We start from the raw sequence: 54,669 nt of genomic DNA, 5'->3' as shown, positions 1-54,669 counted from the left end.
CCTCGGACATGTTCCAGATGGCGCTGTCGCGCACGATGCCGGCGTTGTTCACCAGGATGTCGAGCTGGCCGAAGGCGTCGACGGCCTGGGCGATCATGCGGCCGGCGCCCTCGTAGTCGGCGACGTTCTCGTAGTTGGAGACGGCCTCGCCGCCGCGCTCCTTGATGATGTCGACGGTGAGGTCGGCGTCCTTGCCCTGGCCCTCGCCCTTCACGGACACGCCGAGGTCGTTGACCACGACCTTGGCGCCGTGCTTGGCCAGCTCCAGCGCGTGGCCGCGGCCGATGCCGTGCCCCGCTCCCGTGACGATCGCAACCTTGCCGTCGAGCATGCCCATCGGTCTTCGCGCCTCCGCGTGTCCTGGCCCGGTCCGGACCGTTTCTGACTAGGCGTCAGATCTTAGGAGCACACGTTTCTGCGGCCCACATCGAAACCGGTCAGCCGCCGGGCGTGGTGGTGGTGCCGCCCCCGATCGGGGCGCCGCCACCGAACGACGTGGAGTCACAGGACGAGTCGGTGCCGATCGCCCACGCCCCATCGGTCCGATCCACCTCGACGGCGCGGGTCACCAGGCCGTCATCGTCGACCCAGCCGTACAGCACGGCACCATCAGACCGATCGAGCTCGATGGCCGCATCGGCGGCGAGATCCCCATCGTCGGACGCGAGCTGGGCGAGCGCGGCCTCGGGCGACGCGTGACCCGCCGGATCGTCGGTGGAACCGTCGGGGTCGATCCCCTGGCCGACCACGTGGAAGCTGCCGTGCACCTGGCACCTCCACGACGGTGGCAGGTCGGGGCACGTCGCCAGCGCCCAGGCGACCGATCCATCGAGGGTGGCCACCGCGGCCTTCGCCTCCGCCTCGGTCACCGAGGTCGGGTCGCTGCCGTTGCGGTCGGCGATGTCGACGACCTTCGTCCACGCCTCCCGCTCGGAATCGGGCACCATCGCCGCAATCGTGTGCAGGGCCGCGACCTGCTCCTTCACCGACGGAAGGGAGTCGGACTCGGACTCGAGGCGGGCCGGGATGAGCAGGACCGTGCCGATCGCCGCGCACTTGTCCACGGCACCCGGCTCGCCGTCCGTCCCGGGCGTCACCGACGACGTGGTCGACGACCCGGTCGATGAGGCGGTCGATGAGGTGGTCGACGGCGAGCCGTCGCCGGCCGCGATCGTGGCCCCCTCGCTGCCACCCGACGTCCCGCAGGCCCCGAGGACCAGCACGCCCACCAGCAGCAGACCCGCGGCCCCGCCCCGCCTCGTTCGTTCCATGCCTCCATCATCGGCCGCCACCGGGCAGCCCGTGAGCGATCCCCGGAACGGATGGCCCGACGTCGAGGGGCCGCTCGTATCGTCGGGAGATGGCTGAACCTGCGCCGTTCGCGGCGGTCCCGCTGTCGGAGACCCCACCCCTCGACGACCTGTGGGCGTTCGCCCGCCCGCACCGGGCCCGCGTGATCTTCGCGTCGGTGTTCTCCGTGCTGAACAAGATCTGCGACATCGCTCCGGAGCTGCTCATCGGCGCCGCCGTCGACGTGGTGGCCAAGGGATCGGACTCGTTCGTGGCCGGCCTCCTCGGGGTCGAGGACAAGTTCACCCAGCTCACGATCATCGTGGTGCTGACCATCGTGATCTGGATCCTCGAGAGCATCACGGAGTACGTGGCCGTGGTGACCTGGCGGAACCTGGCCCAGACCATCGAGCACGAAGCCCGGATGGACACGTACCGCCACGTGCAGGACCTCGAGATGTCGTACTTCGAGGACCGCACGTCGGGCGGCCTGATGGCGGTGCTCAACGACGACGTCAACCAGCTCGAGCGCTTCCTCGACCTCGGGCCGCACAAGCTCATCATCACCGCCGCCAACGTCGTGCTCGTGGGGCTGGTGTTCGTGATCGTGTCGCCGCTGCTGGCCGTCTTCGCCTTCCTCCCGATCCCGATCATCGTGGCGGGATCGCTGCGCTACCAGACCCGCCTCGAGCCCAAGTACGCCAAGGTGCGCGCCGCGGCGGGCACCATCAGCGACACGCTCACCAACGCCATCGGCGGCATGGCCACCATCAAGGCGTTCAGCGCCGAGGAGCGCGAAGCCACGCTGGTCGGCAACGAGAGCGACGCCTACCAGCAGGCCAACCGGGAGGCCATCACCTCGTCCACGGCGTTCAACCCGCTCATCCGCATGGCCGTCCTGGCCGGCTTCTCGATGACCCTGCTGATCGGCGGGCGGATGGCGCTGCGCGGCGACATGGCCATCGGCACGTTCTCGATGCTCGTCTACATGACCCAGCGCCTGCTCTGGCCGCTCACCGCCCTGGGCGAGACGCTCGACCTGTACCAGCGGGCGATGGCCTCGTGCCGGCGCATCTTCGGCCTGCTCAAGACCGAGCCCACCATCCACCCGGGTGCCCTGGAGCTCGAGCTCCCCGTCCGCGGCCACGTGCACTTCGACGACGTGCGCTTCGCCTACTCGGCAGGCGGCACCGAGGTGCTGCGCGGCCTGTCGATCGACGTCCCCGCGGGCGAGACCCACGCCATCGTGGGGGCCACCGGGTCGGGCAAGTCCACCGTGGTCAAGCTCCTGTTGCGGCTGTACGAGCCCACGGCGGGCACGATCTCGGTCGATGAGGTGCCCACCGAGGACCTCACCTACCGCTCGCTGCGGCAGGCCACGGGCTTCGTCGCCCAGGACGTGTTCCTGTTCCACGGCACGATCCGCGACAACCTCGTCTACGGGCGGCCCGACGCCACCGACGACGAGGTCCGGCGGGCCGCCGAGCTGGCCGAGTCGGCCACGTTCATCGACAGCCTCCCCGACGGGTACCAGACGCTCGTCGGCGAGCGCGGCCACAAGCTGTCGGGCGGCCAGCGCCAACGGCTCACGCTGGCGCGCGCCATCTTGCGGGACCCAGCGATCCTGATCCTCGACGAGGCCACCTCAGCGGTCGACAACGAGACCGAGGCCGCCATCCAGCGCTCGATGGAGAAGGTGTCGAAGGACCGCACCACCATCGTGATCGCCCACCGCCTGTCGACGGTCCGGTTCGCCCACCGGATCCACGTGATGGAGGCCGGGCGCGTGGTCGAGTCGGGCACCCACGAGGAACTGGTCGCACGGGGCGGGCTGTACGCCGCGCTGTGGCGGGTCCAGACCGGCGAGGCCGGCAGCGATCCCACCGAGCCGGTGCTCGCGGGCGAGCCCGCGAGCACCACGCGCCGGTCAGACGAAGTTGAGCACGGCCCGGTTGAGGGAGCCGTCGTGCATGGCGTCGAGCGCCTCCTGCACCTGCTCGGGCTGGAAGGTGGCGCTGACCAGCTCGTCGAGCTTCAGCTTCCCGGCCTTGTAGAGGTCGACGAACAGGGGGATGTCGTGGTGCGGGCGGGCGGCGCCGTAGCGGCAGCCCAGGATGCTCTTGTCGTTGTAGAGCGACTGCACCACGAAGCTGGCCTCGGTGCCGAACTTCGGGACGCCGAGGAGGATGCAGCTGCCGCCCCAGTCGAGGAGGTCGACGCACTGGCGGATCAGCGCCGGATGGCCGACGCACTCGAAGGCGTAGTCGACGCCCAGCGGGCAGATCTCCTTGACCGCCGCGTTGGTGTCGACGTCGGGGCCTGCACAGATGAAGTGGGTGGCGCCGAACAGCTTGGCCGCCGCCTCCTTGGCCGGGTTGGTGTCGACCGCGATGATCGGACCGCACTGGCTCAGGGCCAGGCCCTGGAGGACGTTGAGGCCGATGCCGCCGAGGCCGATCACCAGCGCGGATGAGCCCGGCCGGGGCTTGGCCCGGTTGAGCACGGCGCCGGTGCCGGTGAGCACGGCGCAGCCGATGAGGCTGGCGCTGGCGAGCGGCACGTCGCGGTCGATGACGATGGCCTGCGTCTCGGTGACCACCGTGTACTCGGAGAACACGCCGGCGTTGGCGAACTGGAACGCCTTCTCGCCGCCGACGGTGAACGGCGCCTTGAGCTTCCCGGCCGTGTCGCGGCAGTGGGTGGGGGCGCCGCGGTCGCACGCGTCGCACCGCCCGCAGTTGCCGAGCGTGGTCAGCACGACGTGGTCGCCCACCTTGACCTTGGTGACCGATGCGCCGATCTCCTCCACGACGCCGGCGCCCTCGTGGCCGAGCACGACCGGGGGCGGGAACGGGATGGTCCCGTTCACCACCGACACGTCGGAGTGGCACAGGCCCGCCGCGTGGATCTTGACCAGCACCTCATCAGCCCGGATGCCCCGGACCTCCACGTCATCTCGAACCTCGAGCTGACCGGTCCAAACGATTGCCTTCATAGATGTGTCCCCTGTGCGATGTGAGTGGTGAATCGTGCGTGGTGCGGTCCGAGCAGCGAACCGCTCGGTCCGAGAGGTGACGGGAGCCAGTCAGCAGCCCGGCTTGAAGGCCCGGAGAGGCGGACAGCAGCGAACGAGTGAGGAGACCAACTATCCCTTCCACATGATGGATTGCATCTCGCTGTACGCGTGCAGGCCCCAGGAACCGCCGTCGCGGCCGATGCCGGAGTACTTGAACCCGCCGAACGCGGCTTCGTGGTTGCGCTGGAGGGTGTTGATGCCGACGTTGCCGGAGCGCAGGAGCTTGGCCACGGCCATGGCCTTGCCGCTGTCGTCGCTGAACACGTAGCTGTAGAGCCCGTAGGGGCTGTCGTTGGCGATGGCGATGGCCTCGTCCTCGGTGTCGAACGGGATCACCGTGATCACCGGACCGAACACCTCTTCGCGGGCGATGGTCATGGCGTTGGTGGCGTCGACCACCAGGGTGGGCGCCACGTAGAAGCCGGTGTCGAGCTCGGGGCGCTTGCCGCCGGTGGCGAGCGTGGCGCCTTCGTCGGTGGCGCTGCGGATGAGGCCCTCGACGCGGTCGCGGTGGGTGCCGGTGATGACCGGGCCGAGCACGGTGTCGCGCTCGAGCGGGTCACCGACCTTCAGGTGGCCGGCCATGCCGGTGAGCTTTCCGACCAGCTCGTCGTAGACGCCCCGCTGCACGATCACCCGGGTGGGCGAGGTGCAGATCTGGCCGGAGTGGAAGGTCCAGGTGCTGCTGACGTTGGAGATGACGTTCTTGAGGTCGGCATCGTCGAACACGATGGCCGCGCCCTTGCCGCCCAGCTCCAGCAGCGTGCGCTTCATCTGAACGCCCGCCACCTCGGCGATGCGGCAGCCGACGCCGGTGGAGCCGGTGAACGAGATCATGTCGACGTCGGGGTGGGTGGTGATGGCCTCGGCGGCCTCGACGCTGTTGGCCGACACCACGTTGACGACGCCCGCGGGGAACCCGGCCTCCTCGAACATCTCGCCCATGCGGATGATCGCCAGCGGGTCCTGCACCGGGGGCTTGATGACGACGGTGTTGCCCATGGCCAGGGCGGGGGCGATCTTGCCGGCCATGTTGGTGACCGGGAAGTTGTAGGCGGCGAGGCAGGCGACGACGCCGACCGGGGCGCGGTGCTCGACGCCGCCGATGATCCCGCCGGGGGCCAGGGCGGTGCCGGGCATGACGGCGGGCGGCAGGGCGACGAGGTTGCTCTCGGGCTCGGCGTACCGGCGGAACCGGGCCGACACCTGCGGCACCTGCATGGTCTTGGCCACGCGCATCGTGGCGCCCGTCTCGGCCTGGACCAGCGGGACCATCTCGGCGGCGTGGGCGTCCCACACGTCGGCGAAGCGGTGGAGCAGGGCCCGGCGCTCCTCCTGCGTGGTGCGCTGCCAGCTGTCGAACGCGGTCTTCGCGGCGTCGCAGGCGGCGGCGGCCTGCTCGACGGAGCCGTCGGGGGCCACCCCGACGACCTGCTCGGTGGCGGGGTTGATGATGTCGTAGCCGCTTGCGGCCTCGACCTTCTCGCCCCCGATGATCAGCCCGTACCCGGTGTCAGTCACAGTCCGAAACTGTAACGGGTTCTAGTTCTGCTCCCCACTTCGGCCGATCGTGCGGCGGTTGCCGCCCTCACCACCGGCTGGTTCCGAAGCCCGATGTCCGATGTCCGATGTCCGATGTCCGATTTGGGTCTTTCCATCCATTTCTCATGTTTCCATTGCCGATCGAACGTACGTTCGATAGGGTGAAGCCCATGACGACGACCGGCGATCTCTGCGCAGATGCACTGCGGGTGGTGAAGACGCTCGATCCAGCCGCCATGACGGGCGAGGAGGCGGCGCGGGTGGTCGCGGACCTGTCGGTCGTGGAGAAGGCCGCAGCCACGGGCCGCATGTTCGCCGCGGTGCGCGTCGCCAAGACCGATGCCTGGCGCGGGCAGGGCCACGCCTCAGCCGCGGACTGGCTGGCCGCCCAAGCCGGCATCTCCGTGAGCGCGGCGCACGCCCAGCTCGGGACCGCTCGCAAGGCCAACCAGCTGCCCAAGACCAAGGCGGCGATGGACAACGGGGAGCTCTCGCCCGATCAGGCGGGCGCGGTCACCGATGGCGCCGCGGCCGACCCCTCCGCCGAAGACGATCTGCTCGAGGCGGCGGCGAACGACACCAACAAGGCGCTCAAGGACAAGGCCGCCAAGGCGAAGGCCGCGGCCACGGACTCAGCGGAGCGCGAGCGGCAGATCCGCCGTTCGCGCTGCCGACGGATCCGAATCGGCGGCGATGGCGCCGGATCCCTGTGGATCCAGGGACCTGCGGTCGACATCGTCAAGCTGCAGGCCCTGCTGCGGCCCTTCGATGAGCAGGTGTTCCGGTCGGGGCGCACCGATGGCACCCGCGACACGTTCGACAACCGCCAGTACGACAGCTTCTTCGCCCTGGTGCACCATCTCACGGGCATCGACTTCAGCACCACGCTCACCGCAGCACCCGAGTCCGGAGCAACGCCTGCACCCAGCTCCGAACCCGAGCGGGTGCGCGCCCCGGCACCTGGTGCTGCCGGGCCGTCTCCTGCCAGGACCGGCCACGTGATGGCGCCTCGGGACACCGGCACCGACATCGACGCCGACCCCGAGGCGACGGCTCGTGCCACCGCGTCCGCCACCGCACCGAGACCGTCCCCGCCCGCTGCGGCCCCCAAGCCGCCCGGTGGGAACAACGTGAAGGTCATCGTGCGCATCGACCACGCCGCTCTCGCCCGCGGGCACACGATCGCCGGGGAGACGTGCGAAGTCGCCGGGCTGGGTCCGATCCCCGTCTCCGCCGCCAAGGAGCTGATGCGCGACGCGTTCCTCGCCGCCGTCGTCACGAAGGGTCGCGACGTCGTCAACGTCGCCCACCTCGGGCGCGGGCTCAGCGCCCACCAGCGCACCGCCATCGAAGCCATGGGCCTGCGCTGCACGAACATCGCGTGCAACAAGACCATTGCCATCCAGATCGACCACCGCGTCCCATATGCCACCGAGCAGATCACCGAGCTCTCCAACCAGGATCCGTTGTGCCCCGATTGCCACCGGCGCAAGACGCACCACGGCTGGAACCTCGAGCCCGGGCACGGAGCCCGAGCCTTCCTCCCACCCGACCCCACGCCCACCCCGACGCACGGCCACGCCACCGGTCCCGTCACCGACGCCCAGGCCGACGAGATCGAACGCCGTCTCAAGCGCCGCCTGGGGCTTGGCCAGCCCACCCGGTGCTGAACCGATGATCGGGCAGCCCGGGTCTGGCGCCGTCAGGGTGCAGCGGTCAGGCCAAGGCGGTGCCGTTGGCACCGTCAGGGCGCAGCGATCAGGCCAAGGCGGTGGCGTAGGCGCGACGGGCGGCATCGTTGAAGCAGACGAACTGGACGAGCCGCACGGCGGTCGGCGTCGACCGGACCGTGGCGACCGCGATCTCGGTGGCAGGGCCGACCGGGTACCCGTACACGCCCGTCGAGATGGCCGGGAAGGCCACGGACCGGGCGCCGACCTCGTCGGCGCGGGCCAGCGACTGCTGGTAGCAGCTCGCCAGCAGGTCGGGCTCGCCGTCGGACCCGCCGTGCCAGATCGGCCCGACCGTGTGGATCACCCAGGCCGCCGGCAGGCGGAACCCGGGCGTGACCTTGGCGCCGCCCGTCGGGCACCCGCCCAGGAGCCGGCAGGCCGCGAGCAGCTCCGGCCCGGCCGCGTCGTGGATGGCGCCGTCGACCCCGCCGCCCCCGAGGAGCGACGAGTTGGCGGCGTTGACGATCGCATCGACCTCGAGCACGGTGATGTCCCCCACGACGACCTCGAGGTGGGGTGGCATCGGTACGGCCCGGCCGGCGGGCTACTTGTCGAAGTCGAGGTCGAGGAGCTTGATGGCGTTGCCGCGGACGAGCTTGTAGATGACGTCCTCGGGCAGGTCGCGCATGAGCTTGGCTCCGACCTCGCGGCTGTTGGGCCACGTGGAGTCGGAGTGCGGGTAGTCGGTCTCGAAGCAGATGTTCTCGATGCCGCACTTCTCGATGTTCTCGAGGCCGTACACGTCGTCGAAGAAGCAGCCGTAGATCTGGCGGTAGTAGTACGTCGACGGCGGCTCGGGGACCTTGTCGCCGAAGCCACCCCACGCCCGGTTCTCCTCCCACACGTTGTCCGCCCGCTCGAGGATGTAGGGGATCCAGCCGATCTGGCCCTCGGAGTAGGCGAGCTTCAGGTCCGGCAGCTTGGCCAGCCAGCCCGAGAACAACCAGTCGGTCATCGAGCTCATGGCGTTGCCGAAGGTGAGCGTCGAGCCCACGGCCGCAGGGGCGTCGGCCGACGTCGACGGCATCTTCGACGACGAGCCGATGTGCATGTTGATGCTGGTGCCGGTCTCCGAACAGGCCCGGAAGAAGGGCTCCCAGTAGTCGTTGTGGATCGACGGGAGGCCGAGGTACGGCGGGATCTCGCTGAAGCAGACGGCGCGCACGCCGCGGGCGGCGTTGCGGTACACCTCGGCGGCCGCAAGGTCGGCGTCCCAGAGGTGGGTGATGGTCAACGGGATGAGGCGGCCGTTGCTGTCGCCGCACCACTCCTCGACCATCCAGTCGTTGTAGGCCTTGACGCAGAGGTCGGAGAGGACCTTGTCCTCGGCCTCCATGAACACCTGCCCGCAGAAGCGGGGGAAGGACGGGAAGCACATCTGGGCTTCGGTCCAGTTGGCGTCCATGTCCTCGAGGCGGGCCTTGGGGTCCCAGCACCCCTTGCGCATCTCCTCGTAGGTGATGCCCGTGACCTTCACCTCGTCGCGATCGAACCCGGCCGCGGCGGAGAGGCGGGTCTGCGGGACCTTCTTGTCCTCGTACAGCCACCAGTCGCACAGCTGACCATCATCGGACGGCTCGTAGCTGAACACGCCTCCCACGAACTTCATGTCGCCGCGCTCCTGGATGGTGCGCGGGCCGACGTCGTGGTACTTGGCGGGCAGGCGGTCGAGCCACACCCGGCCGTGCTCGATGACGTGATCATCGACCGAGATGATCTTCGGGAAGTTCTCATCCATGGGGGCAATCCTATTCGTGAACCTGACGGATCGTCAGATGTCCCAGAGTTGATCGGTGTAGGTGTCGGTGCCGGGGATCGTGGCGCGGAAGGGGGCGACGAGGACGAGCTGGCCGAGGCCGGCGGCGGTGAACTCCTCGCCGAGGGCGGCGAACCCGCCGGCGCCGCTCCACGTGGCAGGGAGGTCGTCGTCGACGAACCAGAGCTGGCAGAAGCGGTTCTCGGCGGAATCGGCCTTGACGCCCTTGGCGGCGTCGGCGGGCAGCGGGATGGCGGTGAGCTCGGCGCCCACCACGCCCGGCAGGGGGCGGGAGCGGAACCACGCGTCGACGTCGTCGAGCGTCTTGCCCTCGGCGGGCTCGCCGATGACGACCACCACGTACGGCGAGTGGTGCTCCAGCGCCAGCTCGACCGGCACGCCGTCGGGCTGCTCGAACTCGGTGCGGAACTTGTACATCAGCGTGTGGATGTGGTCACGCTCCTCGAACATGCGGTCGTTCTCGTGGAGCCACTTGACCTGCTCGCTCCCCCACTGCATCCACTGGCCGAACTTGCCGGCCAGGACCCAGTACAGGGCGAGGTACGAGCCGGTGTCGGCGTCGGGGATCACCGGCGAGTCGGCCGGGTAGCGCAGCGCCTTGAGGTCCTTGGTGGCGACGAAGCGCTGGCCGCTGATGTTCCAGGCGCCGATCATGCAGCCGGCGTAGAAGTGGTCCCGCTCGTACCAGCGGTTGTACGCCACCTCGTGGCCGCGGTGCGGCTCGACCAGGGTGACGAGCGCGCCGCCCAACCGGACCGGCCGCTCTGCCGTCTTGCCGCTTCCCAAGTCCTGCACGTGGGTCCCCTGTCGGTGCCGTGGCGATCGAAAACGAGAACGTGTTCTCGTTTTCAGTGTGCCACGCCGATCGGGAGGCCGCGCCATCGCTCGCGCGGCGACGGCGGCAGGTCGGGCACCCAGGCGCGAACATGCGGAGATGAGCACCACGTTCACCATCGAGCACCTCGACCACGTCGCCCACCTGCAGCTCAACCGGCCCGAGGCCTACAACTCGATGACCCGCGAGTTCTGGTCCGAGCTGCCCGAGGCGGTCCGGGCCCTCGACGCCACCGGCACCACCCGGGCGCTCGTGATCTCGTCGACGGGCAAGCACTTCTGCGCCGGCATGGACCTGGCGGTCTTCACCGGCGGCGCGGGCAGCGATGGGGCGGGAGCGCCCGCCGGGTCCCGGGAGACCGGGCGGGTCCGGGCCCAGCTGCGCGAGACCGTGCTCTCGCTCCAGGGCACGTTCACCGCACTCGAGCAGGCCCGCTTCCCCGTGCTGGCCGCCATCCAGGGCGGGTGCATCGGCGGCGCCGTCGACATGGTGTCGGCCTGCGACCTGCGGTACGCCAGCGCCGACGCCTTCTTCTGCGTCCAGGAGATCAACATCGGCATGACCGCAGACGTCGGCACCCTGCAGCGCCTGCCCAAGATCATCCCCGACGGCATCGCCCGCGAGATGGCCTACCGCGGCCACCGCGTCCCCGCGGCGCGGGCCCGGGAGATCGGCCTGGTCAACGAGGTGTTCGGCACCCAGGAGGAGCTCGTGGCCGGCACCCTGGCGATCGCCCAGGAGATCGCCTCCAAGAGCCCGCTCGCCATCTGGGGGACCAAGGAGATGGCCACCTACACCCGCGACCACCCGGTCGCCGACAGCCTGCGCCACATGGCGGCCTGGCAGTCCGGGATGTTCCAGCCCGCCGACATGATGGAGACGTTCGTCGCCAAGGGCGAAGGCCGCGAGCCGGCGTTCGACGACCTCCTCCCCCACGGCACCGGACTCTGAACCAGGAGATCAGCATGACCCTGCTCACCGACGAGGTCCGCACCGCGATCACCGCGGGCCGCCTGGCCCACCTCACCACGCTCAACCCCGACGGCAGCCCGCAGCTCAGCGTCGTCTGGATCGGGCTCGACGGCGACGACATCGTCATCGGCCACCTCATGGGCGGGCGGAAGGTCACCAACATCGCCCACGACCCGCGGGTGGCGCTCACCGTCGAGGCCGAGGGCAGCGCCCACGCCGGCATGGGCAACTACCTGATCGTCTACGGCACCGCCCGCCTCGACGAGGGCGGCGCCCCCGAGCTGCTCCAACGGCTGGCCGAGACCTACATCGGCCCCGGCGTGAAGTTCCCGCCCATGGCCGACCCGCCCGCGGGCCACGTCATCCGGATCACGGTCGACCGGGTCGGCGGCGTCGGCCCCTGGTCGAGCTGAGGGGCCGGGCCCGATGGCGATCATCCGGTTGGATCACGTGCAGCTGGCGATGCCGGCGGGTCGGGAGGACGAGGCCGTGGCGTTCTACGCCGGCGTGCTGGAGATCCCCCACGTCGCCAAGCCGCCGCACCTCGCGGTGCGAGGCGGCTGCTGGTTCGAGCGCGGCGACCTCAAGGTCCACCTCGGCGTCGACCCCGACTTCCGCCCCGCCACCAAGGCCCACCCCGCGTTCCTGGTCGACAGCGTGCGGGGGCTGGCGGCCGCCGTGCTCGCCGCCGGCCTGAAGGTGATCGACGACGAGCCGCTCGAGGGCTACGACCGCGTCTACGTGCTCGACCCCTTCGGCAACCGCATCGAGCTCATGGAGCCCCTCGCCTGATCCGATCGCCAGCGGCACCGAGCGCGTGCTGACGTGAAGGCACAGAGCGGTCGGCTCAGGTGACGGCGGCCTCGATGACGGCGGCGGTGGCGAGGAGGCGGGGCTCGTGGTGGTCGGGGGCGACGAGCTGGATGCTGGCCGGCATCAGGCCGCCCGACGGGACGGGGAGCGACAGCGCCGGGTGGCCGGCGAGGTTGATCGCCGGGCAGGCCGGGTTGGGGGCGACGGCGTGCCTGCCGACGCGCGCCGGGTACGCGGTCATGGTGGGCAGCACGATCAGCCCGACGGTGCCGAGCACCTCGGCCAGCTCCGAGCGCCACGGCTCGCGGCGGGCCCGGGCATCGCCCAGCTCGGCGGGGCTGATGGCCTGGGCGAAGGTGAAGCGCTCGACGAGGTCGTCGCCCAGCACCGCGTGGTGGTGGCGCCAGATGTCGTCGTTCACGATGAGCGCCTCGCCGAACAGGACGGTGATGGCCGCCGCGTGGGCCGCGTCCCAGCCGGGCAGCTCGATGTCGACCACCTCGATCCCGGCCTCGATGAGCGCCGAGTCGATGGCGGCATCGATGGTGGGGTCGGTGTCGGGGAGCCGCAGCCGCCCGGCCGTCGGGCTGGCGACGAGGGCGGTGTCGGTGAGCCGGGGGTCGAGGAGCGTGGCGCCGGCGGCCAGGTCGGCCACGTCGCGAGCGAGCACCCCGACCGTGTCGAGGGACGGGGCCAGGGGCCGCACGCCCTCCACCGGCACCAGGCCGAAGGTGGTCTTGAGCCCGGCGATGCCGCAGCACGCCGCCGGGTTCCGGATCGAGCCGGCGGTGTCGGTGCCGATGCCCACCTCGGCCTCGCCGCCGGCCACCGCGACCGCCGAGCCGCTGGACGACCCGCCCGGGATGCGGCGACGGTCGAGCGGGTTCTCGGGCGTGCCGTAGTGCGGGTTGATGCCGGTGGCACCGAAGCAGAGCTCGTGGAGGTTGGCCTTGCCCACGATCCGCGCCCCCGCGGCCCGGGCCAGCTCGAGGCACGGGGCGTCGACGGGCGCCGGCTCGGCCACGGCGGCCACCGCGGGCGACCCCGCGGTGGTGATCACGCCGGCCACGTCGATGCAGTCCTTCACGGCCACCCGGATGCCGTCGGGCGCGGCCAGCGGATCGAGGTCGGGGTCGAGCGGCGTGATCCAGGTGGCCGACGGCAGGGGCGCCGTCACCCGTGGCCCCAGCGCGGCGGACGCTTCTCGAGGAACGCGCTGATGCCCTCGGCGGCCTCGTCCATCCCGAGGTTGGCCGCCATGACCCGCGACGCGTCGGCGTAGGCGTCGACCAGCGGCAGGTCTCGCAGCCGCCAGAACGCCGCCTTGCCGAGCGCCACCGTCTCGGGAGGCTTCGAGGCGATCAGGTCCGCCAGCGCGTCCACCTCGGCGTCGAGCGACCCATCGGGCACGACCCGGTTGAGCAGGCCGATCCGCAGCGCCTCGTCGGCCGGGATCAGCGCGCCGGTGAGGAGCATCTCCATGGCCGCCTTGGGGGCGACGTTGCGGGTGAGCGCCACCATCGGCGTGGTGCAGAACAGCCCGATGTTGACCCCGGGCGTGGCGAACCGGGCCGATGCCGCGGCCACCGCCAGGTCGCACGACGCCACCAGCTGGCACCCTGCCGCCGTGGCCACGCCCGCCACCTTGGCGATCACGGGCTGGCGCAGCCGGGTGAGGGCGATCATCACCTCGGAGCAGCGGGTGAACAGGTCGTGGCGGTAGGCGTCGTCGGGCTGATCGACGATCTCGCGCAGGTCGTGGCCGGCGCTGAACGCGGGCCCCTCCCCCGCCAGCACCACCACGTGGATCGATCGGTCGGCGTCGACGCCGCTCAGCTCGGCCAGCAGGGCATCGAGCACGCCGAGCGACAGGGCGTTGCGCGCCTCCGGCCGGGCGAGCGTGAGGGTGGCGACCGGGCCCCGGTCCGAGCGGAGCACGACCGCGCCGTCGCCGCTGGTCATCGAGGGGTCCGATCGGCACGCACGCTCCGACGGTACCGGCGGGATCACCGCACCGACGACCACCGCGGCGGGTCAGACGGCGAGGAGGCGACGACGGCGACGACGGCGCCGGTCACGAGCCCGGGCGGTCGGCGATGGTGGGGTCGGCCAGGTGGTGGGACAGGTCGCCGAGGAGGTCGACGTGGAAGCGGCGCTCGGTGAAGCACCACGCGTCGTCGGCGTCGCGCCCGAAGGTGTCGACGTAGCGGCCGGCGATGATCGGCTGGAGCGGCAGCCCCTCGACGGCCTGGAGCACCACGTAGGAGGACCGGGCGATGACGGTGCCGTCGAGCGCGGGCTCGTCGAACCGGGTGTTGGCGATGAGGTGCTTGGTCCGCAGCTCGCCATCGTGGAGCTGCGTGCCGGCGCGGAAGAACTCGGCGATGGCCGGGCCGCTGGTGAGGAACGGGGGCCCGTCGCCCGCGGCCATCACGGCTCCCGAGAAGAGCTCGCCGAGGCCGTCGAAGTCGCCCGCGTCCATGAGGTCGCAGTAGCGGCCGAGCAGGTTGCGGATCCGGTCGGTGTCGGTCAGCACGAGCGCTTCGTCACCCCGTCGATCAGCCGAGCCCGAAGCCGGACTCGGAGATGGCCCGCAGCAGCGAGTCGGACTGGAGGCTGGGCAGGACGGAGCCGCCATCGATCACGATGGTCTGGCCGGTCACGTACGACGCCGCGTCGCTGGCGAGGAAGGCGATGACCTCGGCCACCTCGTCGGCCCGGCCGACTCGGCCCGCCGGCGTGCCCGACTCGGCGGCGGTCCGCCACTCGTCGTTGGTCACGACGATGTCGGTCAGCGGGGTGTGGATCATCCCCGGCGCCACGGCGTTGACCCGGATGGCCGGCGCCAGCTCGAGCGCCGCGCTCTGGGTGAGGTTGAGGACGCCGGCCTTGGCGGCCGAGTACGGCGCCTCGCCACGGGTGGGCCGCACGCCGGTGAGCGACGCGTTGTTCACGATCGAGCCCTTGCCGGCCTCGAGCATGATCGGCGCCGCGGCGCGGATGCCCAGGAAGGTCCCGGTGAGGTTGACGCCGATGAGCAGCGCCCACTCCTTGTCGGTGTAGCTGAGCAGCGGCTTGGCGGTGCCGAGGCCGGCGTTGTTCACCAGGTCGGTCAGCCCGCCCATGGCGGCGGCCGCATCGTGGATGGCGGCGTGCATGGCCTCGCCGTCGCGCACGTCGCAGGCCACCGACCGGCCGCCGATGTCGGCGGCCACGCGGGCGGCGGCGTCGCCGTCGCGGTCGAGCACGGTGACGGCGGCCCCGTCGGCGGCGAACAGGCGGCAGGTGGCCTCGCCGATGCCGGACCCGGCGCCGGTCACCAGCACCTGGCGGCCCTCGAAGCGGCCGCTCACGGCGCGGCCGTCGGGTTCTCGGGATCGATCATGACCACCTTGCCCTCGGTGAACACCACCTTGATGCTCGACGAGTCGAGGAAGTTGGCCTCGTCCTGGCGCATCATCTCGCCGTCGGGGCCGGAGATCATGGCGATGAAGTCGTCCCAGGAGGCGAAGTCCTGGACGGCGACCCCGTCCCAGCCGGACTGGTCCTGCGGCGCCGACGGGTACTGGACGTAGCCCGTGGTCAGGCCGCCGAGCCCCGGCGTCTCGCGGATCATCGGCCCGTGCTGGGTGTGCCAGTAGGTGAGGAAGTCCTCGCGGGACATCCCCTCCTTGCGCTTGACGAAGGCGAACAGCTGCATGGTCGTGCTCCTCTCGGTCGGGGTGGCGCTAGCCGTTGAACCAGTGGCCGGCGTTGACGCCGATCATCTGGCCGGTGACGGGCTTGGCCAGGGGCGAGGCGAAGAACACGGCGGTGCCGGCGATCTCCTCGGAGTGCGGCAGGTACTTGAGGCACGTCTCCGACGCCACCTCGTCGTAGACCTCCTGGAAGGTGATGCCCCGCTTCTCGGCGAGGTGGTTGAAGTACCACTCCACCGAGTCGCCGTAGATGTAGCCGGGGTGGATGCCGTTGACCCGGATGCCCTTCGGGCCCAGCTCGAGCGCCAGCGTCTTCATCACGGTCTGCAGCGCGCCCTTCGAAGCGGCGTAGGACCCCCACTTCTCCTGGATGCGCTGCGTCGACATCGTGTTGATCATGATCACGCGCCCGTCGCCCGTGGCTTCGAGGTGGGGCACGGCGGCGCGGGTCATGGCGAGCGACCCGAACAGGTTCACCTCGATGGTCTGGCGCCACCGGTCGAAGTCGGCGTCCATGAACGCCTTGGCGTCGCCGCCGTCGTAGGCGTTGTTGACCAGGATGTCGAGGCGGCCCAGCTCGGCAGCGGCCGAGTTCACCGCCTCGGTGCAGGCGGCCTCGTCGGCGATGTCGCAGACCATGGGGAAGGCCCGCACGCCGAGGGCCTCGACCTCCTCGGCCACGGCTTCGAGCCGGCTGAGCGTGCGACCGCCCAGGGCGACGCTGGCCCCTTCGCGGGCGAACGCGAGGGAGATGTCCCGGCCCATGCCGGGACCGATCCCCGAGACGATGGCGACCTTGCCTTCGAGCAACATGTGTTCTCCTGATCCGTGCGGGGGGGGGCTGGGTTCAGCCGAGTTGGGGGATGACGTCGGCGCCGAAGCGGCCGATCTGGTCGATGAGCTCGTCGAGCGAGCGCGAGCGGAGCCGGACCTGGGCCTGGCCGACGCCCATCGCCGAGAACTTCCGCAGCACGTGGGCGATCTTGTCGGGCGAGCCCGCGAGCGTCGGGGAGCCGAAGTCCCAGTCCGCCTCGCCGACGTAGACCGGCCCGACGAGGGCGCCGAAGTCGAAGTCGTCGTGGCGGCCGGCCTTGTCGCGCAGGGCCTTGATCTCGCTGATGATCTCGGGGGTGACCGGTCCTTGGGGCAGCCAGCCGTCGCCGCGCTGAGCGGCGCGGCGCAGGGCGGCAGGCGAGGAGCCGCCCACCCAGATCGGCGGCCCGTCCTCCTGGACGGCCCGCGGGTGCTGGCCCAGGTCGGCGGCGGGCCACACGGGGCCGGGCAGGGTGGCGTAGTCCTCGGCGAACGCGGCGCGCACGGCGTCGATCGACTCGTCGAGGAGGCTGCCGCGCTTGGCGAACGGGAGGCCCAGGAGGTCGAACTCGGCCTCGACGTGCCCGGCGCCGACGCCCATGATCACCCGGCCGCCGGAGATGGCATCGATGGTCGCGAAGGCCTTCGACACCATCAGCGGGTGCCGGTAGGCGGGGACGTAGACGTGGCTGAGCAGCCGGACGTCGGTGGTGATGCCGGCGAGCCAACCCAGGGTGGCCACGGTGTCCCACCACTCGGTGCCCATGACCTCGGCCTTCTCCGACGGGATGGCGATGTGGTCGCACACCCCCACGTAGAAGAACCCGGCGCGGTCGGCCGCCTGGGCGACGGCCGCGAGCTCCGGGGCTCCGGCGTGCGCCTCCCACGGCTCCACGAACGTGGTCGATTTCGACTGGATCGGGAGCTGCATGCCCACGACCAGCCGCCCCTGTGGCAAGACGGTCCCCATGAGCTGACACTGTGGCACGTTTCTAGAACGTGTTGCAGTTTTCCCCGGCGAACCTCGTCTGCGTCAGGGCGCCCCGCACCCTGGGACCGACGAAGTGGGGAGGGGGCCGGTCAGGAGAAGGTGTCGCAGCTGCTGGCGTCGCCCGACTGGAAGCCGGTGGTGAACCACTGCTTGCGCTGGGCCGAGGTGCCGTGGGTGAACGACTCCTGGTTGGCGTTCGAGCCCTGGATGGCGTCGTCGCCGACGGCCTGAGCGGCGTCGATGGCCTCGTCGAAGTCGCCGTCGTCGAGCAGCTTGTCCTGGTAGGCCGACTTGCCCCACACCCCGGCGAAGCAGTCGGCCTGCAGCTCCAGCTTCACCGACAGGGCGTTCACCTCGGCCTGCGACGCGCCCTGCTGCGCCTTGCGGACGTCGGCGTCGATGCCGAGCAGGTTCTGGATGTGGTGGCCGTACTCGTGGGCCATCACATAGGCCATGGCGAAGTCGCCCTTGAACCCGAGCTGCTTCTCGAGCTGCTCGTAGAACCCGAAGTCGATGAAGATCTCCTGCGAGGGCGGGCAGTAGAACGGCCCCGCCTCGGGCTGGCCCACACCGCAGCCGCCGGTGTCGGTGGGGGCGTCGAACACGGCCGCCTTCGGCGGGTTGAACGACTCGCCGGCGCTCTTGAAGTAGCTGGCCCAGTACTCGTTGAGCAGCGTGCCCACCTTCCCGACGAAGACGTACTGCGCGTCCTTCGACCCGTTGGTGTTGGCCGGCGCCGTGTGCTCGGTGGGCGTCTGGCCCCCGAGCTGGTTGAGGACGTCGTCGAGCCCGCCGGTGCCCGAGCCGCCACCGCCTCCGGTGGCCTGGCTGATGAACAGGCCGATCACCACCACGATCAGGGCGGGGATGCCGATCTTGGCGCCCTTGCCCCTGCCGCCCAGGATCGAGCCGAGCCCGCCCAGGCCGCCGCCGCCCGAGGCCTGGCCCCGGCGATCCTCCATCTGGAAGTCGTCGCCATCGACGTCATCGAGCTTCATGCAGGCCTCCAGCCGTCAGCTGCCTGGGGTGAGCGGGTCAGGTGGCGGGCTTCTGGCCGGTGACCGACCAGTAGACGATGCGAGCCATGGTGGCCTGCAGATCGTCGGCGCGCACGCCCCACAGCTCGAACCCGAGCCGGTGGGCCGACACGTGGGCGAGCATGGCCACCAGGACGCCGGCGATCGCGTCGGGCGCGATGTCGGGCTGGCCCTTGCCGGCCTTCTGGTGCTCCTTGGCCGCCGCCGCCAGGGAGTTGTTGAGATCGTTGAGCAGGTGGATGCGGATGTTGGCGAAGCGCGGGTCGCCTTCGTCGGTGGCCAGGTCGATCACCCGCAGGACCGGCTGGTGCTGGCCCCAGAAGGTGAGCATGGCGCCGGCGAGGGCTTCGGCGCCCTGGTAGCCGGCCTTCCCCTTCCACGAGTTGGCGGTGACGAGGTCGGCGAACTGCTCCACCCCGGTGGCCACCATCTCGTCGGCCAGCACCAAGATGGCCGACTCCACGTCGGGGAAGTACTGGTAGAAGGTGGCCGGGGAGGTACCGGCCTCGCGGGCGATGTCGACCACCTTCAGGTCCCGGTACGACGTGGTGCGCAGCATGTCGGCCGTGCAGTCGAGGAGCCTCTGGCGGGTGGCCTGGCCGCGACGGCCGGGCACCCTCCCATCGGCGGCTCGGGGCTCCTCGGCCGGTTCCGTCTGGCTCACCTGGTCAGCGGTCACGGGGCGAGGCTACGCGTCCGACGCGGCGGGGGCGTCCGGCCGGTAGAAGGCCACGAGGAGACCGACCCCGGAAGCGACGCCGAGGACGACGGCGATGGCGAACGCGGTGAACGGCTTGAAGGCGAAGTCGAGGCCCAGCGCCCAGTCGAGCGAGTGCTTGCCGGGGCTCACCGAGGCGATGAAGACGGCGAAGGTGCCCAGGATCGAGACGTACTCCCAGCCCGAGTCGCTCCAGTACCCGTGGGGCCGGTGGTTGGTCCACGCCGCCACGAGCAGGACGCCGACGTAGCCGGCCGCCGCGAACGGGGTGAGCAGTCCGAGGATCATCATGATCCCGCAGGCCAGCTCGGTGGCCGAGGCGAGGACGGCGTGGATCATCCCGTTGGGCTTCATGCCCAGCGAGTCGAACCAGCGGGCGGTCCCGGCCAGCTTCCCGCCGAGGAAGATGTGCTTGTACCCGTGGGCGGCGAAGGTGGCCCCCACGATCACCCGGACCAGCAGGGTGATCGTGCTGAACGAGTCCCAGTAGTTGGAGGGCAGGCTGGCGGTGGCGAACAGGGACATCAGGGGGCCTCCTCGAGGCGCTTGCGGAGCTCGAACTTCATGACCTTGCCGCCCGGGTTGAACGGCAGGGCGTCGACGACGTGGACCTGCCTGGGCGCTTTGTAGTTGGCCATGTTCTGGCGGGACCAGGCGATGATCTCATCGGGATCGGGGGTGGTGCCGGTGGTGGCCACCACGAACGCGGCGGCCACCTCGCCCTGGCGCTCGTCGGGCACGCCGATCACGGCGACCTGGGCGATGTCGGGGTGGGCGAGGAGGAGGTTCTCGATCTCGGCCGGGTAGGCGTTGAAGCCACCGACGATGAAGAGGTCCTTCATGCGGTCGGTGATGCGCAGGTAGCCGCGGTCGTCCATGACACCCACGTCGCCGGTGTGCAACCACCCGTCGGCGTCGATCGTCTCGGCCGTGGCGTCGGGGTTCTCGAAGTAGCCGCGCATGACGTTGTAGCCCCGGATGACCACCTCGCCCGGCTCGCCGGCCGGCATCGCGTTGCCGTCGGGGTCGACCACGAGGACCTCGATGCCGGGCATGGCGCGGCCCGAGGTGGTGGCGATGGTGGTGGCGTCGTCGCTGCGGCGGCACATGGTGGCGAAGCCGCACGCCTCGGTGAGGCCGTAGGCGGTGATCACCGTGTCGAAGCCGAGGTCGGTGCCCATCTGCTCGACCAGGCTCACCGGGACCGACGCCGCGCCGGTGACGGCGAGGCGCAGGCTCGAGGAGTCGAGCTGGTCGCGGTCGGGGTGGTTCAGGATGGTCTGGTAGAGCGTGGGCGGCCCGGGGACCATGGAGATCCGCTGCTCGGTGATGAGCTGCATCGCCCCCGGCACATCGAACACGGGCATCGGCACGAGCACGCCGCCGGTGACGAGCCAGGCGATGATGCCGGCCTTGTACCCGAACGAGTGGAAGAACGGGTTGATGGCGAGGTAGCGGTCGGTCTCGTCGAGGCCGACCACGTTGGCCCAGGTGGCCACGGTGCGCAGCGTCTGGGCGTGGGCGCAGATCACGCCCTTGGGCTTGCCGGTGGTGCCCGAGGTGAAGAGCAGGTCGGCGACCGTGTCGGGGGTGATCTGGGCCCGGCGGGCCGCGAGGTCGGCGTCGGGCGTGCCGTCGGCCGCGGCGAGGAACGCGTCCCAGGACTCGGCCTGGGCGGGGAGCTCCTGGCCGGCCTCGGTTCGGAGCACGACGATGCGCTCGAGGTGCGGGAGGTCGTGGCCGTCGAGCATGCCGACGTAGCGGTTGTCGAGGAAGCCGTCGACCGTGATCAGGATCCGGGCCCGGCTGCGGCCCAGGATGTCGCCCGCCTCGGCGCCCTTGTACCGGGTGTTCAGCGGTACGAGCGCGGCGCCCGCCGACTGGAGGCCGAGGACCGCCACCACCCACTCGGCGCAGTTGGGCGCCCAGATGGCGACCCGGTCGCCGAGCTCGATGCCCGCGGCGAGGAACGCCTTGGCCGCCCGGTCGATCTCGGTGCCCAGCTCGTGCCAGGTCCAGGTGCGGTCGCCGTCGACGACGGCCTCTCGGTCGCCGCCGCGGGCGACGGCATCGACCGTGGCCGCGGCGATCGTGCCCCAGCGCAGGTCGGCGCGGGGATCGTCACCGTCGGGATCGGGGTCGCCGGCAGACCCGCCCGGCGCGGGATCGGTGGGCGCATCGGTCATGACCGCTCCTCGGCGAGATCGTTCCAAGCCCCGACGACGGCGTCGACCGTGGTCACCGTGGCCAGCAGGGCGAGGGTGTTGTCGATGACCGCATCGGCGTACGCCGCCGGGATGCCGCACACGGCGTCTCGGGGCAGGACCACCTGGTAGCCGAGGTTCACCGCGTCCATCACGAGGTTGGTGATGGCCACGTTGACCGACACCCCGGTGACGATGATCGTGGTGACGCCGAGGTTGCGCAGGACCGGGTCGAGGTCGGTGCCGGCCATGGGGTTGAGGCCGTGCAGCCGGCTCAGCACCAGGTCGCTGGGCTCCGGGCCGAGCGCCGGCACCACCGACGCCTCGAACGAGCCCGGGAGCATCGAAACCGGCGAGCGCTGGAGCCCGAGGAAGAGCCGGGCGTTGGTGTTGGCGCCGGCCCCGTCGGCGCGCCGAGCGAAGGTGGCGTGGACGACCGGGACGCCGGCGGCGCGGGCGGCGCCGCACAGCACCGCCAGCCGGTCGATCATCGGTGCGGCCACGGCGGCGAGCTCCGGCAGCGTGGAGCGCTCGCCCACCACCCCGTTCTGCACCTCGGAGGTGACGACGGCAGCGGTGCCGGAGGCGACGAGGTCAGCGATCGAGGGGGCAGGCATACGGGGGGCGAGCGTAACTGACGCCCCGTCAGGCGGGCGCGAGGTCCGCCCGCGGCGGCGGACACCTCGGTCGGCGGCGCCGCCCTAGCCTCCCCGCATGGGGAACCGGGCTGTGGGAGGTGCCGTCGGTGCGGGGTGCGCGGGGTTCTCCCTCGTCGGCATCCTGCTGGCGGTGGGCATCACCGTCTGGCTCGGGTCACAGGCCACGACGGGCGTCTCCGGGCCGAAGCACCGGCCCAGCAGCACCGGCCCAGGCGGAGCAGACATCTCGCCCAGCGTCGACCCCAACCTGACCCTGCCCGGCGCCACCCTGGCCCGAGCGACGCTCACCACCGCCAAGGCGGCGCCGCTCGGCGCCGGCGGCGGCACGGTCGCGCTGACGGGCACGAACTTCCCGCCGGGCCCGATCTCGGTGACGGCCTGCCTCTCCGGTGGCTTCCGGTCCTCGAACGGGCTGGCGGGGTGCGATGTGACGACGACGGCCACGGCCACCGTCGCAGCCGACGGATCGTTCCGGCTGACCTATCCGGTCAAGCGGGTGCTCGACGTGCTCGACACGCCCAACGACTGCGCCGCCTTCGAGGGAGCCTGCTCGGTCGTCGCCCATCCCGCCGACGCGTTCGACGACGGCCCCGGGGTCCCGCTCACCTTCGCCGCCGGGCTCCCCCCGGTCGACGGGGCGGAGGCGCCGCCGACCCCCTGAGCCGGCGGATCGGCTGCCGGCGGGTGGTCAGGCGGGCTCGACCGCGAGCCGGTACACGGTGGGCGACGCATCGGCCGCGAACACCAGCACGTGGTACGTGCCGGCGGCCCCGGCCGTGAAGCGCGTGTAGGCATCGGCGCCGAGGAGCCCGCCGCCATCGTCGTCGTACTCGTCGGCCTGGTCCCACGGCTGCCCGGGGGCCGCCACGACGAAGGCCATGTCGCCCGAGGGCGCCGACGCCGTCAGCAGCACCCGCTCACCGGCCGCGAGGTCGACGGCGTACGCGTCGATGGCGTCGAGGTAGTCGACCGTGCCGTCGACGTCGTCGCCCGGGGCCACGTGCTGCTCAGGCGGGATCGGGTCGACCTCGAAGCTCGGCGGCGAGGTCGTCACCTCGAGGTCGGCGCCTCCGGGCGCGTCGCTGCCGACGAGCAGCAGCTTGTCGTAGCCCCGTTCGACGTCGGCCCGCACCGCCCCCGTGCCGTCGGGCGTGAGCGTCGCCACGTCCTCGTCGGTCAGCGACCAGAACCCGCCGTGCTGGGCGGCGGCGGTGGCCGCGGCGTTGCGCGCCTGGATGTACCAGCCGGGGTCCGAGACGGCGATCCGGGGCTGGGGGCCCTTGACCGTCGCCGAGAGGTGATCGACCCCCTCCTCGCCCGAGACGTAGAGGACGGCGATGTCGTCGGGGCCGTCGACGTGGATCGAGTGGTGGATCGATGAGCCCGAGTCCGGGATCGGCACCCACTCCGTCTTCTGGCCGGCCCGCATCCGGGCCAGGGCCTTCACCGCGTCGGGCCCGCTGAGCGAGAGCGCCACGTCCTTGTCGGCCTCCAGCGCGGAGATGCCGACGATGCGGCCCTGCTGGTCGACCATGGCGCCGCCGCTCTGGCCCTCGGGGATCTTCACGTGGGCCTGCAGGTAGTCGAGGCCCCAGGACCCGGCGTACCGGTGGCGCGTCATCGTGCCCGCCTGCACCTCGGCCTTCGGGCTGCCCGCCTCCTGGTCGCCCGGGAAGCCCACCAGGTAGATCGGGTCGCGGGAGCGGAGGTCGTCGGGATCGTCGAGCGTGCGGGCCGGGCGGCTGGTCTTGATGGGACCGAGCAGCGCCAGGTCGGCCACCAGGTCGATGCCCGCCACCGGGACGCCGCGGTGGCGCTCCCCGCCCTCGAAGGCCAGGTCGACCGTGTCGAACGGATCGACCACGTGGGCGTTGGTCACGAGGTAGCCGTCGGCCAGCAGGATCGCCGACCCGGTGGCGAAGGGGGTGTCGACGAGGGCCAGCGAGGAGCGGGTGGCCGCGAGCGCCTCGCCGGCATCGTGCACCGGCGCGACCGCGACGGTGGTCGTCGTGGCACCGCTCCCGGCCGGAGCGGGGACGGTGCCGGTCATGGATCCACCCGACACGGTGCACCCCGTGACCGCCGTCGCGACCACGATCGAGAGGCAGGCCAGGACCACCGGGAGCCGCGAGGGCGTGCGCCGCATCGGGACATGGTGGCAGTTGCCCCTCCGTCGCCGGCAAGCCGGGCTGGAGATGTACGGGCGCCCCGGGTCTCGGGGTAGCATCTGACGGACCGTCAGAAACCCTGAGAGGGGCACCCCGTGGCCCAACTGCCGCAGATCATCAGCGTCGACGACCACGTCGTGGAGCCCGCGCACGTGTGGGAGAACTACCTCCCCATGCGGTTCAAGGCCGACGGCCCGCACGTCGAGCGCCGCGGCATCGGCGCCATGGCCCACATCGGCGGCGGCGTCTACGAGCAGGAGTTCGACCCCGACGGCCGCCCGGCCGACTGCTGGGTGTTCGGCGATCTCGTCTACATCCACAAGCGCCACGTCGCCGCCGTCGGGTACTCCCGCGACGAGATGACCATGACGCCGATGACCTACGACGAGATGCGCCCCGGTTGCTACGACCCCAAGGCCCGCGTCGCCGACCAGAAGGTCAACCACGTCGAGGCCTCGCTGTGCTTCCCGACGTTCCCGCGGTTCTGCGGCCAGACCTTCACCGAGCACCCCGACCGAGAGCTCGGCCTGGCGTGCGTGCAGGCCTACAACGACTGGATGGTCGAGGAGTGGTGCGGCGATTCGAACGGCGCCCTCATCCCGCTGATCATCGTCCCGCTCTGGGACGCCGAGCTGGCCGCCGCCGAGGTCCGGCGCAACGCCGAGCGCGGCGTCCACGCCGTGTGCTTCTCCGAGATCCCGCCCCACCTCGGGCTGCCGTCGATCCACTCCGGCTTCTTCGACCCGTTCATCGCGGCGTGCCAGGAGACCGAGACCACGATCAACATGCACATCGGCTCGTCGTCGCGGATGCCCGCCACCTCCGGTGACGCCCCCGTCGCCGTCGCGGCCTCGCTGTCGTTCAACAACTCGATGGCCTCGATGAGCGACTGGCTCTTCAGCGGCAAGCTCGTCCAGTTCCCCGATCTGAAGATCGCCTACAGCGAGGGCCAGATCGGCTGGATCCCGTACCTGCTCGAGCGGGTCGACGACGTGTGGCGCGAGCACCGGGCCTGGGGCGGCGTGAAGGACCTGATCCCCGAGCCGCCGTCGAGCTACTACTACCGCAACGTGTTCGGCTGCTTCTTCCGCGACCGCCACGGGCTGGTGTCGCTCGACGTCGTCGGCGAGGACAACGTCACGTTCGAGACCGACTACCCCCACACCGACTCCACGTGGCCCCACACCAAGGCCGTGGCCGAGACCCTCGTCGACGGCCTCACCGAGGAGCAGATCTACAAGGTCATGCGCGGCAACGCCATCCGCATGCTGCACCTCGACCTCGATGCCGACCACGTGCCGTCCACCGACCCGTCGCCCGTCCACTTCGGCGTCGACGAGCTGGCCACCGGCGCCGACGCCTGACCAGCCCCGGTACCTTCTCGCGCATGGCCAGCACCGACACCCCCGAGTTCGAGACGCTCCGCTACGAGCAGCGCGGCGCCGTCGGCTGGATCTGGTTGGACCGCCCCGACCGCTACCACGCCTTCAACAAGGTGATGTGCGACGAGCTGTCGGGCCTGTGGCGGACGCTCCGCACCGACGATTCGGTGCGCTCGGTGGTCCTGTCGGCTACCGGCGACAAGGCGTTCTGCACCGGCATCGACCGCGACTTCGTGCCTGCCGAGGGCGGCGTCGAGTACGAGTTCACGCCCTACACCTACGACGACCCCGGCAAGCTCCTCGGTCCCAAGGCCAACGACTTCTGGAAGCCCGTCGTCTGCGCCGTCAACGGCATGGCCTGCGGCGGCGCGTTCTACCTGCTCGGCGAGGTCGACATCCTCATCGCCGCCGACCACGCCACGTTCTTCGACCCACACGTCACCTACGGCATGCCGGCCGTCTACGAGCCGCTGCTGATGATGCACCGGGGCATGCCCTTCGGCGAGGTGCTGCGCATGACCCTGCTCGGCAACCACGAGCGGCTGTCGGCGGCCCGGGCCCTCGAGATCGGCCTGCTGTCTGAGGTCTGCGCCAGCGACCAGCTCGAGGAGCAGGCCGCCTGGCTGGCCGACACCATCGCCGCCGCCCCCGCCGGACCGATGCAGGCCACCCTGCGCACCCTCTGGGCCGGCCGCGAGCTCAGCCGCGGCCAGGCGCTCGACCTGGGCAACACCTTCCTCAACCTCGGCATGTCCGCCGAGTCGATGGCCGAAGGCCAGAAGGTCTTCCAAGGCGAGCGCGCCAAGCCCCGCATCCGCTAACCCCTCCCCTTTTTTCTGGTCGATCTTCCCCGCGTGAGGGGGATCATCGACCAGAAGATCCGAGCACCTCAGCTTTGTGGTCGATCTTCCCCGCGTGAGGGGGACTATCGACCAGAAACGGCGGCAGCTGCGGCGATGAGCGCCGGGGCGAGATCGCCTCTGGGCATGACCTCGACGCCGTCGAGGCCCAAGAACGCGGCGAGCGATGACAGCTCCGCGGTGAGCTCGTCGGCCACCTGCACCGTGCGGGCCGTGGTGTCGAGGACGTGGTCCTCGGCGAAGGCGCTCTGGACGAGGAGCACGCCGGCCTGGCGGTCGGCCTTCAGGTCGACCCGGGCGACGAGGTGCCCGTCGAGCAGGAACGGCAGCACGTAGTAGCCGTGGACCCGCTTCTCCTTCGGGACGTAGATCTCGATGCGGTAGCGGAAGCCCCAGATGCGCTCGGTGCGGGCCCGCTCCCACACCAAGGAGTCGAACGGCGACAGCAGGGCCCGGCCCTTGGGGTTGTTCGGGCGCCGGGCGTCGGGGTGCAGGTAGGCGGGGTCCTTCCAGCCCTTCACCTCGGCGGGGAGGAGGCGACCCTCGTCGACCAGCTCGGCCAGCAGCGGGCGCGATTCGGGGATGTTGAGCCGGAAGTAGTCGGCGAGGTCGCGGGCGGTGCCGATCCCGTGGGACCGGGCCCCGATCACGAGCAGCTCCTTGAGCGCGTCGGGGCGGGCGGGGGTGGGCACGTCGAGCACCCACGCCGGCAGGTACCGCTCGGGCCGGGCGTACCAGCGCTCGAAGTTTGCGCCGCGCCGGGCGGTCACCTGTCCGCTCCAGAACAGGTACTCGAGGGCCAGCTTCCCCGGGCTCCAGCCCCACATGCCCTCGGACCGCTCGCCGCCGCCCTCGATCATCGCCGTGGTCATCGGGCCCCGTTCGGCCACCTGGGCCAGCACCGAGGCGACCAGCGCCGGGTGGTCGCGGGCGATGGCGGCCACCCCGCCCCACGTGCCGCGTCCCTCGCGCGCGTCGTCCATGCGCCAGCGCAGCAGGGGCTGGAGCGCCACCGGCACGTGGGATGCCTCGTGCGCCCAGTACTCGAACAGGTCGCCGGCCTTGGTCATCGAGGGGATGAGGTCTCGTCGGTGCGGACCCAGACGGGCGAACAGCGGGAGCTCCTGCGAGCGGACGACCACGTTGACCGAATCGATCTGGATGAGGCCCACCCGGTCGAGCACCCGGCGGCCGTGCCGGCGGTCGACGGATCCTCCGGGCGGCCGATCGGCGAAGCCCTGCGCACCGAGGGCGATGCGCCGCGCCTGGTCGGCCGAGAGGGTGACGGGCGCGGCCATGGCTGGTCATCATGGCGGACGCGGCGCCGATCGCGGCGCGGCGATCCGATCGGGCAGGATGGACGGGAGAGCTCACCGGAGGATCCCGCATGCGCCGCCGAACCCGTACCGTCCTCGCCGCCCTGGCCGTCGTGGCCGGGCTCGCCGTGCTCTCGGGCTGCGGCGGCCGCACCGACAGCGGCAACCCCGGCAACCCGGCGGGTGACGTGACCACCACCCTGTCCACCGACACCTCCATCCCGTCGGGCTGACGACCCGTCTGGTCCGAGCCGGCGTCGCTAACGTCGGCAGCCGTGCCCTCAGCCGCGCCGCCTGATCCCCACGATTCGGCCTACGTGCCTGCCACCGTGGCCTGGGCGGCGCAGCGGTTCGGGGAGCGCCCGGCGTTCGTCGATCCCGACGGCTCGCGGCTCACCTACACCCAGCTCCACGAGCGCAGCGACGAGGTGGCGGCCGGCATGGCCGCCAAGGGCATCGGTCCCGGGGCGGTCGTCGCCCTAACCCTCCCGTCCGACTCGGCGTGGGTGGTGGCGTACGCAGCGGCGGCCAAGGTGGGCGCCGCGGTCGCGGGCGTGAACCCCCGGCTCACCGCGGTGGAGCAGGTGGCGTGCCTCGACCGGGTGGAGCCGGACCTGGTGCTGGCCGAAGCGGGCGACGTGCAGGCCCTGGCCCGGACGGGTGGCCGCCCAGATCCGATCGCGCCCGATCGGGACCGGCCCGTCGCCATCGTGTTCACCTCGGGCACCACCGGGATCCCCAAGGGCGCCTGGTTCACCGATCGCCAGCTCCACGCCGTCACCACCTACGACGTGGGCGGCGCCGTGGGCACGGATCGGCTGATCCCCCAGTACGGCGCGACCCAGTTCGCCCACGTCGGGTTCACCACCAAGCTCCCGTGGTACCTGCGCATGGGCACCACCACCCACCTCCTCGCCCGGTGGCGGGCGGGCGACGTGCTCGACCTGATCGAGCGGGAGCGCCTGGCCACCCTCGGCGGTGTCGCCCCCCAGGTGGCCCTGATGCTGCGCGACCCCGACTTCGACCGGCGCGACCTGTCGTCGGTGAACCTCATCGTCATGGGCGGCGCCGCCTCACCGCCTGCGCTCGTCCACGAGGCCCGCCGACGCTTCGGCGCGGCGTACTCGATCCGCTGGTCGTCCACGGAGTCCGGCGGCGTGGGCACGGGGACCGCACCCGACGCGCCCGACGACGAAGCGCTCCACACCGTGGGGCGAGCGCGGCCGGGCATCGGCGTGCAGGTGCGCGGCACCGACGATCTGCCCCTCCCCCACGGCGAGGTCGGCGCCGTGTGGCTCCGGTCCGACGCCTCCATGTCGGGCTACTGGCGCAACCCGGAGGCCAGCGCCGACGCCCTGGTCGACGGCTGGCTGCGCACCGGCGACCTCGGCACGGTCGACGCCACCGGCCTGCTGACCCTCGCCGGCCGGCAGGGCGAGATGTTCATCCGCGGCGGCTACAACGTGTTCCCCTCCGAGGTGGCGGGCGTGCTGGCATCGCACCCCGACGTGGCCGACGTGGCCCTCATCCCCCGCTCCGACGACGTGCTCGGCGAGATCGGCGTGGCCGTGGTGGTGCCCGCCGACCCGGCGGCTCCGCCCACGCTGGCCGAGCTCCGCCACCACGCCGAGGCCAGCCTGGCCCACCACAAGCTGCCCGAGGCCCTGCTCCTCGTCGACGAGATCCCGCTCACGGCCATGCAGAAGGTCGATCGGCGCCGGCTGGCCCGCCTGGTCGACCCGCCGCAGATCTGACGACCCGTCAGGTCACCTCGTACGCTGCGGCCAGCGTCGCACCACCCAGAGGAGCACCACCCGTGTCCACGCCGTCGTCCGAACTCCCCCTCACCGACCAGGTCCAGCACCGCGTCGACGAGCGGGGCATCGCGTACATCACCCTCAACCGGCCCGACGTGAAGAACGCCATCAGCCCCGACCAGCGCGACCGGGTCATCGCCCTGCTCCGCGAAGCCAGCACCGACCTCGGCGTGCGGGCCGTGGTGCTCGGCCACACCGGCGACGCCTTCTGCACCGGCGCCGACCTGCGCGCCAACCGCCCGCCTGCGCCCCGCCCCGACGACGCCCCCGCCCGCGGTGTCGGCGAGGTGGCCAAGATGATCCGCGAGGGCGCCCAGGCGCTCATCGCCGCCATCCTCGACTGCGAGAAGCCGGTCATCGCCGCGGTGAACGGAACCGCGGCCGGCATCGGCGCCCACATCGCCCTGGCCTGCGACCTGGTCGTGGCCGCCGACGGCGTGCGCTTCATCGAGGTGTTCGTGCGCCGGGGCCTGGTTCCCGACGGCGGTGGCGCCTACCTGCTCCCCCGCATGGTCGGCGTGCGCCGGGCCAAGGAGCTCCTGTACTTCGGCGACGACCTCAGTGCCGCCGAGGCCGCCGAGCTCGGGCTCATCAACAAGGTCGTGCCCGGCGGCGAGCTCGATGCCGCGGTCGAGGAGTGGGCCGCCCGCCTGGCCGTCGCCCCCACCCGAGCGCTGGCGCTCACCAAGTGGCTGGTCAACACCTCGCTCGAGAGCGACCGGACCACCGCCTTCCAGAACGAGGCCGTGGCCCAGGAGCTCAACATGAGCACCGTCGACGCCAACGAGGGCGTGGCCGCGTTCATCGAGCGCCGCAGCGCCGCCTACCGGGGCTGGTAGCCGCTCACCCCCGGAGCCCCGAAGGCCTGGTGGCGGCAACCGTTTTTCCATGGACGGGGCCGTGTTCTAGAGTCTTCTGCCTGCCCGTTCGGGGGTGGTGTAATTGGTAACACAGCAGCTTCTGGTGCTGCCTTTGGGGGTTCGAGTCCTCCCCCCCGAGCCAACGAAGTGCGCACGGTGCCCAGGCCCTCGGCCTGGGCACCGGCGCGTTCGGGCCGCGATCAGCGCGTCGGGCGGCCACCGCGGTGACCGGAGCGCTGGCGCAGCGCGTTCGGTGGCGCTGAACGCCCGTGCAGGTCCTTGGGCGCGGCCACGTCGAGGTGGTGGTCGACCGAGGGAGCGTCTCCGCCCGCTCGGCGGTCGGCCCCTGGAGGGCGGGTGCCCTTGGGCGTGGTCCGGCCCGACGGGCCGGACGGGCCGGACCGGGAGCGCTTCTTGGGGGATCGGTGGTTCGCAGGCATGGGGGATCCTCTCGGGGGATCGGGCTCGGTCCGAGGTGGTGCCGAGCCGGGTGGGTTCGGGCGACCGGTGGCTCCTGCAGCTCGCCGGGCGGCCGGCGCGGACGCGCGGCGAGGTCGACGAGCCGGTCGGTGGAGGCCGGTGGGGGTCGACGGGGCGGGGGCCGCACGTCGACAGGGGCACGCTCGGGCGTGCGGGCTCGTCACAGCAACATGGTCGTGAACGTAGGCGTCGGCCCCGCACCCGGACAACGGATTTACCGGCCCCCGGCCCGGGCGCCCCATCGGCGCGGCGATCCAAGTCGCTTGGAGTCGGCTCGGTGCGAGGTGCTAGAAATGACCGCTCAGCACCTGGCCCCCATCGTCTAGCGGCCTAGGACACCACCCTCTCAAGGTGGCGGCACGGGTTCGAATCCCGTTGGGGGTGCCACGAGCGAAGCCCCTGGTGAACGCCCCGACCGCGGACGTCCACCAGGGGCTTCGCCGCGTCTCGGCCCCATGCGCGCTGCCGGCCGGGCCCCACCCCCCATCGGCCCTGGCCAGCGGGACGAGCGGGGGACGATTCGGCGCACCGCTAACCTCGCCTGCATGTCCGGCCGGTACTCGTTCTCGCTCCCCGAACCCCGTCAACGAGACGGCTGGTTCCGGATCGGGACCCTCGACATCACCACCACGGTGCTCGTCGCGCTCGTCAGCCTGGCGTCCATGCTGCTGTACGCCATCGATGCCGAGCTCACGATGAAGGGCGCGTTCATCTCGGAGCTGGTCCGCAACGGCGAGGTCTGGCGGGTGTTCACCTGGCCGCTCGTCAACCCCCCCACCATCTGGGGCCTGATCGAGATCGCCCTCTTCTGGTACTTCGGCAACATGGTCGAGGAGCAGATGGGCCGCAAGCCCATGGCCGTCCTCCTGGCCTGCATGACGGTGATCCCGGCGGCGTTCGTCTCGCTGCTGAACGCGTCGAACGAGGGCGGCAACGGCCAGTGGGCCGCGTACTCGTTCTCCGTCGCCGTCTTCGCCGTGGTGCTGTTCACCCTCTTCGTCCTCGACAACCCGAACGCCCGCTTCTTCTTCGGCATCCCGGGCTGGGTCATCGCCGCGGCCATCGTGGGCATCGAGGTGCTGCAGCTGGTCAGCGTGCGGGCCTGGGCCCAGCTCATCCTGCTGGGCCTGGTGATGGCCATCGGCTGCTTCGGCGCCGCCCAGCGGGGCCTGCTCTCCGAGTTCGAGTGGATCCCGCGGTCCAAGCGCCTCGCGGGCAGCACGCTGTCGCCGTACGGCTCGCCCAGCTCGGCCAAGCAGAAGTCGGGCCGGTTCGGCCGCAAGCGCGCCAAGCCGAAGCGCACCACCAACGCCGGCCCCTACGGCGAGGTGGTCTCGGGACCGTGGTCGCAGACCGGTGGGCCCACGCCGTTGGAGCAGGCCGAGCTCGACGTGCTGCTCGACCGCATCAGCGCCGGCGGCATCGACTCGCTCACCGCCGAGGAGAAGGCTCGCCTCAACGCGCTGAGCAAGCGCATGCGCGACTCCTGACCCGAGTCGGGCGAGCGGCCCTACCGTGAGCATGCCGACGATCCGAGCGGGCCATGGACCCAGACCACCCCACCGACCACAGCGAGGCGCCGCCCCCTCCTGAGGAGGCCCGGCCCACGCGCACGGCCCGGCTCCGCCAGCAGGCCACCGAGCTGGGCGAGCGCGCCGCGACCGAGCTGGAGCAGCGGCGGCGCAAGCAGCCCCTGGTGGAGCTGGCGGTCACCTACTACGACCGTGACAAGGAGGCCATCGCCTCGGTCCTGGGTGCCGCGATCGCCCTGCGGCTCTACCTGTTCATCATCCCGGTGGTCGCCATGATCGTCGGGCTGGCCATCGCCCTGCTCGGCAAGGACAGCGTCGACCGCGCCCTGACGAGCAACGGCATCTCCGGCACCCTGGCCCACGACATCAGCTCGGCGGCCTCGGGGTCTCGGGGTGCGGGCCTGGCCCTGTTCATCGTGGCCCTCTGGCTGACGCTGTGGGCCGGCCGCAGCCTCACCAAGGTCCTGGCCGCCAGCGCCGGTCGCGCCTGGCGCATGGACGCCAAGGAGACGAAGGCCACCATGATCGCCACCGGGGCCATCACCGGCACGGTGACGCTCATGTTCGGCGCCACGTTGGTGCTCAACCGCCTCCGCGACAAGCACGGCTTCGCCGCCGACACCACGTCGTGGGCCGTCACGGGGGTGCTGTTCGCAGGCGCCTGGTTCCTGGTGACCTGGGCCCTCCCCCGCAAGACCACCGATCCGGGGGCGCTGCTGCCCGGCGCCGCGTTCATGGGGGTCACGCTCACCGCCCTGCAGTGGTTCATGCAGTTCTACCTGCCCGACAAGATCACCCGGGCCAACGAGTTCGCCGGCCAGCTGGGCATGTCGATGGCTGCGCTCGGTTACCTGTTCCTGATGGGCCGGCTGATCGCGGTGAGCTTCGTGATCGACGCCGTGGTGTTCGAGCGGCTCGGCAGCCTGTCGCGCCTGGTGTTCGCCGTGCCGGTCATCCGGGCCATCCCCCGGCGCTACCCGGCGGTCGCCCGGTTCTTCGACCTGAACCCGAGCGCCGAGGCGGACCCGGGCTCGCCGCCGGCCAGCCCGGCCGCGCCGGCGTGACGGCGGAGGGTCAGACCAGCTCGTAGAGGGTGGGCGCCCGGCCCGGACCGCTGTGGTTGGCGTCGGGCCCGGTGCTGACGACGCGGCCCTCGGCGATCAGCTCGTCGACGGCCTTGCGCACCGTGACGGGCGAGCCGCCGCCGGCGCGGTCGGCCACCTGCGCCAACGTGAAGCGCTTGGGCATCTGGAGGGCGACGGCCTTGATCTGGGTCATCGGCACCTGGGGCGCCCGGGGAGCAGCCGGCCCGCTGTCGGGCCGGGCGGAGGCGCTGCGGCGGCCCCGGGTGGGGGTGACGGCGAAGCCGGCCTGGGCCAGCGTGTCCGAGGAGACGCCCAGGGCCGAGAAGGCGGCGGCGGGGATGCCCTCGGCGTCGGCGTAGGCCTTGGCGTGCACGACGAACTCGTGCTCGATCCCTGCCGCGTCGGTGGCCTGGGCCCGCTCGCGGGCGGCGGCCGCGTGGAGCCGCTCGATGGGGTCGGTGGCGGCCGCGAACGCGGCATCGGCAGCATCGACCGCGTCCTGGTCGATGGCCGTGCTGGGGTCGTCGACCCAGGCCAGGTAGCGGCGGACGGCGTTCTCAGGAGAGTTGCTCACGGCGAGATGCTACCGAGGCACCCGGCGCGACGAGCTCAGGAGTCGAGGCGCTCCAGCCGGCGGTAGCCCACCAGCCGCCCCAGCGAGACGGCTGCGGTCTCCCGGATGAGCGATCGCAGCGAGGGCGTGCCCTGCGACGGCGAGGTGGACGCGGTGATGCCCACGTCGGCGGCGATGCCGTCGAGGCGCTTCGAGGTGGCCGGGCCCGACACGAGCAGCACGTCGTCGACGCCCTCCTCCCGCAGGAACCGCGCGGCCGCCGCGACCGACTCGTAGGTGGTGCGCCCCTGGACCTCCTTGCGGATGGCCCGGTCGGGTACGCCGTGGGCCCGCAGGTAGTTGTACCCAGCGGTGGCCTCGGTGTAGCGGTCCCCCTGCTGGCGGCCGCCCGTGACGACGATCAGGGGCGCCTTGCCGGCGTCGTAGAGGGCCAGGGCGTGGTCGAGGCGGTTGCGCAGCACCGGCGACGGCTTGCCGTTGTACTGGGCCGCGCCCAGCACGATGATGGCCTCGGCCTTGCGGGCCCCATCGGTGCGGCTGGCGCTCCAGACCTGCACGAACGTGCCGCCGACGTAGAGCACCAGCAGCGCCAGCAGCCCGAGCGCGACCCACAGCGTGCGGCGGCCCCACGAGCGCCGTCGCCGGGACGAGGGGGCACCCGGTCCGTCCCCGATCTCAGGACCCGCGACCGCCTCCATCTCGGCGGTGTCGCGGTCGGAGATGCTCATGGTCAATCGAGCTTGCCCTGCATGGCTCGGAGCCGGTCGATCGTGCGGGCACGACCGAGGACGGCGAGCGACTCCCACAGCGGCGGACCGACGGTGCGGCCGCTGATGGCCACCCGCACCGGTCCCTGGGCCTTCGAGAGCTGCGGCTCGCCCTCGGCGTTGACGATCCCCGCATCCACCGCGGCCGAGCGGACCGCAGCCTCGATCTGGTCGGGCACCCAGCCATCGGCGGGCAGGGCGTCGAGCCGGGCGACGGTGGCCGCCAGCATCTCGGGGACGGCCTTGCCCTTGGTGACGGCCTTGGTCCACGACGCCTCGTCCATCACCGGCTCGTCGACGACCAGGAACTCGATCATGGGCTCGACCTCGGCCAGCGTGCGGACGCGCTCCTGCACCTCGACCGCCATCGACCGCAGGGCCTCGACGGCCGGCTCGCCGAGCGCCAGGAACGGCGTGGCCCGGTCGATGAACTCGTCGACCGGCAGGGCTCGGATCTTCTCGGCGTTGACGAAGGTGAGCTTCTTCTGGTCGAAGAACGCCGGCGAGGCGTTGACGTCTTCGAGGCGGTAGCGCTCGACGATCTCCGCGATGGGCCGCACCTCGACGCCGTCGTCGGGGCCCCAGCCGAGCAGGGCGAGGTAGTTGACCATGGCTTCGGGCAGGTAGCCGCGATCGCGGTAGTCGGCCATGGAGACGTCGTCGCGGCGCTTCGACAGCTTCTTGCGCCCCTCGTTGACCAGCAGGGGCATGTGGGCGAACGCCTCGGGAGCGGTCAGGCCGAGCGCCCCGAGCAGCAGCAGGTACTTGGGCGTGCTGTTGACGTGGTCCTCGCCGCGGATCACGTGGGTGATGCCCATGTCGGCGTCGTCGAACGCGTTGGCCAGCAGGAACATGGGCGCGCCGTTGCTGCGCTGCACCACGAAGTCCTCGATGTCGGCGTTGGCGAAGGAGATCTCGCCGCGGACCAGGTCGGTCCAGCCGGTCCGGCCCTCGCGCGGCGTGCGGAACCGCAGTGCCCGGCCGGGGCCGGGCTCGAGGCCGCGGTCGCGGCAGAAGCCGTCGTAGCCGGGCTTGCCGCCGGCCTCCTTGTTGCGGGCCTGCACCTGCTCGCCGGTGCACTCGCAGGGGTAGACGGCACCGTCGGCCAGGAGCTTGGCCGCCGCCCCTGCGTAGAGGTCGTGGCGCTCGCTCTGGCGCGGCGGGGTGTTGTCCCACTTCAGCCCGAGCCACTCGAGCATGTCGAGCACGTTCTGGATCAGCTCGGGCCGGTCGCGCTCGGCGTCGGTGTCCTCGATGCGCAGGAGGAACTCGCCGCCCGTGTGGCGGGCCACGAGCCAGTTGGCCAGCGCCGAGTGCCCCGATCCGACGTGGAGGAAACCGGTGGGAGAAGGAGCGAAGCGGACGCGAACGGGGGAAGGCACGCTGGCCAGGTTACCGGCGCCCCTCCGACCGCCCCTGGCACTATCGCTGACCTGCGGTTCCGCTCGATCCGGTCCTCCGGGCCCGGCCGGTCAGGCGGGCGCGTCGGCCAGGTGCTCGAGCAGCAGCGTCACCACGTCGTCGGCCGCCTCCTCGGGGGCCCAGTGGCTGACCCCGTCGAGGACCTCGTAGCGGTAGGGGCCGTCCACCTCGGCGGCGGTGGCGCCCGCGGCCGTGGGGCCGAACACCGTGTCGGCATCGGGGTACACGTACATCGTGGGCGAGGTGACCGGCCCGACCTTGGCCGCATCGGTGGGATCGGCTCCCCGGTACCAGTTGAGCATCCCCACCATGGCCTCGGGCGTGGCCGCCCGGGCGACGTAGTGGGCGGCATCGGCGGCCGCCATGCCGGTCCCCTGGAGGCCGGCGAGGAGCACGGCGCCGTCATCGGCCAGGAACGCATCCTCGGCCCCCGGCGCCCGGAAGAACTCCAGGTAGGCCGACTTGGCGGCCTGATCGTCGCCGTCGTCGCCCGGCCCACCGTCACGGGCGGCCTGCAGCGCCCGAGGGTGCGGGGTGGCCACCACGGTGAGGGTGAGGATCCGTTCGGGCTCCCGGCCGGCGGCGTGCCAGGCCGCGACGCCGCCCCAGTCGTGGCCGACGAGGTGGAAGCGCTCCCAGCCCAGGGCGTCGGCCAGGCCGAACACGTCGTCGACGAGCGCCTCGATAGCGAACGCCGATGCCTCGGGTGGGCGGGCGCCGGGCGAGTAGCCCCGGAGATCGGGCGCCACCGATCGGTAGCCGGCATCGGCCAGAGGCGGCTGGATGAAGCGCCACGCCCACGACGACTCGGGGAAGCCGTGGAGGAGCAGCACCGGCGCCCCCTCGGCCGGGCCCCAGGCCACGGCATCGAACTGGTACGGACCGACGGTCAGCTGAAGCTGCTCTGCACCCATCGGGCCGACCCTAGGGACCAGACCGCCAGCCTGCTCAGCCGGCTCGCACCAGCCCGGCGTTGGCCACGAACAGGACCACCCCGGCGGCGATGCCGAAGGCGTGCCACACCTCGTGGTAGCCGAACCACCGCTCCGACAGGATCGGCTTGTGCAGGGCGAACAGGATGGCCCCGAGCGTGTAGAGCACGCCGCCTGCGGCGATCAGCGCCAACGTGCCGGGCCGGTGCCACATGGCCGGCAGGATCACGATCCCCGCCCAGCCCACGATGATGTACATGGCGCCCCCCAGCTTGGGGAACCGGTCGAGCCAGAAGATCTTGAAGGCCACCCCGCCCAGGGCGCCGGCCCACACGGCCACCAGCGCCGGCCACTTCCAGGTCCCGTGGACGCCGAGCACCGCGATCGGGGTGAAGGTGCCGGCGATCAGGATGAAGATCATCGAGTGGTCGAGGCGCTGCATGATCCGCCGGGCGCGGGGCGACTTGGCGAACACGTGGTAGCTGGAGCTGGTCAGGTACAGGAGCGCCGACGCCAGGCCGTAGATCCAGGCCACGGCCCGGGCCCGGGCGGTGGGCGCCGTGTCCACCAGCCAGATCAGGCCGACGAGCGAGGCGAGGAACGCCAGCTGGTGCAGGCGGCCCCGCAGCAGGGGCCGGGCGGAACTGTGGATGTCGACGCTCATGGCCACCTCCCCGTGGCTGCTCGGTCCCTCCCGATCGGTCGCACCGCGCGGAAATCAACCGGTCGGGCGACGGACCGCACCGGACGGGGGCGAGACCGGTCAGCCATCGGCGTCCTCCACCAGGAAGAACACCGACGGGATGTGGCCGCGGGTGGGCGCGACGGCGTCGGGCCCGAACCAACGGCGCCGCAAGGGCGCCGTGATCCACCCGAGCGGGCACAGGGCGGCGTATCCGTAGAACACGACCAGGCCGGTCGCCTCGGGTGCCAGCACCAGCCCGAGGACGAGCAGCGCCACGACCAGCACCGTGACCCATATGCGGTCCCGGCGAGGCGACGCCAGCCACCGGAACGAGGTGAACCGGAACGACGATGCCATCAGCGCCGCGGGGATGACCGCCAGGGCGACGGGCCCCCACCGGTGCCAGCCGGTGAAGTCGCCGTCGAACGCGAACACCGACGCGATCACCAGGCCGGCGGCGCCGGGGCTGGGGAGCCCGACGAAGTAGCGCTTGTCGGAGAGCGGGTCGATCGTGACGTTGAAGCGGGCCAGCCGATAGGCCGCGCACGCCAGCCAGAAGCAGACCAGCGCCCATCCGCCCAGCCCGAAGTCGTTGAGCGACCACGTCCACAGCAGCACGGCTGGGGCGACGCCGAACGAGATCAGGTCGGCCAGCGAGTCGAACTGCAGGCCGAACGGGGTGATGGCCCCCACGGCCCGGGCGACGGCGCCGTCGCAGATGTCGAACAGCACGGCCACGCCGATGAGCACCGCGGCCAGGTCGAACCGTCCGGACTCGGCGGCCCGGATCGACGAGAAGCCGCACAGCATGTTGCTCAGGGTGAACGCGCTCGGGAGCATGGCTCGGGCCCGGCTGCGAGCGTCGAGGCGGTCGGGTCGGACGACCGCGGCACCGGCGGGCGAGACGAGCCGGAAGTCGTGGTCGCTGTCGACGTGGGTGTGGCGGCTGGCGCCCAGCTGCGACGCGGCGTCAGCGGCCCGGGGCCGGTCCGGGGCGTCGGCACCGCCGACCTGGTCGAGGTCGTCGGTGTCGCTCACGACGAGCCCACCGGGACCCCCGCGGCGACGGGCCAGCGGGCGATCACCGACTCGCCCGCCACGGTCTTGTCGCCCAGCTCCACCTCGATCTGGACGCCGGGCGGGACGAACACGTCCATGCGGGAGCCGAACCGCATCAGCCCGATGCGCTGCCCCGCCGCCAGCTCCTGGCCGACCCCCACGCGGGTGACCACCCGACGGGCGGCCAGGCCGACGATCTGGCGGTAGATGATCGAGCGGTGCTGGCCACCGACGACGGCGTCGACCTGGAGCTCGCTCCGCTCGTTCTCGTGGGCGCTCTCGGCCTTGAAGGCCGCGAGGTACCGGCCGGGGCGGTGGCCGAGCGACACGATCGTGCCGGCCATGGGTGTGCGGTTGATGTGCACGTCGGCGAGCGACAGGAAGATGCTGATCTGCTGCCACACGCCCTCGGGTGCGACCCCGGGCTGCGGGGTGCCCACGTGCATGACCTTGCCGTCGGCGGGCGCCAGGATCACGTCGGGATCAGCCGGTGCGCCCAGGTCAGGCGCCCGGTCGGGGTCTCGGAAGAAGGCGGCCACGGCCACCGGCAGCACGGCCAGGGCGGCCGCCAGCCTCCGACGGCCCGTGGCCGCAGCCGCGGCTGCAGGCAGGGCGCTGGCAGCGATGAACGGCACGCCGTCGCGGTCGATCTTCACACGGGCTTCTGTCGACGGGGGTAGAGGTGGCGCGCAGGAGCGCCAAGGACAGGGTGCCACTTCTCGGCCCACGACGGGCCGCGAGTCACAGCGACAGGAGGGAACGCCAGTCGGCGGCGTGGGCGGAGGCGGCCTCCGCCGGGTTGAGGCGCAGGGTGGCCTCGGGCACGGCGTCGGCCACGGCGCGCAGCTCGGGGTAGTGGTGGGCCGTGAGGTGGACGCCCTCGAAGCGGCGGGTGCGCTCGGTGACCAGCTCGGCCGGTGCGGCGTCGTCGAGGAAGCCCCAGACGGTGTAGGCCACGCGCAGGTCGTGGACCACCGGGGCCCGGCCGAACAGCGAGGCCCGCTTCAGGGCCACGGCCACACCGCCGGCTTCGACGTCGGCCTGCTGCTCGCCCTTGCCCAGCTTCAGCTCGCCGCGCAGCAGCGGGACGAGGCCCAGCAGGTAGCCCTGGTCGGGGCCGGGGGCGCCCATGCGCCCGGCGTCGACCTCGGGCTGGCCCCCGGTGTTGACCACCTCGGCCGGCCGGTCGGCGTGCCAGTCGTCGTCGCGCCCGGGCGGCGACGAGTAGCTGCGCGGCCGATCGTTGGGCTTGAGGGGGACGAACTCAGGAGCAGCCATATCGCCCGCGACTCTATGCGCAGCCGGATGCCCGGCTCACAACGCCCGAACCGACCGAACAGCCCCGGTCGCGCCGGCACGGAGGACGCGAGGCGATGGGTTCCGAGCGAAGCGAGCCCGGGGGGTTCGGGGGGCAGAGCTTGTGGGAGCCCCCCGATCGAGGGCGCCGGCTCCGCCGGTGCCCGAGCGAAGACGGCGGCGTCAGCCGTTCCTCCAGTTCGAGGAACGGAGCGAGCGCAGCGAGTGCAGTGACGAGAGGACTACTCGGCCGTGTGGAGGAGGCCGTAGACGAGGGAGTCCTCGAGGGCCTGCCAGGCGGCTTGGATGATGTTCTCGCTGACGCCGATGGTGGACCAGCTGCGGCGGCCGTTGGTGGAGTCGATGAGGACGCGGGTGACGGCGCCGGTGCCCTTGGCGGTGTCGAGGACGCGCACCTTGAAGTCGGTGAGGTGCACCTTGGACAGCTGCGGGTACTTGGCGCCGATGGCGGCGCGGACCGCGGCGTCGAGCGCGTTGACCGGGCCGTTGCCCTCGCCGATGCGCCCGATGCGCTCGCCGTCGACCACCAGCTTCACGATGGCCTCGGTGTCGTGGCGGAGGTCTTCGCCCTCGGCCACGATCACCCGGTACGACTCCAGCGAGAAGAACGGGTGGGTCCAGCCCGCCGCCCGGCGCATGAGCAGCTCGAGGGAGCCGTCGGCCGCCTCGAAGTGGTAGCCCTCGTGCTCGAGGCGCTTGAGCTCGTCGATGACGCTGGTGAGCGCCGGCCCGTCGAGGTCGATGCCGATCTCCTTGGCCTTGAGGTCGATGGTGGCCTTGCCGGCCATCTCGGACACGACGAAGCGGGTGCCGTTGCCGACCGACTCGGGGTCGACGTGCTCGTAGGCGTCCTTGCGCCGGGCGATGGCCGACACGTGCAGGCCCGCCTTGTGGGCGAACGCCGACGAGCCGACGTAGGGCGCCTGCGGGTCGGGCGTGAAGTTGACGATCTCGGCGATGCGGTTGCTGGCCGACGTGAGCCGGGTGAGGCGCCCGTCGGGCAGGGTGCGCACGCCCATCTTCAGCGTGAGGTTGGGGATGATGGTGGTGAGGTTGCAGTTGCCGGTGCGCTCGCCGTAGCCGTTGATGGTGCCCTGCACCTGGACGGCGCCGCCGCGCACGCCGGCCAGGGCGTTGGCCACGCCGCAGCCGGTGTCGTCGTGGAGGTGGACGGCCACCTTCACGTCGTCGCGGAAGTGGCGGGTGATCTCGCGCACGACGTGCTCGACCTCGTGGGGCAGCGAGCCGCCGTTGGTGTCGCACAGCACGAGCGTCTCGGCGCCCTCCTCGGCCGCGGCCTCGAGCACGCGCAGGGCGAACTCGGGGTTGTGCTTCCAGCCGTCGAAGAAGTGCTCGGCGTCGAACAGGACCCGAACGCCTGCGGCGTGGAGGAAGCGCACGGAGTCCGAGACCATGGCCTCGCCCTCGTCGAGCGTGGTCTTGAGGGTCTCGGTGACGTGGAAGTCGGAGCTCTTGCCGACGATGCACACCGCGGAGGTGCGGGCGTCGAGCAGGTTGCGCAGGGTGGGGTCGTCGTCGACCTTCCCTCGGGGCCGGCGGGTGGAGCCGAAGGCCACCAGCGTGGACCGCTCGAAGCGCAGCTCGCGGCCGGCCCGCTCGAAGAACTCGACGTCCTTGGGGTTGGCGCCGGGCCAGCCGCCCTCGATGAAGTGGACGCCCAGCTCATCGAGCTCGTCGGCGATGCGGAGCTTGTCGTCGACGGTGAGCGAGATGCCCTCGAGCTGCGCGCCGTCTCGGAGGGTGGTGTCGTAGATCTCGACCGACTCGGGCAGCCCCGGGTCGCGCGCCGGCAGGTCGTCGACGACCGGCTCGTCGACGTGGGCCTTGGCCTGGGCCTTCTGGTCAGGAGACATGTTCGACCCAGTCCTTGTAGCGGTCGGTCTCGCCGCGGATCGCCTTGTGGTACTCCTCGGCGATGGCGAGGGTCATGGGGCCGGGGCACGGGATCGGGCGGTCATCGACCGAGCTCACGCTCGAGACCTCGGCCGCGGTGCCGCAGAGGAACATCTCGTCGGCGATGTAGACGTCGGACCGCACGATGTTCGACAGCTCGACGTCGATCCCCAGGTCCTTGGCGATGGTCATCACCGAGTGCTGGGTGATGCCCTCGAGCGCGCCGGCGGCGAGCGGCGGGGTGAGGAACCGGCCCTTGCGGGCGACGAACACGTTCTCGCCGGTGCACTCGGCGATGTAGCCCTGCGGGCTGAGCATGATGGCTTCGTCGTAGCCGGCCTTGAGGGCCTCGACCTTGGCCAGCGACGAGTTCACGTAGTTGCCGGTGGTCTTCGAGGCGGGCGGCATGGTGTTGTGGTCGTGGCGCGTCCACGACGAGGTCTTGAGGCGCACGCCCTTGGTCAGGGCATCGTCGCCCAGGTAGGCGCCCCAGGGCCAGCAGGCGATGGAGACGTCGACCGTGCAGGGCAGGGTGTTGAGCCCCATCTCGCCGTAGCCGTAGTAGGCGATCGGGCGGATGTAGCAGCTGGGCAGCCCGCTCTCGCGGACGACGAGCTTGGTGGCCTCGACCAGCTCGTCGACGGTGTACGGGATGTCCATCATCATGATGCGGGCCGAGTTGAACAGCCGCTCGATGTGCTCGGTGAGGCGGAACACGGCCGGCCCCTCAGCGGTCTCGTAGGCCCGCACGCCCTCGAACACGCCCATGCCGTAGTGCAGGGAGTGGGTGAGGACGTGGATCTTGGCGTCGTCCCAGGCGACGAGCTCGCCGTTCATCCAGATCTTCTCGGTGGGCGTGATCGGCATCGGTGTTCCCTTGCTTCGACTTCGGTGGTGTTGGGATGGGCCTGCAGCTCAGCGCAGGCAGGTGGGGAGAGGGGGTGTCAGAGCGCAGCGACGATGGCGTCGCCGATCTCCGGGGTGGAGGCGGTGAGGTCGGTGGCGGCGGCGCAGGCCTTGCGGATGCGCTCGGCGGCATCGGCCTCGTCGAGCACGTCGAGCATCATCGCCGCCGACAAGATGGCGGCGATGGGGTTGGCCTTGGCCTGCCCGGCGATGTCGGGGGCAGATCCGTGGACCGGCTCGAACAGCGACGGCGACGTGTGGGTGGGGTCGAGGTTGCCGGAGCTGGCGAACCCGATCCCGCCGGACACCGCGCCGCCGAGGTCGGTGAGGATGTCGCCGAACAGGTTGTCGGTGACGATGACGTCGTAGCGCTGCGGGTCCTGCACGAAGTAGATGCACGCCGCGTCGACGTGGTTGTAGGCGGTGGTCACGTCGGGGTACTCGGCGGCGACGATGTCGAACACCCGCTGCCACAGGTCGCCCGAGAACGTGAGCACGTTGGTCTTGTGGACCATGGTGAGGTGCTTGCGCGGCCGGCTCTGGGCCAGCTCGAAGGCGTAGCGGATGACCCGCTCGACGCCGAGGCGGGTGTTGACCGACCCCTGGGTGGCGATCTCGTTGGGGGTGTCCTTGCGGAGGAACCCGCCCTCGCCGGCATAGGTGCCCTCGGTGTTCTCGCGCACCACGAGGAAGTCGATGCCCTGCTCGGGGAGGCTGAAGGGCCGCAGGTTGACGTACTGGTCGAGCGCGAACCGCATCTTGAGCAGGAGGCCCCGCTCGATGACGCCAGGAGGCACGTCGGGCGTGCCGACGGCCCCCAGGAGGATGGCGTCGAAGCCGCGCAGCTCCTCGAGCACCTCGTCGGGCAGCACCGTGCCGTCGCGCAGGTAGCGCGCCCCGCTGAGGTCGAAGTCGGTGGTGTCGAGCTCGACCCCCGCCGCGCGCACGACCTTGAGCGCCTCCGCGATCACCTCCGGGCCGATCCCGTCTCCGCCGATCACTGCGATCCGATGTGCCACCACGTGCTCCGTTCCTCTGCGATTCGACTCAACTCGTGACCCCTGGGCGCCGAAGATCCAGGGGTGCTGACAACGACAAAGCCGCCCACCGAAGTGGACGGCTCGAAGGCGCACACCGAACGTTCCGGCGTGCGCTACGCGATGGTGATGACCAAGGCGGGATGCGGCATGCCCGCAAGTCTAGGCGCCCGTCGACGCTCCCCCGCAAGGAACTCCAGCCCGAGTACGGTCGGCCCGACCCACCCCGGAAGGTGACCACGTTGCTGTCCACGTCCTGCGTGCGCTGCGGAGCATCGCTGCCCGCCGTCCCTGCCGATCCGACCCACCCGGACTGGTGCGCGGCGTGCGCGGCACGGGCCCTCGCCTCCCCCGGGACCATGCCTCCCCCGGCCCCGTCGGTCTCGGGCCGCATGAGCCAGGCGCCGTGGACCACGCCTCCCACCACCATGACCCCCGCCGGTGCCTCGGAGCTGGTGATCAAGACCCGGGTCTTCGACGGGATCCTCACCGGTACCGCCACCGCGTTCCTCGCCGGCGTGGCCTGGTGGGCGATCGCCACCAACGTCGACACCGAGTGGTGGCACTTCGGCGCCATCGTCGTCGGGCTCGTCGTGGGCCAGGGCGTCCTCCTCGGCTCGCGCCGCGGCGGTCTGGCCTCGGGGATCATCGCCGTGGTGGTCACCACCCTGGCGGTGCTGGCGGCGGTGTACTTCATCGACCGCACCATCACGCTGAACTCGTTCGCCGACGCCGGCCGCAGCTCCGACATCCCGTTGTGGCAGGGCTTCTCCCACGCCAAGGACGTGTACCAGGGCTGGTGGGACATCAACCACACCAAGGTGATCGGCTGGGCCCTGGCTCCCATCGCCGCGGTGATCGTGGCGGGCTGGCCGGGGCGCCGTCCGCTCGTCGGCTGACCTCCGACGGGATCGGGCCGGGCCCGTCTCTCCTACAATCACGCCCATGAATGACGACCCGATCCCGCTGTCCCAGGCGGCCTACGACCGCATCAAGGCCGAGCACGACGATCTGGTCACGCGCGGCAAGATCGACATCGCCCGCAAGATCGAGGCGGCTCGAGAGCTCGGCGACCTCTCCGAGAACGGCGACTACCACGCCGCCAAGGAGGAGCAGGGGAAGATGGCCGGGCGGATCAACCACCTGGCCAACCTGCTCGAGAACGGCGTCATCGTGGAGTCGGGCGAGTCCGACGCGGTGCAGGCCGGCGTGATCGTCGGCATCCGCTACGAGGGCGACACCGACGTCGAGCGCTACCTTCTCGGGTCGATCGAGGAGCGCGTCGAGGGCGTCGAGGTCATGTCACCCGGATCGGCCCTCGGCACCGCCCTGGTGGGCGCCCGCGTCGGCGACACCGTGGAGTACGAGACCCCCACGGGCGCCAAGCTCAAGGTCGAGATCGTCACCCTCGGCGAGTAGCCACCCACCCGGCGCCGCGTGGGTCAGGCGTTCTTGGGGAGGTCCGAGAACGGGACGTTCTTGTTGTCGCCGGGCTCCTTGGGGAGGCCGAGGACGCGCTCGCCGATGATGTTGCGCTGGATCTGGTCGGTGCCGCCGTAGATGGGCGGGGCCTGGGCGTACAGCGCCGTGGTGGTGACCGCGGTGAGGAACGGGTTGCCCGTGGCCTCGTTGAGCACCTTCTGGGCATCGCCCTCGTAGGCGTGGAGCATGCCGGCCGCCCCCACGATGTGGAGGCCGAGGTCTCGCTGCAGGCGCATGATGTTGCTCATGCCCAGCTTGGAGATGTTGCCGACACCGGGGATGTCCTTGCCGGCCGCACGGGCCGCCTTCGAGCGCTCGGCGGTGTACCGGCCGATCTCGCCGAGCGTGTAGAGCTCGACGAGGCCCTGGCGGACGATCGGGTCGTCGATGCAGCCGTAGTGCTTGGCCATCCCGACGAGCATGGCGGCGCTGCCCGCATCGTTCTTCTTCTTGGCCGGCTTGGGGGCCGCGTCGGCGGCCTCGGCCACGGCCGATGCCGCGGACGCCACGGCCTTCTTGGCCTTGCCCGAGGCGAAGTCTCCCGCGCGCATGGCGAGGTTGCCGGCGATCTGGCCGGGGGTCGCCCCGCCGACGCCGCCACCCGCGCCACCGGCGCCGAGGCCGGCGCGCTCGTGGCCGAGGGTGCTGTTGGCCACGGCCCAGCCGTTGTTGAGGGCGCCGATGATGTTGGCGTCGGCGACCCGGGCCTCGTCGAGGAAGGTCTCGTTGAACATGGCGTGACCGGTCATCTCCCGGAGGGGACGGACCTCGATGCCGGGCTGCTGCATCTCGATGCCGAAGTAGGTGATGCCCTGGTGCTTCGGCAGATCGGGGTCGGTGCGGGCGATGAGCATGCCCATGTCGGCGGTCTGGCCGAGCGAGGTCCACACCTTCTGCCCGGTGACGATCCACTCGTCGCCGTCCTTGACGGCCCTGCAGGTCAGGCCGGCGAGGTCGGACCCGGCGCCGGGCTCGGAGAACAGCTGGCACCAGGCCCGCTGGCCGGTGACGATGTCGCGGACCATGGTGTCGATCTGCTCTTGGGTGCCGTGGTCGGCGATCGTGGGGGCGGCGAGCAGCAGGCCCAGGCCGGCGGGGGCGCCGAGGGCGCCGAACGCGGCGATGTCCTTCTGGATGCGCACGCCGACGCTGCGGGCCACGCCCTTGCCGTAGGCGTTGGTGGGCAGCGTGGGGGCGGCCCAGCCGGCCAGGCCCAGCAGCTCCCACCACTGGGCGACCGTGAGGTCCGGGTCCCAGTTGTCCTCCAACCAGGTGTTGAGCTCCTCGAGGGTGTCCTCGGCGGAATCGGTGGCGGCCAGCGTGTCGGTCATCGGTGTTCCCCTGCGTGTGTTCGTCGGCGCTCCACGGGAGCGCACACCGGCGGTGACGCTACTTGACCCGCGGGTCAAGAAACCATCCACCCGCCGCTCCGGCCCCGTATTCAGGCAGGCTGTGGGCCGCTGATGGGAGACCGATGACGTCGCGACCAGTGGTCGATGCGAACGAAGGCGCCGAGCCGGCCGACGGCGCGGCCCTCGACGCGCCCTGGGTCCCCCCTGGTCAGCCCATCGATCTGCCCGGCCGGGGCACGACGTTCGTGCGCGACAGCGGCGGCCCGCCCGGCGCCCCCGCCGTGCTGCTGCTCCACGGGTGGGCGGTGACCGCCGACCTCAACTGGTTCCCGGCCTACCCCGCGCTGGCGGCTCGGTACCGGGTGGTGGCGCTCGACCACCGCGGCCACGGACGCGGCATCCGGCCGGCCAACGGCATCGTCCGGCTCCCCGACTGCGCCGATGACGCCGCCGCGGTGCTCGACGCGCTCGGCATCGATCGGGCGGTCGCCGTCGGCTACTCGATGGGCGGCGCCGTCGCCCAGCTCCTCTGGCACCGCCACCGCGAGCGCGTGTCGGGGCTGGTCCTGGCCTCCACCGCCCGCCACTTCCAGGGCGGGCCGATCTCGGGCCTCTGGTACCGGTCGTACACGCCGCTCGCCCACGCGGCCCACCGGGTGAACGGGCCCGCCGAGGCGGTGGTGCGGTGGCGGGTCGACCGCCGGGTGCGCGGCAGCGAACGGGCCCGGTGGATGCGCTCGGAGCTGGAGCGGGTCAGCCCGGCCGGCGTCTTGAGCTCCATGCGCTCGGTCGGGGCGTTCCGCTCCAACGAGTGGATCGGTTCGGTCGACGTGCCAACCTCGGTCGTCATCACCACCAAGGACCGCACCGTCCCGGCCTGGGCGCAGCGCCGCCTCGCCGCCGCCATCCCCGGGGCCGAGGCGTTCGAGGTGGCCGGGCCGCACGACTCGATCGTCACCCGCGCCGACGAGTACGTCCCGGTGCTCGCTGCCGCCGTGCGCCACGCAGCCTCCCTCTAGGCTCGGCGCCCATGTCATCGGACCGGCGAGCCAAGCAGCGCCGCCGCGCGGTCCCGTTCTGGGCGGTCCCCCTCGTGGTGGTGGCGGTGCTGCTGGCGGCCGAGGTGGGGGCGCGCATCGTCGGCCCGAACATCCCCCGCCGCTCGGGCTCCGAGGAGCGGGCGTTCATCAAGGCCGATCAGATCTACCGGCGCTCCGGCTCCACCGACGTGGTGATGCTCGGCTCGTCGGAGACCGCGGCCGGGCTGGTGCCTTCCGCGGTGCTGGCCAAGGCGCCGCAGCTCGACGGGGCGTACAACGCTGCGCTCGTCGGATCGAACCTGAAGCTCACCACCGAGTGGGCCGAGCGGGTGGTGCTGCCGCAGCTCCACCCCAAGGTGGTCGTCATCGGGATGCAGCCCAGCGCCGTGCTCGACCTGTCGAAGTCCAAGATCGACCCGTCGCGCAACACCACGCCGGCCTACGAGTCGGCCTTCGACCAGATCGACCCCGGGGGCCTCGGGTCGGTGGGCTGGCACCTCCGCCAGCGCTCGGCCCTCATCAAGTACCGCCCGTACCTCCGCAGCCCCAGCGCCGTCTACCAGGGCGTCAAGGCCACGCTGAAGGGCGGCAAGGACGCCGCCGACCCCACCGACTACCGCCTCGACCCCGACACCGAACAGGACCCCGCCCGGGTCCTCGCGATGACCGGCCCGGACGGGCAGATCCTCGAGTACCACGATGCCTCGCCGCCGATCACCGAGGCCGAGGCGGCCACCGCCGCGTTCTCCCAGGCGTCCAAGTTCCCCACGGACCTCGATAAGCTCCAGAAGCTGGTCGACGCCATCAAGGCCTCCGGGGCGACCCCCGTGCTGGCCATCGCCCCCGTCGACCGCACGACCCTCGAGGTGCAGGGGGCCGACCTCTCGGGCCTCGACGAGATCACGAAGCAGCTCACGCAGTGGGCCGCGGCGCGCGACGTGCCCGTGGTGGACGAGTTCGAGCAGAAGTGGCCGGCCGACTGGTTCCACGACCGCCAGCACGTCGACGTCGCCGGGGCCAAGGCCTGGTCGGCCCGGATGGGAGCGGCGCTCGCCGATCTGTGCGACCAGGGCAAGCTGCCCGAGGCCTGCTCCAAGTAGGGGCCGCTACTGCGGCGCCGGGCCCATCACGACGGTGCCGTTCTGGCCGCCGAGGCCCACCGAGTTGGAGATGCCCAGGCCGGGCTCCCACGGCCGCGGCGCCGAGCCCACCACCACGTCGGCGGTGATCTCGGGATCGGGCGTGGACCACCACTGGGTCTGGGGGATGAGCGCCTTGTCGATGCTGAGCGCCAGGGCGATGGCCTCGAGGCCGCCGGCCGCCGCACCGGGGTGGCCGGTGACGGCCTTGGTGGAGGTGAGCGCCGGTCCGTCGGGCCCGAACAGGTCGACCGCGGCGTCGGACTCCGCCTGGTCGTTGTGCTTGGTGCCGGTGCCGTGGCAGTTGATGTGGCCCACCTCGCCGGGATCGGCTCCGGCCTCGCGCAGCGCCAGGCGCATCGCCCGCCCCAGCCCCTCACCGCGCGGCGACGGCTGGATGAGGTCGTAGCCATCGACGGTGTTGGCGCCGCCCAGCACCTCGGCGTAGATGTGGGCGCCTCGGGCCCGGGCGGCGTCGAGCGTCTCGAGGCGCAGCACACCGGCGCCCTCGGACAGGACGAACCCCTGGCGCTTCAGGTCGAACGGCCTCGACATGGGCTCCTCGGTGTGGACCCGCAGGTTGAGCAGCGACGACGCCATCGGGTCGTCGTCGGGCGTGTCGCCGCTGACCGCGGCCTCGGCGCCACCGCAGTAGGCCACGTCGGCCCGCCCGTCGCGGACCATGCGGAACGCGTCGCCCACCGCGTGGGTGCCCGACGCGCAGCCGCTGGCCAGGCTGTACGTGGTGCCGCGGCTGCCGAGCTGGAAGGCGATGTTGGCGCTGCCCGCGTTGCTCATGGACATGACGCCCGTGAGCAGGTTGACGCCGGCTCGTCCGTGCTCCTGGAAGTCGAGGTACGCCTGGATCAGCGAGCCGGCACCGCCGTTGCCGGTGCCCATGATCACCGCGACGCCTTCCGGGTCGTCGACCGGCGATCCGGCATCTTCGAAGGCCAGCTTGGCGGCCGCCACGGCCACCTGCGAGAACAGGTCGGTCCGCTGCACGGCCCGGCGGTCGAGCCACCGGCGCGGCTCGAAGCCCACCAGCTTGCGGTGGGTGGGACCAGGGGCATCGGTGGTGAGCGCCGCCCAGAAGTCCTGGTGGCCGACGCACGGCCCGCTGAGCACGCCCAACCCGGTGACGACGACGCGCCGGTACGGAGCAGGGGCAGGGGCAGGTGCGACCATGGCCTGGGTTAGCGTAGCGGCGTGCCCGGAGCCGAACCCCTGCCTCCGGTCGCCCTGGTCACGGGCTCGGGCAGCGCCATCGGCCAGGCGTGCCTGCACCGCCTCGAAGCAGCCGGCTTCACCACCGTGGCGGGCTGGCGCAGCACCGATCCGCGCCACTTGCGAGCCGTGCGGTTCGACACCACCGACGCCGAGCAGGTGACCGCCGCGCTGGCCGAGGTGGAGGCCACCCACGGGCCGGTGCACACGGTGGTGGCCAACGCCGGCCACGCCCACCTCGACCTCGCCCTGCGCGTCACCCCCGAGCAGTTCCGGGAGGTCGTCGACACCAACCTGACCGGGTCGTTCCTGGTCGCCCGCGCCGCGCTGGGCCCCATGACCAGGCGGCGAGCCGGCCGCATCGTCTTCATCGGCTCGGTCGCCGGCCACTGGGGCGTCCCCGGGGTCACGGCCTACGCCGGATCGAAGGCCGGGCTGGTCGGCCTGGCCCGGTCGCTGGCCCGCGAGGTCGGCCCCCGGCAGATCACCGTCAACGTGGTGGCCCCCGGCATGCTCGACGACGCCGTCGACCGCATCGAGGCGCACCGGCCCACCAGCGGGGCCGACGATGCCTGGCTGGCCGCCACGCCGGTGGGCCGCGCCGGCACGGCCGACGAGGTGGCCGCCGCCGTGGCGTGGCTGGCCTCCCCGGGCGCGGCCTTCGTCACCGGCACCACGCTCGCGGTGGACGGCGGCTTCGGCATGGGCCTCGGGTAGCACGGCTCCCTGCCGGTCGGCGGCTATCGTGAGCCGGTCCCGATGCCAAGGAGCCCCATGGCCGACAACACCTACCAGTGGGTCTGCGAGCGCTTCGCAGAGGTGCTGGAGATCGATCCCGCAGAGATCACGCGAGAGAGCCGCTTCGCCGACGACCTCGACGCGGACAGCATCGATCTGATCGAGGTGGTCAACAAGGCCGAGCAGGAGCGGGGCATCACCATCGCCGAGGAGCAGCTCTACGACCTCGAGACGGTGGGCCAGCTCGTCGAGCTGCTCGACGCCCAGGCCCCCAGCTAGCTCGTCATGGCCCTCGACGTCGACGACGCTGCCCTGAAGGCGCTCCAAGCCGACAACTTCGACAACCTCAACGAGATGGTCGCGGACTCGCCGTTCGACCGTCACGTGCGGTTCTTCAACTTCGGGTACCGGCCGCTCGGCGACGACCAGCCGGTCGGCCCCGCCCTCGGCGCCGGGTTCCCCAACAAGGATTCGGCCCAGCTGCTGTTCCAGGTGATCGGCGACACCGACCTGGCCGCCAAGCGGGTGGCCGAGGTGGGCTGCGGCCGCGGCGGCAACCTGTGGCTCGTCCGCCGCAGCTTCGGCCCCGCCAGCGTCACCGGTGTCGACATCGCCTACCGCTCCATCGCCTACTGCCGCTCCTCGATGCCCGAGCCCGACGCCCAGTTCGTCGTCGCCGACGCCGAGCGGGTGCCGCTCGGCACCGGGTCGGCCGACATCGTGCTCAGCGTCGAGACGTCGTGCACCTACCCCCGGATCGAGTCGTTCTTCCGGGAGGTAGCCCGCATCCTCACGGTCGGCGGCCACTTCCTCTACACCGACCTCATGCAGGTGGGCCTGATCGAGCCGTTCATCGCCACGCTCACCGCCCTCGGCATGGAGCTCGAGCACCGCCGAGACATCACCCCCAACGTCTCGGCCTCGCGCGACGCCCGGGCCGCCCGCCAGAAGCTCGCCTACGGCACGCGGCCCGACGACGACAGCGCCGCGGTGCTCGAGTACGTGGGCGAGAGCGGGTCCCACCTCTACGAGCTGCTCACCAACGACGAGTACCAGTACACGATCCTGCGGTTCCGCAAGGTGGCCGACATCGAGCCGCCGGCCGGCGATCTCCTGTCGGCCGAGGCACAGGCTGCGGTCCGGGACCTGGCCGAGCTGGCTGTCGAGCTGCTCACCGTCCCCTCCCTCCCGCCCACCTCGGACTGACGGGGCCGGCGTGCGCCGAGCACTCGTGGTGGGGGCCGCCCAGGGCATCGGGCGGGCCACCGCCCACCGGCTCGCCGCCGACGGCCACCGCGTCACGGGCACCTGGCACCGCACCGAGCCGGGCGACGCCGACGGCGGTTCGGGCGTCCCGATCACGTGGGCGCGCTGCGACATCACCGATCCCGCCGCGGTCGACGCCCTGTTCGCGACGGCCGGCGACGACCCCTACGACATCGTGGTCGCCAACGCGGCGGTGGTCCGCGACCGCCTGTCGAGCCGCATGACCGACGACGACTTCGACGCGGTGGTGGCCGTGAACCTGGCCGGCACCTTCCGGGTGGCGCGCGCCGCCCTCGCGCCGATGGCGTCACGACGCTGGGGCCGGCTGCTCATCGTCTCGTCGGTGGGCGGCTGGTACGGCAACGCCGGCCAGGCCAACTACGCGGCGGCGAAGTCGGGCCAGCTCGGCATGGCCCGGGCCCTGGCCCGCGAGGTGGGGCCCCGTGGCGTCACCGTCAACGTGGTCGCACCGGGCGCGGTGCGCACCGAGCTCATCGAGGCCATGAGCCCCAAGCTGCAGGAGCGGTGGCGGCGCATGGTCCCCGCCCAGCGCATGGGCGAGCCCGACGAGGTGGCCGCCGCCATCTCCTTCCTGGCGTCGGATGGCGCGGGGTTCGTGACCGGCGCGCTCGTGCCCGTCGACGGCGGATGGCTGGCCTGATGCGCGCCGGTCGACGGGTGGTGGTGACCGGCCTCGGCCAGGTGAGCGCGTCCGGCACCGACCTCGACGCGTTCTGGAGGTGGGTCACCGCCGCCGACCCGGCGCCCGTCTCCACCCCGGTCACCGGCTTCGACCCTCGTCAGTTCCTCACCACCAAGGCGGTCCGGCGCTCCGACCCGTTCGCCCGCTACGGCGTGGGTGCCGCTCGCCTGGCGCTCGCCGATGCCGCGCTCGAGCCCGGGGCGGTGGAGCCCCGACGGGGCGCGGTGGTCCTGTCCACGGTCTACGGCGCCCTCGAGTCGCTCGAGTCCGAGCGCGACCTGCTGCAGGCCGAAGGGCCCGAAGCGGTCTCCCCGAACCTGCCGGTGGCATCGTGCGAGAACGTGGTGGCCGCCATGGTCTCGGCCGACCTCGGGTGGCGGGGCCCGTCGCGGCTCATCGTCACCGCCTGCGCCGGCGGCACCCACGCCGTGAGCGAGGGCGCCGACCTGGTGGCGTCGGGCCGGGCCGACCTGGTGGTGGCCGGGGGGACTCAGGGCCGGATCACCCCCGTCCTCATGGCGGCCTACACCAACCTGCGCGTGCTCTCCCCCAGCGGCTGGGTGCGCCCGTTCGACCGCCGCCGCGACGGGTTCGTGTTCGCCGAGGGGGCCGCAGCCCTGATCCTCGAACCGCTCGAGGCGGCCCAGGCGCGCGGCGCGCGGATCTACGCCGAGGTGCTCGGCTCGGGCCACACCAACGACGCCGCCTCGCTGGTGAGCCCCACGGGCACCGGCGCAGTGGAGTGCATCGGCGACGCCATCGACGACGCCGGCATCGATCCGGCCGAGGTGGTGCACGTCAACGCCCACGGCACCGGCACCCTGGTCAACGACCTGCGAGAAGCCGAAGCCCTGCACGAGGTGTTCGGCGCACGGCCGCCTGCCGTCAGCTCGATCAAGCGGGTGCTCGGCCACGCCGCCGGCGCATCGGGCGCCTTCGAAGCCGTCGCCGCCGCCCTCACCGTGCACACCGGCGTGGCCCCGTCGCTCGGCACCGACGTCGAGCCCGACGAGGCGCTCGACCTCGACCTCATCACCGGCCCGCCCCGCCGCGTCGGCCCCGGGCCGGTCCTGAGCAACTCGTTCGGCCTCGGCGGCCACAACGGTTGCCTCATCCTCGGCCCCGTCCGCTAATCCAGCCTTCCGGCCTTCCGGCGGGGTCGGATCAGTCGGGGGCCCAGCGGTGGACGATGTGGCGGGCGCCGGGCCAGGCCAGCTCGAAGCTGTGGTGGTCGGTGACGCCGCGCCGGGTGCCCAGGGTGGCGCACGTGTGGTGGGGATCGTCGATCTCCACCGTCGCGGGCGGGTAGGTGCGCAGCGCAGCGGTGGGGGTGCCCTCGCGGCGGTTCTCGATCAGGTCGTGGAGCCAGGTCACGGCGTCGTGCGGCAGCTCCACCACGTCGGGGAAGGAGCGGCCGTGGTCGGGCAGGGCGTGGAGCTGGAGCGTGCGGA

57 protein-coding genes, 2 tRNA genes and 1 pseudogene (2 of these 60 running past the window's edge) are annotated in these 54,669 nt (G+C 71.8%); 24 read left to right on the top strand and 36 right to left on the bottom strand.

Features of this window, described 5'->3' with window-relative positions:
• Both ACPPVX_RS17575 and ACPPVX_RS17570 read right to left on the bottom strand, forming a co-directional pair.
• On the bottom strand, positions 1-337 hold the 5' portion of the coding sequence (locus tag ACPPVX_RS17575; RefSeq protein WP_426571874.1) for an SDR family NAD(P)-dependent oxidoreductase. 575 nt of this gene lie to the left of the window's left edge; the window shows 337 of its 912 coding nt (coding positions 1-337); the start codon lies at positions 335-337; the stop codon falls past the left edge of the window.
• 100 nt (positions 338-437) lie between these two features.
• Positions 438-1,271 carry a hypothetical protein gene (locus ACPPVX_RS17570; protein WP_426571873.1) on the bottom strand — a complete coding sequence of 278 codons (834 nt, stop codon included), beginning with the start codon at positions 1,269-1,271 and terminating at the stop codon, positions 438-440.
• Positions 1,272-1,360: 89 nt separating this feature from the next.
• Here ACPPVX_RS17570 and ACPPVX_RS17565 point away from each other — a divergent pair.
• Positions 1,361-2,926, top strand: a pseudogene (locus tag ACPPVX_RS17565) (ABC transporter ATP-binding protein); the annotation flags it as partial.
• A gap of 291 nt (positions 2,927-3,217) precedes the next feature.
• On the opposite strand, the gene ACPPVX_RS17560 reads toward ACPPVX_RS17565, so the two are convergent.
• Together ACPPVX_RS17560 and ACPPVX_RS17555 are read right to left on the bottom strand one after the other, a co-directional pair.
• Positions 3,218-4,285, bottom strand: a complete 1,068-nt coding sequence (locus ACPPVX_RS17560) for a Zn-dependent alcohol dehydrogenase (protein ID WP_426571872.1) — start codon at positions 4,283-4,285, stop codon at positions 3,218-3,220.
• Between the two features lie 150 nt (positions 4,286-4,435).
• Entirely contained in the window at positions 4,436-5,887 is a 1,452-nt protein-coding gene (locus ACPPVX_RS17555; protein WP_426571871.1) for an aldehyde dehydrogenase family protein, read from the bottom strand.
• A 191-nt stretch (positions 5,888-6,078) separates the two neighbouring features.
• Here ACPPVX_RS17555 and ACPPVX_RS17550 point away from each other — a divergent pair, with 191 nt between their 5' ends.
• Positions 6,079-7,578 (top strand): HNH endonuclease signature motif containing protein, encoded by a 1,500-nt coding sequence (locus ACPPVX_RS17550; protein ID WP_426571870.1) that lies wholly within the window; start codon positions 6,079-6,081, stop codon positions 7,576-7,578.
• A gap of 88 nt (positions 7,579-7,666) precedes the next feature.
• Here the strand turns inward: ACPPVX_RS17550 and ACPPVX_RS17545 are convergent, their stop codons facing one another.
• From ACPPVX_RS17545 to ACPPVX_RS17535, 3 genes are read right to left on the bottom strand one after another with little or no spacing between them, the layout of a single operon-like run.
• Positions 7,667-8,164 carry an O-acetyl-ADP-ribose deacetylase gene (locus ACPPVX_RS17545; protein ID WP_426571869.1) on the bottom strand — a complete coding sequence of 166 codons (498 nt, stop codon included), beginning with the start codon at positions 8,162-8,164 and terminating at the stop codon, positions 7,667-7,669.
• Positions 8,165-8,185: 21 nt separating this feature from the next.
• The gene (locus tag ACPPVX_RS17540) at positions 8,186-9,379 is read right to left on the bottom strand and encodes an amidohydrolase family protein (RefSeq protein WP_426571868.1); all 1,194 of its coding nucleotides are present in this window, start codon (positions 9,377-9,379) and stop codon (positions 8,186-8,188) included.
• Positions 9,380-9,412: 33 nt separating this feature from the next.
• Complete coding sequence (locus tag ACPPVX_RS17535; protein ID WP_426571867.1) at positions 9,413-10,213, bottom strand: hypothetical protein; 801 nt, start codon at positions 10,211-10,213, stop codon at positions 9,413-9,415.
• A 139-nt stretch (positions 10,214-10,352) separates the two neighbouring features.
• On the opposite strand from ACPPVX_RS17535, the gene ACPPVX_RS17530 reads away from it, so the two are divergent.
• From ACPPVX_RS17530 to ACPPVX_RS17520, 3 genes are read left to right on the top strand one after another with little or no spacing between them, the layout of a single operon-like run.
• Entirely contained in the window at positions 10,353-11,204 is an 852-nt protein-coding gene (locus ACPPVX_RS17530) for a crotonase/enoyl-CoA hydratase family protein (RefSeq protein ID WP_426571866.1), read from the top strand.
• Between the two features lie 14 nt (positions 11,205-11,218).
• Positions 11,219-11,638, top strand: coding sequence for a PPOX class F420-dependent oxidoreductase (locus ACPPVX_RS17525; protein ID WP_426571865.1), 420 nt, complete (start codon positions 11,219-11,221; stop codon positions 11,636-11,638).
• 13 nt (positions 11,639-11,651) lie between these two features.
• Positions 11,652-12,017, top strand: a complete 366-nt coding sequence (locus ACPPVX_RS17520; RefSeq protein WP_426571864.1) for a VOC family protein — start codon at positions 11,652-11,654, stop codon at positions 12,015-12,017.
• 55 nt (positions 12,018-12,072) lie between these two features.
• On the opposite strand, the gene ACPPVX_RS17515 is transcribed toward ACPPVX_RS17520, so the two are convergent.
• The 12 genes from ACPPVX_RS17515 to ACPPVX_RS17460 all read right to left on the bottom strand — a co-directional run bounded on the left by ACPPVX_RS17515 (position 12,073) and on the right by ACPPVX_RS17460 (position 22,116).
• Positions 12,073-13,215, bottom strand: a complete 1,143-nt coding sequence (locus ACPPVX_RS17515) for an amidase (RefSeq protein ID WP_426571863.1) — start codon at positions 13,213-13,215, stop codon at positions 12,073-12,075.
• Positions 13,212-14,000 carry an enoyl-CoA hydratase gene (locus ACPPVX_RS17510; RefSeq protein WP_426571862.1) on the bottom strand — a complete coding sequence of 263 codons (789 nt, stop codon included), beginning with the start codon at positions 13,998-14,000 and terminating at the stop codon, positions 13,212-13,214. Before ACPPVX_RS17510 ends, ACPPVX_RS17515 begins: the two co-directional genes overlap by 4 nt.
• A 112-nt stretch (positions 14,001-14,112) precedes the next feature.
• Positions 14,113-14,574, bottom strand: a complete 462-nt coding sequence (locus tag ACPPVX_RS17505; protein WP_426571861.1) for a nuclear transport factor 2 family protein — start codon at positions 14,572-14,574, stop codon at positions 14,113-14,115.
• Between the two features lie 22 nt (positions 14,575-14,596).
• Positions 14,597-15,391 (bottom strand): SDR family NAD(P)-dependent oxidoreductase, encoded by a 795-nt coding sequence (locus ACPPVX_RS17500; protein ID WP_426571860.1) that lies wholly within the window; start codon positions 15,389-15,391, stop codon positions 14,597-14,599.
• Positions 15,388-15,738: an EthD domain-containing protein gene (locus tag ACPPVX_RS17495; protein ID WP_426571859.1), complete on the bottom strand. Its 351-nt coding sequence runs from the start codon at positions 15,736-15,738 to the stop codon at positions 15,388-15,390. The genes ACPPVX_RS17500 and ACPPVX_RS17495 overlap by 4 nt, the downstream gene beginning before the upstream one ends.
• 28 nt (positions 15,739-15,766) lie before the next feature.
• Positions 15,767-16,549, bottom strand: coding sequence for an SDR family oxidoreductase (locus ACPPVX_RS17490; protein WP_426571858.1), 783 nt, complete (start codon positions 16,547-16,549; stop codon positions 15,767-15,769).
• 34 nt (positions 16,550-16,583) lie between these two features.
• Positions 16,584-17,519: a TIGR03619 family F420-dependent LLM class oxidoreductase gene (locus ACPPVX_RS17485; RefSeq protein ID WP_426571857.1), complete on the bottom strand. Its 936-nt coding sequence runs from the start codon at positions 17,517-17,519 to the stop codon at positions 16,584-16,586.
• 110 nt (positions 17,520-17,629) lie between these two features.
• Positions 17,630-18,538 (bottom strand): KPN_02809 family neutral zinc metallopeptidase, encoded by a 909-nt coding sequence (gene ypfJ, locus ACPPVX_RS17480; protein WP_426571856.1) that lies wholly within the window; start codon positions 18,536-18,538, stop codon positions 17,630-17,632.
• 37 nt (positions 18,539-18,575) lie between these two features.
• The gene (locus ACPPVX_RS17475) at positions 18,576-19,256 is read right to left on the bottom strand and encodes a TetR family transcriptional regulator (protein ID WP_426571855.1); all 681 of its coding nucleotides are present in this window, start codon (positions 19,254-19,256) and stop codon (positions 18,576-18,578) included.
• Positions 19,257-19,265: 9 nt separating this feature from the next.
• Complete coding sequence (locus tag ACPPVX_RS17470) at positions 19,266-19,820, bottom strand: DoxX family protein (protein WP_426571854.1); 555 nt, start codon at positions 19,818-19,820, stop codon at positions 19,266-19,268.
• Entirely contained in the window at positions 19,820-21,481 is a 1,662-nt protein-coding gene (locus ACPPVX_RS17465) for a FadD3 family acyl-CoA ligase (RefSeq protein ID WP_426571853.1), read from the bottom strand. The genes ACPPVX_RS17470 and ACPPVX_RS17465 overlap by 1 nt, the downstream gene beginning before the upstream one ends.
• Positions 21,478-22,116 (bottom strand): cysteine hydrolase, encoded by a 639-nt coding sequence (locus tag ACPPVX_RS17460; protein ID WP_426571852.1) that lies wholly within the window; start codon positions 22,114-22,116, stop codon positions 21,478-21,480. Before ACPPVX_RS17460 ends, ACPPVX_RS17465 begins: the two co-directional genes overlap by 4 nt.
• Before the next feature lie 97 nt (positions 22,117-22,213).
• Between ACPPVX_RS17460 and ACPPVX_RS17455 the strand changes: the two genes are divergently transcribed.
• Complete coding sequence (locus tag ACPPVX_RS17455) at positions 22,214-22,819, top strand: hypothetical protein (RefSeq protein WP_426571851.1); 606 nt, start codon at positions 22,214-22,216, stop codon at positions 22,817-22,819.
• Between the two features lie 27 nt (positions 22,820-22,846).
• Here the strand turns inward: ACPPVX_RS17455 and ACPPVX_RS17450 are convergent, their stop codons facing one another.
• Positions 22,847-24,304, bottom strand: a complete 1,458-nt coding sequence (locus ACPPVX_RS17450) for a S1 family peptidase (protein WP_426571850.1) — start codon at positions 24,302-24,304, stop codon at positions 22,847-22,849.
• 117 nt (positions 24,305-24,421) lie between these two features.
• Here ACPPVX_RS17450 and ACPPVX_RS17445 point away from each other — a divergent pair, with 117 nt between their 5' ends.
• Together ACPPVX_RS17445 and ACPPVX_RS17440 are read left to right on the top strand one after the other, a co-directional pair.
• Positions 24,422-25,690, top strand: a complete 1,269-nt coding sequence (locus ACPPVX_RS17445) for an amidohydrolase family protein (protein WP_426571849.1) — start codon at positions 24,422-24,424, stop codon at positions 25,688-25,690.
• A 23-nt stretch (positions 25,691-25,713) separates the two neighbouring features.
• The gene (locus tag ACPPVX_RS17440; RefSeq protein WP_426571848.1) at positions 25,714-26,529 is read left to right on the top strand and encodes an enoyl-CoA hydratase/isomerase family protein; all 816 of its coding nucleotides are present in this window, start codon (positions 25,714-25,716) and stop codon (positions 26,527-26,529) included.
• Positions 26,530-26,633: 104 nt separating this feature from the next.
• Here ACPPVX_RS17440 and ACPPVX_RS17435 read toward each other — a convergent pair whose 3' ends face one another.
• On the bottom strand, positions 26,634-27,866 hold the full coding sequence (locus ACPPVX_RS17435) for a winged helix-turn-helix domain-containing protein (protein WP_426571847.1): 1,233 nt from the start codon (positions 27,864-27,866) through the stop codon (positions 26,634-26,636).
• An 89-nt stretch (positions 27,867-27,955) separates the two neighbouring features.
• On the opposite strand from ACPPVX_RS17435, the gene ACPPVX_RS17430 reads away from it, so the two are divergent.
• The 4 genes from ACPPVX_RS17430 (at position 27,956) to ACPPVX_RS17415 (ending at position 30,703) form a co-directional block, all read left to right on the top strand.
• Positions 27,956-28,117 (top strand): hypothetical protein, encoded by a 162-nt coding sequence (locus ACPPVX_RS17430; RefSeq protein WP_426571846.1) that lies wholly within the window; start codon positions 27,956-27,958, stop codon positions 28,115-28,117.
• Between the two features lie 84 nt (positions 28,118-28,201).
• Positions 28,202-29,638, top strand: coding sequence for a class I adenylate-forming enzyme family protein (locus ACPPVX_RS17425; RefSeq protein ID WP_426571845.1), 1,437 nt, complete (start codon positions 28,202-28,204; stop codon positions 29,636-29,638).
• A gap of 62 nt (positions 29,639-29,700) precedes the next feature.
• Positions 29,701-30,540, top strand: coding sequence for an enoyl-CoA hydratase/isomerase family protein (locus tag ACPPVX_RS17420; protein WP_426571844.1), 840 nt, complete (start codon positions 29,701-29,703; stop codon positions 30,538-30,540).
• Between the two features lie 88 nt (positions 30,541-30,628).
• Positions 30,629-30,703 (top strand) — tRNA-Gln (locus tag ACPPVX_RS17415).
• Between the two features lie 58 nt (positions 30,704-30,761).
• Here ACPPVX_RS17415 and ACPPVX_RS17410 read toward each other — a convergent pair.
• Positions 30,762-31,001: a hypothetical protein gene (locus ACPPVX_RS17410; protein ID WP_426571843.1), complete on the bottom strand. Its 240-nt coding sequence runs from the start codon at positions 30,999-31,001 to the stop codon at positions 30,762-30,764.
• Positions 31,002-31,352: 351 nt separating this feature from the next.
• Between ACPPVX_RS17410 and ACPPVX_RS17405 the strand changes: the two genes are divergently transcribed.
• The 3 genes from ACPPVX_RS17405 to ACPPVX_RS17395 all read left to right on the top strand — a co-directional run bounded on the left by ACPPVX_RS17405 (position 31,353) and on the right by ACPPVX_RS17395 (position 33,637).
• Positions 31,353-31,428: transfer RNA gene (locus ACPPVX_RS17405), tRNA-Glu, on the top strand.
• A gap of 158 nt (positions 31,429-31,586) precedes the next feature.
• A complete protein-coding gene (locus ACPPVX_RS17400; protein WP_426571842.1) occupies positions 31,587-32,531 on the top strand; it encodes a rhomboid family intramembrane serine protease in 945 nt (314 codons plus the stop codon).
• A gap of 53 nt (positions 32,532-32,584) precedes the next feature.
• Positions 32,585-33,637 (top strand): YhjD/YihY/BrkB family envelope integrity protein, encoded by a 1,053-nt coding sequence (locus ACPPVX_RS17395; protein ID WP_426571841.1) that lies wholly within the window; start codon positions 32,585-32,587, stop codon positions 33,635-33,637.
• A 10-nt stretch (positions 33,638-33,647) separates the two neighbouring features.
• Here ACPPVX_RS17395 and ACPPVX_RS17390 read toward each other — a convergent pair whose 3' ends face one another.
• The 11 genes from ACPPVX_RS17390 to ACPPVX_RS17340 all read right to left on the bottom strand — a co-directional run bounded on the left by ACPPVX_RS17390 (position 33,648) and on the right by ACPPVX_RS17340 (position 44,253).
• Positions 33,648-34,232, bottom strand: coding sequence for a hypothetical protein (locus ACPPVX_RS17390; RefSeq protein WP_426571840.1), 585 nt, complete (start codon positions 34,230-34,232; stop codon positions 33,648-33,650).
• A gap of 35 nt (positions 34,233-34,267) precedes the next feature.
• Complete coding sequence (locus ACPPVX_RS17385) at positions 34,268-34,960, bottom strand: YdcF family protein (RefSeq protein WP_426571839.1); 693 nt, start codon at positions 34,958-34,960, stop codon at positions 34,268-34,270.
• A 2-nt stretch (positions 34,961-34,962) separates the two neighbouring features.
• Entirely contained in the window at positions 34,963-36,381 is a 1,419-nt protein-coding gene (gene gltX, locus ACPPVX_RS17380) for a glutamate--tRNA ligase (protein WP_426571838.1), read from the bottom strand.
• Between the two features lie 90 nt (positions 36,382-36,471).
• On the bottom strand, positions 36,472-37,335 hold the full coding sequence (locus ACPPVX_RS17375; RefSeq protein WP_426571837.1) for an alpha/beta fold hydrolase: 864 nt from the start codon (positions 37,333-37,335) through the stop codon (positions 36,472-36,474).
• 34 nt (positions 37,336-37,369) lie between these two features.
• Positions 37,370-38,017, bottom strand: a complete 648-nt coding sequence (gene trhA / locus ACPPVX_RS17370) for a PAQR family membrane homeostasis protein TrhA (RefSeq protein ID WP_426571836.1) — start codon at positions 38,015-38,017, stop codon at positions 37,370-37,372.
• Between the two features lie 99 nt (positions 38,018-38,116).
• The gene (locus tag ACPPVX_RS17365) at positions 38,117-39,076 is read right to left on the bottom strand and encodes a CDP-alcohol phosphatidyltransferase family protein (RefSeq protein ID WP_426571835.1); all 960 of its coding nucleotides are present in this window, start codon (positions 39,074-39,076) and stop codon (positions 38,117-38,119) included.
• Positions 39,073-39,753: a phosphatidylserine decarboxylase gene (locus ACPPVX_RS17360; protein WP_426571834.1), complete on the bottom strand. Its 681-nt coding sequence runs from the start codon at positions 39,751-39,753 to the stop codon at positions 39,073-39,075. The genes ACPPVX_RS17365 and ACPPVX_RS17360 overlap by 4 nt, the downstream gene beginning before the upstream one ends.
• A gap of 85 nt (positions 39,754-39,838) precedes the next feature.
• Positions 39,839-40,375 carry a hypothetical protein gene (locus tag ACPPVX_RS17355; protein WP_426571833.1) on the bottom strand — a complete coding sequence of 179 codons (537 nt, stop codon included), beginning with the start codon at positions 40,373-40,375 and terminating at the stop codon, positions 39,839-39,841.
• 260 nt (positions 40,376-40,635) lie between these two features.
• On the bottom strand, positions 40,636-42,288 hold the full coding sequence (gene cimA / locus ACPPVX_RS17350) for a citramalate synthase (RefSeq protein WP_426571832.1): 1,653 nt from the start codon (positions 42,286-42,288) through the stop codon (positions 40,636-40,638).
• Positions 42,278-43,195: a branched-chain amino acid transaminase gene (locus ACPPVX_RS17345; protein WP_426571831.1), complete on the bottom strand. Its 918-nt coding sequence runs from the start codon at positions 43,193-43,195 to the stop codon at positions 42,278-42,280. The genes cimA and ACPPVX_RS17345 overlap by 11 nt, the downstream gene beginning before the upstream one ends.
• Before the next feature lie 77 nt (positions 43,196-43,272).
• A complete protein-coding gene (locus tag ACPPVX_RS17340; RefSeq protein WP_426571830.1) occupies positions 43,273-44,253 on the bottom strand; it encodes a 3-isopropylmalate dehydrogenase in 981 nt (326 codons plus the stop codon).
• 260 nt (positions 44,254-44,513) lie between these two features.
• Between ACPPVX_RS17340 and ACPPVX_RS17335 the strand changes: the two genes are divergently transcribed.
• Positions 44,514-45,170, top strand: a complete 657-nt coding sequence (locus ACPPVX_RS17335; protein WP_426571829.1) for a hypothetical protein — start codon at positions 44,514-44,516, stop codon at positions 45,168-45,170.
• A gap of 46 nt (positions 45,171-45,216) precedes the next feature.
• Positions 45,217-45,690: a GreA/GreB family elongation factor gene (locus ACPPVX_RS17330; protein WP_426571828.1), complete on the top strand. Its 474-nt coding sequence runs from the start codon at positions 45,217-45,219 to the stop codon at positions 45,688-45,690.
• A 23-nt stretch (positions 45,691-45,713) separates the two neighbouring features.
• On the opposite strand, the gene ACPPVX_RS17325 is transcribed toward ACPPVX_RS17330, so the two are convergent.
• A complete protein-coding gene (locus tag ACPPVX_RS17325) occupies positions 45,714-47,084 on the bottom strand; it encodes an acyl-CoA dehydrogenase family protein (RefSeq protein WP_426571827.1) in 1,371 nt (456 codons plus the stop codon).
• A 143-nt stretch (positions 47,085-47,227) separates the two neighbouring features.
• Between ACPPVX_RS17325 and ACPPVX_RS17320 the strand changes: the two genes are divergently transcribed.
• Both ACPPVX_RS17320 and ACPPVX_RS17315 read left to right on the top strand, forming a co-directional pair.
• On the top strand, positions 47,228-48,124 hold the full coding sequence (locus ACPPVX_RS17320) for an alpha/beta fold hydrolase (RefSeq protein ID WP_426571826.1): 897 nt from the start codon (positions 47,228-47,230) through the stop codon (positions 48,122-48,124).
• Positions 48,125-48,135: 11 nt separating this feature from the next.
• Positions 48,136-49,245, top strand: coding sequence for a hypothetical protein (locus ACPPVX_RS17315; RefSeq protein WP_426571825.1), 1,110 nt, complete (start codon positions 48,136-48,138; stop codon positions 49,243-49,245).
• A 6-nt stretch (positions 49,246-49,251) separates the two neighbouring features.
• Here ACPPVX_RS17315 and ACPPVX_RS17310 read toward each other — a convergent pair whose 3' ends face one another.
• Positions 49,252-50,472 (bottom strand): beta-ketoacyl-[acyl-carrier-protein] synthase family protein, encoded by a 1,221-nt coding sequence (locus tag ACPPVX_RS17310; protein WP_426571824.1) that lies wholly within the window; start codon positions 50,470-50,472, stop codon positions 49,252-49,254.
• A 21-nt stretch (positions 50,473-50,493) separates the two neighbouring features.
• On the opposite strand from ACPPVX_RS17310, the gene ACPPVX_RS17305 reads away from it, so the two are divergent.
• Genes ACPPVX_RS17305 through ACPPVX_RS17285 form a run of 5 tightly spaced genes read left to right on the top strand, consistent with a single transcriptional unit; the run spans position 50,494 to position 54,351 of the window.
• Positions 50,494-51,228, top strand: a complete 735-nt coding sequence (locus tag ACPPVX_RS17305) for an SDR family oxidoreductase (protein WP_426571823.1) — start codon at positions 50,494-50,496, stop codon at positions 51,226-51,228.
• A gap of 57 nt (positions 51,229-51,285) precedes the next feature.
• A complete protein-coding gene (locus ACPPVX_RS17300; protein ID WP_426571822.1) occupies positions 51,286-51,528 on the top strand; it encodes an acyl carrier protein in 243 nt (80 codons plus the stop codon).
• Between the two features lie 6 nt (positions 51,529-51,534).
• On the top strand, positions 51,535-52,455 hold the full coding sequence (locus ACPPVX_RS17295; protein ID WP_426571821.1) for a class I SAM-dependent methyltransferase: 921 nt from the start codon (positions 51,535-51,537) through the stop codon (positions 52,453-52,455).
• A 10-nt stretch (positions 52,456-52,465) separates the two neighbouring features.
• Entirely contained in the window at positions 52,466-53,176 is a 711-nt protein-coding gene (locus tag ACPPVX_RS17290; RefSeq protein WP_426571820.1) for an SDR family oxidoreductase, read from the top strand.
• On the top strand, positions 53,176-54,351 hold the full coding sequence (locus tag ACPPVX_RS17285; RefSeq protein WP_426571819.1) for a beta-ketoacyl-[acyl-carrier-protein] synthase family protein: 1,176 nt from the start codon (positions 53,176-53,178) through the stop codon (positions 54,349-54,351). Before ACPPVX_RS17290 ends, ACPPVX_RS17285 begins: the two co-directional genes overlap by 1 nt.
• Before the next feature lie 31 nt (positions 54,352-54,382).
• Here ACPPVX_RS17285 and ACPPVX_RS17280 read toward each other — a convergent pair whose 3' ends face one another.
• Positions 54,383-54,669: the final stretch of a B12-binding domain-containing radical SAM protein gene (locus tag ACPPVX_RS17280; protein ID WP_426571818.1), read on the bottom strand. It continues 2,200 nt past the right edge of the window; 287 of the gene's 2,487 nt are visible here — the last part of the coding sequence; its start codon lies off the right edge, out of view; the stop codon is at positions 54,383-54,385.

The sequence above is a fragment of the Aquihabitans sp. McL0605 genome (assembly GCF_049993875.1).
Lineage (GTDB): Bacteria > Actinomycetota > Acidimicrobiia > Acidimicrobiales > Iamiaceae > Aquihabitans.
Note: the sequence above shows the minus strand (reverse complement) of the source record. Positions and strands in the feature narration are given on the sequence as shown.

Coding starts and splice junctions, on each gene's coding strand:
- ACPPVX_RS17570 (WP_426571873.1), bottom strand. CDS start 1,271: ATGGAACGAACGAGGCGGGGCGGGGCCGCGGGTCTGCTGCTGGTGGGC.
- ACPPVX_RS17560 (WP_426571872.1), bottom strand. CDS start 4,285: ATGAAGGCAATCGTTTGGACCGGTCAGCTCGAGGTTCGAGATGACGTG.
- ACPPVX_RS17550 (WP_426571870.1), top strand. CDS start 6,079: ATGACGACGACCGGCGATCTCTGCGCAGATGCACTGCGGGTGGTGAAG.
- ACPPVX_RS17545 (WP_426571869.1), bottom strand. CDS start 8,164: ATGCCACCCCACCTCGAGGTCGTCGTGGGGGACATCACCGTGCTCGAG.
- ACPPVX_RS17540 (WP_426571868.1), bottom strand. CDS start 9,379: ATGGATGAGAACTTCCCGAAGATCATCTCGGTCGATGATCACGTCATC.
- ACPPVX_RS17530 (WP_426571866.1), top strand. CDS start 10,353: ATGAGCACCACGTTCACCATCGAGCACCTCGACCACGTCGCCCACCTG.
- ACPPVX_RS17525 (WP_426571865.1), top strand. CDS start 11,219: ATGACCCTGCTCACCGACGAGGTCCGCACCGCGATCACCGCGGGCCGC.
- ACPPVX_RS17520 (WP_426571864.1), top strand. CDS start 11,652: ATGGCGATCATCCGGTTGGATCACGTGCAGCTGGCGATGCCGGCGGGT.
- ACPPVX_RS17510 (WP_426571862.1), bottom strand. CDS start 14,000: ATGACCAGCGGCGACGGCGCGGTCGTGCTCCGCTCGGACCGGGGCCCG.
- ACPPVX_RS17495 (WP_426571859.1), bottom strand. CDS start 15,738: ATGCAGCTGTTCGCCTTCGTCAAGCGCAAGGAGGGGATGTCCCGCGAG.
- ACPPVX_RS17490 (WP_426571858.1), bottom strand. CDS start 16,549: ATGTTGCTCGAAGGCAAGGTCGCCATCGTCTCGGGGATCGGTCCCGGC.
- ACPPVX_RS17485 (WP_426571857.1), bottom strand. CDS start 17,519: ATGGGGACCGTCTTGCCACAGGGGCGGCTGGTCGTGGGCATGCAGCTC.
- ypfJ (WP_426571856.1), bottom strand. CDS start 18,538: ATGAAGCTCGATGACGTCGATGGCGACGACTTCCAGATGGAGGATCGC.
- ACPPVX_RS17470 (WP_426571854.1), bottom strand. CDS start 19,820: ATGTCCCTGTTCGCCACCGCCAGCCTGCCCTCCAACTACTGGGACTCG.
- ACPPVX_RS17465 (WP_426571853.1), bottom strand. CDS start 21,481: ATGACCGATGCGCCCACCGATCCCGCGCCGGGCGGGTCTGCCGGCGAC.
- ACPPVX_RS17460 (WP_426571852.1), bottom strand. CDS start 22,116: ATGCCTGCCCCCTCGATCGCTGACCTCGTCGCCTCCGGCACCGCTGCC.
- ACPPVX_RS17455 (WP_426571851.1), top strand. CDS start 22,214: ATGGGGAACCGGGCTGTGGGAGGTGCCGTCGGTGCGGGGTGCGCGGGG.
- ACPPVX_RS17450 (WP_426571850.1), bottom strand. CDS start 24,304: ATGCGGCGCACGCCCTCGCGGCTCCCGGTGGTCCTGGCCTGCCTCTCG.
- ACPPVX_RS17440 (WP_426571848.1), top strand. CDS start 25,714: ATGGCCAGCACCGACACCCCCGAGTTCGAGACGCTCCGCTACGAGCAG.
- ACPPVX_RS17435 (WP_426571847.1), bottom strand. CDS start 27,866: ATGGCCGCGCCCGTCACCCTCTCGGCCGACCAGGCGCGGCGCATCGCC.
- ACPPVX_RS17430 (WP_426571846.1), top strand. CDS start 27,956: ATGCGCCGCCGAACCCGTACCGTCCTCGCCGCCCTGGCCGTCGTGGCC.
- ACPPVX_RS17410 (WP_426571843.1), bottom strand. CDS start 31,001: ATGCCTGCGAACCACCGATCCCCCAAGAAGCGCTCCCGGTCCGGCCCG.
- ACPPVX_RS17400 (WP_426571842.1), top strand. CDS start 31,587: ATGTCCGGCCGGTACTCGTTCTCGCTCCCCGAACCCCGTCAACGAGAC.
- ACPPVX_RS17395 (WP_426571841.1), top strand. CDS start 32,585: ATGGACCCAGACCACCCCACCGACCACAGCGAGGCGCCGCCCCCTCCT.
- ACPPVX_RS17385 (WP_426571839.1), bottom strand. CDS start 34,960: ATGAGCATCTCCGACCGCGACACCGCCGAGATGGAGGCGGTCGCGGGT.
- ACPPVX_RS17375 (WP_426571837.1), bottom strand. CDS start 37,335: ATGGGTGCAGAGCAGCTTCAGCTGACCGTCGGTCCGTACCAGTTCGAT.
- trhA (WP_426571836.1), bottom strand. CDS start 38,017: ATGAGCGTCGACATCCACAGTTCCGCCCGGCCCCTGCTGCGGGGCCGC.
- ACPPVX_RS17355 (WP_426571833.1), bottom strand. CDS start 40,375: ATGGCTGCTCCTGAGTTCGTCCCCCTCAAGCCCAACGATCGGCCGCGC.
- cimA (WP_426571832.1), bottom strand. CDS start 42,288: ATGTCTCCTGACCAGAAGGCCCAGGCCAAGGCCCACGTCGACGAGCCG.
- ACPPVX_RS17345 (WP_426571831.1), bottom strand. CDS start 43,195: ATGCCGATCACGCCCACCGAGAAGATCTGGATGAACGGCGAGCTCGTC.
- ACPPVX_RS17330 (WP_426571828.1), top strand. CDS start 45,217: ATGAATGACGACCCGATCCCGCTGTCCCAGGCGGCCTACGACCGCATC.
- ACPPVX_RS17325 (WP_426571827.1), bottom strand. CDS start 47,084: ATGACCGACACGCTGGCCGCCACCGATTCCGCCGAGGACACCCTCGAG.
- ACPPVX_RS17320 (WP_426571826.1), top strand. CDS start 47,228: ATGACGTCGCGACCAGTGGTCGATGCGAACGAAGGCGCCGAGCCGGCC.
- ACPPVX_RS17315 (WP_426571825.1), top strand. CDS start 48,136: ATGTCATCGGACCGGCGAGCCAAGCAGCGCCGCCGCGCGGTCCCGTTC.
- ACPPVX_RS17310 (WP_426571824.1), bottom strand. CDS start 50,472: ATGGTCGCACCTGCCCCTGCCCCTGCTCCGTACCGGCGCGTCGTCGTC.
- ACPPVX_RS17300 (WP_426571822.1), top strand. CDS start 51,286: ATGGCCGACAACACCTACCAGTGGGTCTGCGAGCGCTTCGCAGAGGTG.
- ACPPVX_RS17295 (WP_426571821.1), top strand. CDS start 51,535: ATGGCCCTCGACGTCGACGACGCTGCCCTGAAGGCGCTCCAAGCCGAC.
- ACPPVX_RS17285 (WP_426571819.1), top strand. CDS start 53,176: ATGCGCGCCGGTCGACGGGTGGTGGTGACCGGCCTCGGCCAGGTGAGC.